The following is a 47,736-nucleotide window of genomic DNA, read 5'->3' on the forward strand; positions in this document are numbered from 1 at the left end:
CACTTGACATGTACGTACAAAAGTATACAATAATCATTGTAAGCGCTACTAAAAAAGACGGTTTGATCAGGTTTGACGAGAAGGAGGGAGTTAAATCATTATGAAGGAAGTAAATGCGCAAAGTATGTTAGATGTCATAGATGGTCGTACATCTTTAGGAATTGAGTTTGGATCAACTAGGATCAAAGCTGTATTGATTGATTCATCTTTTACTCCTATTGCCGCTGGTAGTTATGAGTGGGAAAACAAACTAGAAAATGGTATCTGGACCTATTCATTAGAAGATATTTGGAAAGGACTGCGCGTCAGTTACCGAAAAATGGCAGCAGAAGTATTCGAAATCTATGGCGAGAATCTTACAACGATCGGGTCGATTGGGTTCAGTGCAATGATGCACGGTTATCTAGCATTTGATAGCAAGGAACAGTTACTAGTACCATTTCGTACTTGGCGAAATACAATCACTGAAGAAGCAGAACGAATATTAACGGAAAAATTTCAATACAATATTCCGCAGAGATGGAGTATCGCTCATTTGTATCAAGCTATCTTGAATAAAGAAGAACATGTGAGAGAAATTGATTTTTTGACAACGCTTGCAGGGTATGTTCATTGGCAGCTTACTGGTGAGAAAGTACTAGGCGTAGGAGATGCATCAGGCATGTTTCCTATCGATCCTTCAACGAAAACCTACCATCAAGAAATGAAAAATATTTTTGGTCAATTAATCGAAAAAGAGCGTATAGCGATTGATTTGGATCACATTTTGCCTAAAGTTCTAGTAGCAGGAGAAGAAGCTGGCAAGTTGAGCGAATCAGGGGCTTATCTGATCGACCCTACGGGAAACCTGAAGCCAGGAATCCCGATTTGTCCGCCAGAAGGAGATGCAGGAACCGGTATGGTCGCTACGAACAGTGTAGCCAAACGGACAGGGAACATTTCGGCTGGTACTTCCGCCTTCGCTATGATCGTATTAGAAAAAGAACTAGAAAATGTCCATCCGGAAATCGACATGGTCACTACACCTTCAGGAGAACTAGTAGGTATGGTTCATACGAATAACTGCTCTTCGGATATCAATGCTTGGGTCAATATTTTTGAAGAATTTACCAATTCTTTGGGTATGGAGATAAGCAGAGATAAATTATTCACGGTATTATTCAACAAAGCGCTAGAAGGCGATACGGATTGCGGGGGATTACTTTCTTATGGTTATTTTTCCGGTGAAAACATTACAGGAGTAAATGAAGGAAGGCCATTATTTGTACGTACACCAGGTAGCCGTTTTGATTTAGCGAATTTCATGCGGATCCATTTAGCCAGTGCTTTTGGCGCAATGAGAATCGGAATGGATATATTGAAATCTGAGGATGTCCAAATTGATCGTTTAGTGGGGCATGGGGGGATTTTTAAAACACCAGAAGTTGGACAGCGGATTCTAGCATCTGCTATGGAGGCGCCAGTTACAGTGATGGACACAGCCGGAGAAGGTGGAGCGTGGGGGATCGCGTTATTAGCAGCCTATATGATGTATCGACACGGGAAATCTTTAGAAAACTTCTTGGCAGAAGACGTGTTTGGACAAGACCAAGGAATCACCATCACACCTTCAGCAGAAGAAATAGCAGGCTATCAGATATTTATGAGTCGTTACCGTGAGGGGATCGACATTGAAAAAACAGCGATTCATCAATTGCAAGAAAAAGGAGTGATAGAAAATGCTGGAACAACTGAAAGAAGAAGTGTATCAAGCAAATCTTGACTTGCCTAAACACGGACTTGTCAAATATACATGGGGAAATGTGAGCGCTTTTGATCCTGATACACGATATTTCGTTATCAAACCTAGCGGGCTCAGCTATGAAGAGATGACAGCAGACGACATGGTCGTTGTGGACTTGGACAATCATATCATTGAAGGTAAACTCAATCCCTCTTCGGATACGCCTACTCATGCTGTTTTATATCGTTCATTTCCTCAAATCGGAGGAATCGTCCATACTCACTCGACATGGGCGACGATCTGGGCACAAGCAGGATTGGATGTTCCTGCGATGGGGACGACGCATGCAGATACTTTTTATGGATCGGTACCTTGTGCTCGATTTTTGACACAACAGGAAATCGACAGCGGATACGAATATGAAACAGGAAAAGTTATCATAGAAACATTCAAAGAACGCAAAATTGATCCCTTAGCAATTCCAGGGGTACTTTTACACGGACACGGTCCATTTACTTGGGGGAAAGATGCGCAAAGTGCGGTAATGAACGCAGTCGTACTAGATGAAGTATGCAAGATGAATTTATTTACCAGACAGCTCAATTCATTTTCAGAAGAGCTGCCTCAACGGATTTTAGATAAACATTATTTACGAAAACACGGAAAAAATGCGTATTACGGACAAAACAAATAAAAGGAGTGGCTAATTATGTTGAATATTGGAGAAAAAGAATTTTGGTTTGTTGTAGGATCACAGCATTTATATGGGGAAGAAGCACTGCGAGAAGTAAAGAAACATGCACAAGAAATGGTCGATGAACTGAATGAAAATGGCCAATTGCCTTATCCTATCCGCCTTCAAGAATTAGCAGTTACTGCTGATACGATCACAAAAATCATGAAAGAGGTCAATTATCGAGAAGAAGTAGCAGGTGTGATCACTTGGATGCATACTTTCTCACCAGCAAAAATGTGGATCCATGGGACAAAGCTTCTACAAAAACCATTGCTTCATTTAGCTACGCAATATAACGAAAGCATTCCTTGGAAAACGATCGATATGGATTTCATGAATTTAAATCAATCCGCTCATGGCGACCGCGAATATGGGTTCATCAATGCTCGATTAAATAAACAAAATAAAATCGTCGTTGGCTACTGGAAACGACCTGAGATCCAAAAAGAGATTGCTGATTGGATGGATGTTGCAGTAGCCTATAATGAAAGTTTTGGAATAAAAGTGGCTCGTTTTGGTGACAACATGAGAAACGTGGGTGTCACAGAAGGAGACAAAGTGGAAGCACAGATTCAATTTGGATGGACTGTTGATTATTTTGGTATCGGAGATCTTGTACAAGTAATCGATCGCGTGTCAGACGAAGAAGTCGAACAATTATTTGAAGAGTACAAGGAATTGTATACCTTCGACTATGGTGATTATGAAGAAAAGACATGGGAAGAACATGTAAAAGTACAAGCTCAGCAGGAAATCGGTATTCGCCGTTTCTTAGAAGAAGGAGGCTATAACGCTTTTACGACTAATTTTGAAGACCTTTATGGAATGAAACAACTGCCCGGACTAGCTGTACAACGTTTGATGGCAGAAGGATACGGTTTTGCTGGGGAAGGCGACTGGAAAACTGCAGCGATTGATCGGTTGCTGAAAATCATGGCTCGAGGAAAAGATACAGGATTCATGGAAGATTATACTTACGAGCTAGCTAGTGGCCAAGAAGCAATCTTGGAATCCCATATGATGGAAGTAGATCCGACGCTTGCTGCGACGAAACCAAGAATCGTTGTTTCTCCTTTATCAATGGGAGATAGAGAAGATCCGGCGCGTCTTGTATTTGATGGGAAAGCAGGAGAAGGGGTAGTCGTATCGATGGCAGATTTCGGTACGCATTATAAACTGCTGATCAATGAAGTAGAAGCCTTTGAACCAACGACTGAAGCACCTAACTTGCCTGTTGCACGTGTGTTATGGAAAACTAAACCGAATTTCCATGAAGGTGTCCATTCATGGATTCAGGCAGGTGGCGGTCATCATACCGTTGTCTCGCTAAATCTAACAACAGATCAAATTGAAACATGGGCAAAATTATTTGAGTTGGAAACAGTTGTTATTAGATAAAAAGAGGTTGTGAAAAAGCCACTTAGTTTTAAGAAATAAGAAGAGATTGACGAAATTTGCTTTTCAACTATTTTTGAAATTTTGGCTTATTATCAATGTCAGCTAACTGAACACCATTTATCAAGAAATCTCACCCACAATATTTTGCTCTCAAAAATAAGGCTTATGGCAGTAACTTGTCATGGCCTTATTTTTATCACTAAGCCTACTCTGCTCTAACTGCTATTTTTGTTTCTAGGAAGTCAAATGGTAAACAGTTGTCTAATTGCAAAAATTTCGAGATACTTGTTAGTAAGGAGGGGGTTTTATGTATCACGTTCATTTGATTGATGCTATTCCAGAACAAGAGATAGAAAAGTTACAAGGGGAATATTTCAAAATAATAGATGATTTGCCAGCCGAAGGAATAGTCATTCGTAGTACGAAAGTGAAAGACGAATGGCTTACACCAGATTTGCTAGCAATTTCAAGAGCTGGTGTTGGGGTGAACACGATCAACGTTGAAAAAGCTTCTGAAAACGGGACGATCGTCATGAATACACCAGGTGTAAATGCTAATGCAGTAAAAGAGCTTGTTTTGTGCTGTTTGCTCTTATCTTCCCGTCCGATAATCGAAGCAAGTCGTATGGTACAAACACTAACAGGTCCTAATATTTTAGAACAGGCAGAAAACAAAAGAAGTGCTTATGTGGGACGAGAGTTGCAAGGCAAAACCATTGGCCTTCTTGGTCTTGGCGCGATAGGTACAAAAGTAGCGCTAAGTTGCTATGGCTTAGGGATGGATGTCTTGGGTTATTCTATCCGCGATGCCCAGTTGGATTATGTTCGGCAAGTAGATTTAGAAACAGTTCTTTCTGCCTCGGATTACATCGTAGTCATGCTGCCATTGACAGAAGATACAAAAGGAATGATCGATCAGGTGAATATAGAAAAAATGAAAAAAGATGCTGTACTTATCAATGTAGGAAGAAGTGAAATCGTTGATAAATATGCTGTTATGCAAGCATTGGAAAAACAACATCTGGCCAAATACGTGACTGATTTCCCAGAAGAAGAGTTCTTAGAAAATGACCGTATACTTATGTTGCCTCATCTAGGGGGATCGACTCAGGAAGCTTTGGCAGACAGCGGACGTTTGGCAGTTGAAGCCTTAAAAGATTATCTTTTGTTCGGTACGGTTAGAGAAGCGGTCAATTATCCATCCGCACGAATGTTTTTCCAAGCGCCGTTTCGATTCACTATATTTTATCAAAAGAAAACCAATATATTAGCAGAGATATTTTCTCTGCTGAATGAGAACGAGCTAGCGATCGCAGATATATCGCGTAACCATAAGAATGAGCATGTCTACATATTGATTGACATAGACAGTACTGATTTTGAACAGCTCAATCAAGTGAAACAACAGCTAGAAAAAATTTCTGGAGTACGAAAAGTCCGCTTATTAAAGAAACCAGAAAGGTCATAAAGCAAGAGAATATTTGGATTTCATTAATTCTTCTTTCCGTTCTTTACTTTCGAATTTCGTACAACTAAAATAAGAGAAACAACATTCTTTTGTTGATAGAAATGAAGGAGCAAGCATTTGAAAAGATATATAAGCAGACTTTCAACCAAACAGAAAAAGATTTTAAAAGGAACAGCAACGATCATCAGTATCTTTTTTCTTGTTGTTTTTAGTAATTTGTTTTTGCAATGGTGTCAAAATGATCTATCCGTAGACCTTGCGTTGAAATTTGCTTTTTCTTGGCATACGGAAAAATTCTTCTTAGCCTGTCTCGTCTTGCTGATCATTCTTATTTTTCTGATTGCACTAGCAGGATCTGTCCCTTTAGGTTCCCTTACGTATGTCGTAACCATCGGTGTGTTAGGTTTTGCAAATTATATGAAAATGAGTTATCGGCAAGAACCGATTTATCCAGACGATTTGAAGATGATCACTGAAATCGGATTGCTGAAAGATATGACCGGCACTATGCTGTTTACAGTGATCTTAGCTGCCGCAGGAACCGTGCTAGGATTGTTTTGCTGGTACATGTTTCGAAGCCTGAAAAAAGGAAGGCGATTCCAATTGATCCGATTAACGACACTGCTTGTGGCAATTGGACTACTAGGGTATATCAGTAATTTCAACAATCCCGATAATTTGTTGCGAAAAGCATATAATAAAACGGCACTATGGATACCTTACAGTCAGAAAATGAACTACTATAACACTGGTTTTATCGGTGGTTTTTTGTACAATCTGAAGGTAGAACCAATGGATGAACCTGAAGGATATTCGAAAGCAAAGATCAAAGAAATCACTGAAAAATACCAGAAGCTAGCAGATGAAAAAAATAAAGCTGTAGAGGAAGAGTCGCCGAACATCGTGTTCGTGATGAGTGAAAGTTTCTCAGATCCTAGTCGATTAAACGGCGTAGAAGTATCTGGTGAGCCATTGGCAGATTATTATGAAGTAGCTGATCAAACATATAGTGGCAATATGCTTTCTCAAAACTATGGCGGTGGAACAGCAAATATCGAATTCGAAGCATTGACTGGTTTTTCTATGGCGTTATTTAATGCGCAACTCACCACCCCTTACACGATGCTTGTACCAAAAATGGATCAGCTTCCTTCTATCGTTTCAGCGTTAAACGCACAATCATACCAGACGACAGCGATCCATCCATACAATACTTCGATGTATAAAAGAGAGGATGTTTATCAGACATTAGGATTTGACCAGTTCATCAGCGAGCGTACGATGACCTATACGGATACGATAGAGAATAATCCATATATTTCTGATGAGTCAGCTTACAAAGAAGTAATGACACTTCTCAAGGAAGAAAAAGCACCTCAGTTCATTCATTTAGTCACGATGCAGACACATATGCCTTACAATGGAAAGTATGATAGACTGGGCTATTCTGCAGAAATTTCAGATGGAAGTGGGACGCTTGACTTAGAGAATTATCTGCAAGATATTTCCTATAGCAGCGCGGCACTGAAGCAATTCACGGAAGAATTGAAGAATCTTTCTAGAAGGACACTAGTTGTTTTTTGGGGGGATCATCTGCCAGGAATCTATTCAGATACCATCCAAGCCAAAAATGATAAACAAACATTACATGAAACACAATTCTTGATGTTTGACAGTAAAGGGAAATTAGAAAAGCAAACGACTCAAGATGCAATCACCAGTCCTTTTTATTTTGCAGCGAATCTAATGGAACAGACGAATCAGACAACGAATGGCTTTTATCAGCTGCTTTTATCATTAGAACAAGAACTTCCGGCGTTTGAACGAGAACTGTACTATCAAAACGGACAGTGGTATAAAGAAGCGCAATTCAATCGCTCGCAACAAGAGATTTACGACGAATATCAATTGATCCAATATGACATTGTCGCAGGGAAACAATATAGTTTAGCAGATGGTTTCTTTGAGCACGAATAAGAATGGCGAGCTGTATAGAAACCATTAAATTTTTTCAAGTACTTGTCATTTGAGGATAAAAACAAGTAGAATAAATAATAACAACAATGGAGAAAGTAGGAAAACAAGCATGTTACCGAATATTGGCTATTATGTGCAGTCCATCGATCAAATCGTCAAGGAAACCGAAGCAATCGGAGAAGGAATGCATCCGAAATATGAAGTGATCAGAAACGCAATCGATGAAGGAAAAACAAGTGAACTGGACAGATCGACCCTTGAAGAGACCGTCCAGTTATTTGAAGAAGGAACAAAAAAATATCGGGCAATGCTTAAGAAAGTCAGTACATTGCGCCCACCAGCAAAAGCAATGGGCATTCATAAAAATTTTGAAAAAGCTTATCTTTCATATGTAGCAGGCTGTGAAGAAATGATTCAAAGTATTGATCTTGAGTCAGGAGTAGATAAAGATTTATTCAATACATCTGAAGCAAAACAAGACCAAGCGACTGACCAATTGACAGCTGCCATCCAAAAAATGACTAATTTGTTATTGAAAAAATAAAAGAAAACTTTGATGACAATAAAAACTAGAGTTATCTAATATAAATGTAATATTGTCTTTATGATAGAGTGAACAAAATCCTTTATGATAAGAACATACCTATAACCAACAACCTTGTACTTACTCAAAATTGAGTAAATACTCCTTTTCCGCAGAGTCTAACCAACTCGGCGGTTTTTTTATTTATAGAAAAGGACATCAGAACAGACGAAAAAGTCTTGCGCTGATGTCCTTTTCAGATAGTATGGAAGGTTGATTAGTTTTCTACATTCCGTACATATTGTTCAAAGTAGTTCTGTAAATCGGCTTTGAGTTTCTGATATTCCTCTTCGCTATACTCTTTATCTTCGATTTTTCCATCAAAGAAAGGAATATTCAGTTCTTCCCGCAGCCTGTCTAATACGTCTTGCTGATTCATTTTATTCTCCTTTTCTTGCTAACGATCAAAATAAACACAGACACATTCTGGTGCATAGACATCTTTTTGCAATAATTCCAGTAATCCTGTTTCAGGATGACGGCGGTATAATGTCAGATTATCGGTATTCTGATTGGCACATACGACAAAACCATTGCTTGGATCTAGTGCGAAATCGCGAGGGAAATCGCCTTCTGTTGAGATGATTTGTTTATTTTGGATGTGAGAACCATCTTCGGAAACTGCGAATACGGCAATCGAGTTGTGTCCCCGATTAGAAGCGTAAAGGAACTTGCCATCATTGGAAATGCGAATAGCAGCCCCTCCATTTTCACCATCGAATTCTTCTGGCAAGGTCGATATTTTCTGTAATTCTTCAAAATCACCTGTTTCTTTATCATAAGAAAGCACTCGGACTGTGCTGTCTAATTCACCAAATAAATAGGCGAATTGTCCATTCGGATGAAAGACGAGATGGCGAGGGCCTGTTCCTGGCTCTGCAGTGAAGGTAGTTACAAGATTCAATTTGCCGTTTTCGGACACATCATAAGTATACACACGATCTGTACCAAGATCACATACGACTAATCGTTGGTCAGGAGTCAGATCCGTATAATGGACATGCGCATGATCTTGGTTTTTATGAGGGCCTGTCGCTTCTTGATGGAATACTGAATCCGCTGCTTTCAGCTCGCCATCTCCTAATATGTGATAGACATTTACTTCGCCTTTATGGTAGTTGGCCCCATAGAGCAATTGCCGTGTTTCATCAACCGCTACATAACATAAAGGAGCCCCAGACTCTGTTACCGCATTCAAAAAATGAAAATCCTTATCGTACGCACCGGCACCACCTAATCCGTCTACACTGGTAACCGTGTAAAGATTGCCAGCTTTGCTTTTTGCTAGGTAGGTAGGGCTGTTCTCTTCAACAGCCAATGAAAGACTGGATAATTCTTCTTTTTCTGTATCAAGATCGATCGTATAGATTCCTTTGCTTTCGCGGCGCGTATAGGTTCCTAAAATTATCTTTTCGATCATATGAGCTGATTCCTCCTAATGGTAATGAAATAGTTTTCGTTTTTATTCTATCACATAATTATTCCCCACGGCTAAAGAATGAGAATGTGTTATACTGTTTTTGAAAGCAAGTAAAGGAGAGAGTGCGATGATTCAGGCAACGATTACAGAAATTGGAACAGAAGCAATAAACAAGGAAGAACCGATGCTGATTTTGTTCGATAAAACAGCAACAGCTGCCTTGCGAAAATATTCGGTGATTCAAGAGGTGTCGAAAGATGAACCTTTTTCTTTGAAAGCAGGCGGAACGATTACTTTTGATGGTCAGTCGTATACAATCGATTATGTCGGTCCGATGGCCAATGGAAATTTAGAGACGGTAGCTCACGTATCATTGATTTTTGATACCTGTCCAGAAGAAGGACAAATTGCAAACGGAATCTATCTCCATCCACATGAACTGCCTGCTATTGGTTTGGGAAGCCAAATTATTTATAACTAACGGGAGGACTTATGGAAGGGAAAAATAAGAAGAACAGACCGGTGTCTTGGTTTTGGCGCTGGTTTTTAAATAATCAAGTGGTCACAGCTTTACTTGTTGTATTGTTAATATTGCTGATCGTCTTTTTATTTACAAAAGTTTCTTATTTGTTTGCACCGATCTGGCAATTTTTAGCAATCGTAGGACTACCTATCATTCTAGCAGGCATCTTGTATTACTTGATGAATCCAGTAGTTGATTACTTTGAGAAGCGAAAAGTACCAAGGCTCTATAGTATCATTGGGCTGTTTGTTTTGGTCGTTGCATTAATCGTATGGGGAAGCGTAGTGATCATACCTAAGATCCAGGAACAAACAGTCAGCTTTATCAGTAACTTTCCTCAATACGTTGATACGATCGATAATAAATTGACCGAGATCTTGAGAGACCCGCTGTTCAACCAATTTCGAGAACAGTTGGAAACAGCAGGTGATAAGTTCATGAATTCAGCAGGTGATATGATCCAAGACATATCTAAGAGTACAGTTCAGAGTCTTGGGAGTTTTGTTGGTGCGGTAGCGACTATTTTAGTAGCTTTGCTGACGATGCCGTTTATCTTATTTTATTTATTGAAAGATGGTAAGCGATTAGCCCCTTATTTCGTCAAGTTTTTACCAACACGCATGCAAAAACCGACGTTGAATGTGCTGAGTGAAATGAATAGTCAAGTTTCCTCATATATAAGAGGGCAATTAACTGTGGCTTTTGCTGTGGCAATCATGTTTATGATTGGTTTTGCAATCATTGGTTTAGAATATGCTGTCACGTTGGGAATCATTGCAGGGTTCTTGAATCTGATCCCATACTTAGGCTCATTTTTAGCAATGATTCCAGCCATCTTTTTAGCTATTGTGGCAGGTCCATTCATGATCATCAAGGTACTGATCGTTTTTGCAGTAGAACAGACAATAGAAGGACGCTTGATCTCTCCGTTAGTATTGGGAAATCAGTTAGCAATCCATCCAGTAACGATCTTATTAGTGCTGCTGACGTCAGGGAAATTGTTCGGGATCGTTGGTGTGATCTTGGGGATTCCTGTTTATGCAGCAGCTAAAGTAGTGATCACTCATGTTTTTGAATGGTATACAACGATTTCTTCTCTTTATGAAGAAAATCCGTTGAAAAAGCAGAAAGAATAACAAAAAGAGACAGAGGAAAATATCCAAAGCACAAATGTTGCTTTGAAGATTTTTCCCTCTGTCTCTTTTATATACATTTACCTCAATTTTAAAATGATTTACCTAAAGCAGCAGCTTTATCTAATGCATTTTGCATCAACTCATCTGCACGGTCAGGGTCATAATCGATTCCTTCGATGAATAGTTGTTCTACTTGATCGATGCCTACAAAGTTCAAAATACCTTTTACATATTGAGAGGCAAAGTCTTGTCCGTTGTATACACCGCCATTAGATTGGATGTGCAGTGCTTTTTTACCTGTCACTAATCCTTCTGGCCCGTTTTCTGTATAGCGGAACGTTTTTCCAGCTACATTGACAGTATCGAACCAAGCTTTTAATTTTGTTGGGATATTTAGATTCCATAAGGCGTTTGCGATAACGACTTTATCAGCAGCAAGGAACTGCTCAGTCAATTCATTGAAACGAGCGATTTTTTGTTGTTGACTTTCTGATAAGGAAGTGAATTCTGCACCAGCACGTAATGCTTCCCAACCTGATAATAATTCTTCATCAATTTCTGGAATATCATCGCGATAAAGTTCCAAAACAGTCACTTCATCATCTGGATGATTTTCTTTATAACTTGTTAAAAAAGACGTCAATGCCTTAACTGTACGTGATTCTTCTGCAGTTAGGGGATGACCTTTGACTACTAAAACAGATGCCATATGCTTACCTTCTCCTTTTATTGCTATGATTGTTATAACTATGACTAACAAAATCAGTTTACTCGAAAAAGAAAAGGCTATCAAGTCATATTGATAAGGTTGAAGAATAAATAACTAAAAAAACAGGATATAAAAGAGGCTGTGACACGATTTTTGTCACAGCCCCCAGCAATGTTCAAGCAACGCTTGACTGAAGAGCTTCCATCCCACCAATGATATAAACAGCACGAAATCCGCTAGCAGTAAGTTGATCGGCTAATGCTTCTGATCGTCTGCCTGTGTAGCTTAGAATATAATAAAGTTTTTTTGGATCTAGATTTTTTAATTGTCTTGGCAAGATAGCAGCGGGGATAGAAAGCGAGTGGCTTAAGTGTTTTTTTGTGTAATCTAAAGTATTTCTTGTATCTAAAACGATGCTGTCAGCATCAAGAGGCAATTTATTGAAGTCTTGGACACTAATTGATTGGGCCATTTATCTCATCCTTTGTTTAGTATGTGGCTATTTTAATGGGCAGCTCTCATTAATTCAAATGAAAGGATTCCTCTTATCATTTTTTTAATGTATCGGATAATAATGAAAAAAACTATGCAAATGTCTTGCAAAACAGGTGGGAGGTGTTATAATGACATAGCGTCATATGACAATGTGTCATCTTAGAAGAAAGGAGGATCCATATGCCGACACAGACATTTTTCCATTTGCCGAAAGAAAAACAAAAAAGGTTAATTGAAGCGGCGAGAATCGAGTTTTCTAGAGTACCTTTGAAAGAAGCCTCGATTGCTAATATCGTCAAATTAGCGGATATCCCTAGAGGCAGTTTCTATCAGTATTTTGAAGATAAAGAGGATCTTTATTTTTATTACTTTGAGACAATGAGACGTGACAGCTCTAAAGATATGTTGCAACTAATGAAAGAATCCGATGGTGATCTATTCAAAGGATTCGAATCCTATTTTTCTAAAATGATTTATGAGATTTTGGAAGGTGAGAATGCTTCTTTTTATCGTAACTTGTTTATGAACATGGATTACCGTGCCTCAAGAAAAGTCGCTCCTCATACGAGTCGCCAAAAAACGCCTCATGATCCACATAAAGAACACAAACAAGATGCAAAAGAGTTGCTTGAATTGATTGATCGGACGAAGTTGAAAGTAAAAAATGATCATGAATTGGAGTTACTGATCCAATTAGTCATGAATACTGTATTTACAACAATTGCGCATTCGTATCGCTTATTTTCAACATCCGAAGATTACTCAGCAGAGCAAGCAATCAGTGAATTCAATTTGAAACTTTCTTGGCTGAAAAACGGAGTATATAAATAGAAAGAAGGGAACTAGATGCTAAAAATCGTAAAACGGATCTCCTTGACTTCAGCAATTGCAGCTGCAGTTTTCATGGTGATCCAAGTACTGGCAGATTTATATTTGCCGACACTTACCTCCAATATCATTGATAAAGGGGTAGCGCAAGGAGATGTCGATTATATTTGGCATACAGGTTTTGTGATGATCGGTTTTTCTTTGATCAGTATCTTAGCCGCTATTGCAAATACATTTTTTGCTACTCGAGAATCACAGAAACTGGGTAAGCAATTGCGTACGGATGTCTATAAAAAATCAGAGAGCCTGACAAAAGATGCGTTTGACAAATACGGAACGGCCTCTTTGATCACAAGAACCACCAATGATGTGACTCAAATCCAAATGGTCACACAAATGTTTTTACGTATGATGATCAATGCACCAATCACGTTGATTGGCGCGAGTATACTTGCTTATCAAAAAGATCATCAGTTGACAAAAATCTTCTTAGTCGTCATCCCAGTAATGATTATTTTGATTGGCGGAATCATGTATTTTGCTGTTCCATTATTCAAAAGCATGCAAAAGAAAACTGACCGTTTGAACCTGGTATTTCGAGAAGGGTTGACAGGTGTCAGAGTCATCCGCGCATTCGATAAGACGCGCTTTGAAGAAAATCGTTTTGATTTAGCGAATAAAGACTATACAAATACGGCAATCAAAGTGAATACGATCGTCGCATTGATGATGCCGATGATGACATTGATCATGAGCGGTACAAACGTAGCAATCACTTGGTTTGGTGGACACTACATAGCAGATATGACCTTAGAAGTCGGTAATCTGATTGCATTTATGACTTATGCGATGCAGATCTTGATCAGCTTTATGATGCTTTCCGCTATTTTCATCATGGTACCTCGTGCACAAGCTTCAGCTGACCGTATCAATGAGGTGTTGGATGAAAAAATCGGTATCCATGACCCTGAAAATCCTAAAACCGTTTCTTTTGCTGGAAAAGAAGCAACATTGGCCTTCAATCATGTCAATTATCGATATCATGGAGCAGAAAAACTTGCATTGGAAGATATTGATTTTCAAGCTAAGTCGGGCGAGATTGTCGCAATCATAGGAGGAACTGGTTCAGGTAAAACGACCTTAGTCAATTTGATCCCCCGATTATATGACATCGAATCTGGTTCGATCCAAATAAACGGAACGGACGTCAGTGAAATGACTCAATATAATTTGCGGGAGCTAATGGGCTTTGTTCCTCAAAAAGCAGTTCTTTTCTCTGGAACGATCCGAGACAATATGCAGTATGGTAAGCCGGATGCAACAGATGAAATGATTTGGAAAGCATTAGAAATCGCACAAGCTAAAGATTTTGTTTCAGAGATGGAAGATGGCTTAGACAGCCATGTGGAACAAGGAGGAGGAAACTTCTCCGGCGGACAAAGACAGCGTCTAGCAATTGCACGGGCATTAGTCAAAACAGCAGACATTTATGTGTTTGATGATTCCTTCTCAGCATTGGATTTCAAAACGGATGCCAATCTTCGCCAAGCATTGAAAACGAATATGAAAGAAAGTATCACGGTTTTAGTTGCTCAACGAGTAAGTACAGTAATGGATGCAGATATGATCCTTGTACTAGATGAAGGAAAACTAGTTGGCAAAGGAACACATGAAGAACTATTGGCAACAAATGAAACTTATCAAGAAATCGTTCATTCACAACTAAGAGAGGAGGACTTAGCATGAGTAAAACAAACACACGTCCCTCTCACGGACCAGCAGGCGGTCCAGGACACGGCGGACCTGGCAGGAATCTAGGTGTAAAAGGGGAAAAGCCTAAAAATTTCTGGGGAACAGTACGCCGATTGTTTGGCTATATGTCTAAACGTATGGTTGCAATCATCGCTGTATTTGTACTAGCAATAGCAGCCGTGATTTTCCAAATCCAAACACCAAAAGTTTTGGGGAAAGCAACTACAGAAATATTCAAAGGTGTAATGGCTGGCGCGCAACAGATGCAACAAGGGCAACAAGTAACAAAATTTCCGATAGATTTTGATAAAATTGCGCAAATCATTGCAACAGTAATCGTGATGTATTTGATCTCAGCTGTATTCAACTTTTTACAGCAGTTTATTATGACACGTGTTTCACAGCGGACAGTTTATGAGTTGCGTCATGACTTGGAAGCCAAAATGAATCGTGTACCGATTTCCTATTATGATACACATACAAATGGCGATATCATGTCTCGAGCAATCAATGATATGGATAACATCGCAAGCACGCTGCAACAAAATTTGACTCAATTTGTAACTAGTGCAGTCACATTGATCGGGGTCATCGTGATGATGCTTTCAATCAGCTGGCAATTAACGTTAGTCGCGTTATTGATGATTCCTTTAAGCTTGATCATCGTTATGGTCGTTGCGCCAAAATCACAAGTGTTTTTCGCAGATCAGCAAAAAAGTTTAGGTTTATTGAATAACCAAGTAGAAGAAACATATGGTGGTCATACGATCGTTAAAACATTCAATCATACTGAAAAAGATCAGGAAGTATTTGAAAAAGAAAATCAGAATCTGTATGCCGCTGGTTGGAAAGCTCAATTTATTTCGGCAATCATCATGCCGTTGATGAATTTCGTTAAAAATCTAGGCTATGTGTTCGTCGCTGTACTAGGCGGAGTAAAAGTTGCAAATGGGAACATGACATTAGGGGATGTTCAAGCATTCTTACAATATACGACACAGTTCTCTCAACCAATCACTCAACTTGCAAGTTTGATGAACACTATCCAATCAACAGTTGCTTCAGCCGAACGGGTATTTGAAGTGTTGGATGAAGAAGAGATGTCCAATGAAAAATCTGGCCTTCCAGAAGAAAAAGATACACCATACAAAGTTCGTTTTGAAAATGTTCAATTCGGCTACACACCAGATAACTTGCTAATGACTGATTTCAACTTGGATGTCAAACCTGGTGAGATGGTCGCTATTGTAGGGCCAACCGGTGCAGGAAAGACGACACTGATCAACCTTCTTGAACGGTTTTACGATGTTTCTGGAGGCAGTATTCGTTACGATGGTGTAGATACCCGTGACCTTTCACGTGATGAATTGCGCGCACAGTTTTCAATGGTACTACAAGATACTTGGCTGTTTACAGGAAGTATCTATGACAATATCAAATATGGGAACGACGATGCAACAGATGAACAAGTCATTGAAGCTGCTAAAGCCGCTCACGTAGATGATTTTGTTCGTAAATTGCCAGAAGGATATAACACTGTATTAAACGAGGATGCAAGCAATATTTCGCAAGGGCAGCGTCAGCTGATCACTATTGCGCGAGCATTCTTAGCAAATCCGGATGTCCTGATCCTTGATGAAGCAACATCTAGTGTAGATACACGAACAGAAATACTGATTCAAAAAGCGATGAATCGCCTATTGGAAAACCGAACAAGTTTTGTTGTCGCTCACCGCTTGTCTACAATACGCGATGCAGACAACATTATTGTGATGAATCATGGTTCGATTGTAGAAACTGGAAACCACGATACATTGATGGAAAAAGACGGATTCTATGCAGATCTTTATAACAGTCAGTTTTCTGAAGAAGAAGCTTCATAGAAACGTACAAATTTATTATTTTTCTTTACCGCATGAAGCACATTTCAAGAAAATGAGTTTCATGTGGTTTTTTACTCATTTATTTACAAAAAACAAGTAAAATGCGAAGTTTCTCACACTTTTTTTAACAAAATCAAAGTTATTGCTTGAAAGAAGAAGAATCCATCGTTAAAATAAAGCTTGACGTAGAGGGGAGCAAGAAATATGAGAGATTTTCAATTGGGGGCTGCCACCTATTTAAAAAGTGTAGCCATTCGGGTGAAAGACCGAGATAAAATGATTGATTTTTACAAGAACGTTGTTGGCTTTGATTTGAAAAGAGAAGAAAACGAATTAGCCATTTTAGGAACAGAAGAAGCTGGAAGTGAAATGTTGCTGCTGGAAGAAAGTCCTAGAGCGAATGATCACATGGGGGAGATCAAAAAGCTGAACCGTTTCTCATTGATTATCCCTAGCACAGAAGAAATGGCAGATATTCTTTGCCGTATTCGTAAAATGAATTATCCAATCAAAGAAGCTTTAGAAGATCATGGACGTATGGGGATCTTACTCGTAGACCCAGAAGAGAATGAATTAGAAATTTACCATGAAGAGAATAAGAATCACCAAAGAGAAGTTCCAGAGACGATGGATCAAGAAGCGTTGTTAAGAAAATCTGAAGAAAAATTCAGTAAACTAACAGCAGGATCTTATTTTGAAAAAATCCATTTAAATGTTACTGATTTAGCAAAAGAACGCCAATTTCTTAATCGTGTCCTTGGTTTGAAGGTACATAATGAAGAAGAGGGCATCCATGTATTGAATGAAGGAGATTTCCATGTTGGATTGACAGAAGCAAGTGGTGGTGCCATCGATTTGCCTACAGATGAAGTGATTGGCCTTGATTTTCTGAAATTCATGATTGATACTGAAAGCATGGAAGGACTGATTGCTCACTTGCAGCAATTATCAGTCGATTTCTTCTTGGACAAAAAGCATACAGTACTCACAATCTATGATGCCATAGGAATCGAATGGTGGTTCGTCAGTGAGCCAAAAGAAAAGAATAAAACTGACATTCGATGCGACGCTTAACTTTTTCTTTCTTAACGATTGTCGCATGTCTCGTCATTTTATAAACGGTCATACTATTACTTGTTCTAGAGATAGAAAGAGCAAACGGTATACCGAATGAAACTGCGTGGTTTTCCGCGCAGTTTTTTTTGTGTAAAAAGGTTGATTCCTCATAGATTAAGCTTTAAGCTTGGACTGTAAGAATTTGACAGAAAAGCAGGAGAAAAAGATGTACCCACAAACGAAACAGCTTATTTTGAAAAAAATGGAAGAAGGATTTTATCCAGGTGTAGCAGCCGCCTTCATCAAAGAAAATCAAGTAGAATCATTTACAGCTGGCTTTGCCCAAGTCGTTCCTGAAAAACAGCCGATGACAGAAGATCTGTTGTTTGATGCAGCATCACTGACGAAAGTCGTTGCAACCACTTCATTAGTTTTGCGTCTATTAGAAGATGGAAAAATAGAACTCGATCAACCACTGCATAAATATCTTTCTGAATTTGAAAATCAGACAATCACTTTGCGTCATTTACTGACACATACTTCTGATATCAAAACATGGATACCAAACAGAGATGAGCTATCTCAGGAAGAATTGATTGCCGCTTATTTAAAGCTAGAGCCAGGTGAGCAACTAGGAAAAGAAGTAAAATATACAGATGCCGGAACGATTCTTCTTGGATTGATGCTGGAAAAAATTTACCAAGAAACTGCAGTGGAAATCTTTCAAGAACAAGTATTGGAACCATTAGGAATGATGAACAGCTTATTTCTTCCTTTTCCTTCCAAAAAAATCGTTCCCACAGAACAACTGCCTTCGGGTGAGGTTTTGTGTGGACAAACTCATGATCCGAAAGCAAGAGTTTTAGCTGAACATGCAGGAAATGCTGGGCTCTTTATCGATTTGAACGACAGCATTACTTTTGTCCAAATGTATTTGAACAAGGGAAAAATCAGTAATGGTCGGTTTTTAGAAGAAGAAACGATTGATTCTTTGCTACAAGATCAAACTCCAGAAAGAAATGGCTATCGTTCTCTAGGGTGGGATCTAAAAAAAGATGTAGGAGACGGTCATGCGATTCTTTTTCATACTGGTTATACAGGTACGTTTTTCTTGATTGATATAAAAACACAAGAAGCGTTGATATTTCTGTCCAATCGCGTACATCCTGTCGATCATCGTGCGGAGTATCTCATATGTCGAGATGAAATTGTTGAAAACTTTTTGAAAGAGAAAGCGGTATTACAGAAATAATGCTATAATAGCTATGAAAAATGAGAGGAGTTTGAATTATGCAGGAACCTATGTTTTTAAAACCAGTTTTTCAAGAAAAAATTTGGGGAGGAAGCCGTTTACGTTCCGTCTTCGGTTTTGATATCCCTAACGATAAAATCGGAGAAGATTGGGCGATCAGCGCGCATCCTCATGGTGTCAGTGTAGTAGAAAATGGCGAATTCAAAGGGAAAAGATTAGATGAACTATGGTCAGAACACAAGGAATTGTTTGGGCATCCTTCAGAACCAGTGTTTCCATTGTTGATCAAGATCTTAGATGCAGAAGATGATCTATCTGTACAAGTACATCCAGATGATGCCTATGGGATGAAACATGAAGGTGAATTAGGAAAAACTGAATGCTGGTATATCATCGATGCTGAACCTGGTGCAGAAATTATCTACGGTCATCATGCAAAGACAAGAGAAGAACTAGCTGAGATGATCAAAGAGGGGCGCTGGGATGACCTTTTGAAGAAAGTACCAGTTAAAAAAGGTGATTTCTTTTATGTACCAAGCGGAACGATCCATGCTATTGGTAAAGGGATCATGATTTTAGAAACACAACAAAGCTCCGATACGACTTATCGCGTATATGACTATGACAGAAAAGATGCGCAAGGACAAACAAGAGAGCTGCATATCCAACAATCGATTGATGTAACAACTGTCCCTGCCAAAACACCAGAATTACAAATCAAAGAAGTCCGAAAAGGGAATTCATCGATCGTCACTTATTTAGAAACTGAGTTTTTCAATGTATATGAGTGGGATATTAAAGGAATCACATCTTTCAAAAAACAAGCCCCTTATACGTTGATGACAGTGATTGAAGGAGCAGGAGACCTTGTTGTTGACGGAAAAACATATCCATTAGAAAAAGGAACAAGCTGTATCATTCCAAGTGGCGTTTCTGAGTGGACGGTCCAAGGTGAACTAGCAATCATTGCGTCTGAACCAGGCAAATAGTTCCCAGATAGCTGAAAGCGGCAGACGGTTTTCGTTTGCTGCTTTTTCTACATAAAATCCGTCTATCAATAAATAGAAGTATGGTGAAAAAGATGGAATACAAATGGAAAGCAAACGGCAGCAGTCGAGTGTTTACGAAACAACTGAGAAAAGCCGGACACCACTTGAATGAAATGATCATGCCAAACCTAAGTCTGTTTATTGCTTGGGGAATCTTGTCATTAGTAATGAAAGGTGTGTCTGGCGATTTGCATGCCACGTTGGAAGAGGTATGCCACTGGATGATTCAACTGCTTTTACCAATCTTGATCAGCTATTCAGGCGGAAAATCGGTAGGGGGACAAAAAGGGGCAGTCGCGGGCGCAATCGCTTCTTTAGGGTTGATTGCTCGTTCCGATGCCCCGCAAATCGTAGGAGCGATGATTATAGGACCGCTTGCCGGCTTCTTGTATGAACAATTTGTTTCTAGATTTCATGCGAAATTCAAAGCTGGGTATGAAATGCTTGTCAGCAACTTACTAGTAGGGCTGATTGGTAGTGTCATTTGTATAATTGGAATCGTTTTTATTGAGCCAGCTTTAAATAGTTTCCACCTGTTGCTTGTCTCCGTCGTGTCTTGGCTAGTCAAAATGAATCTGTTGCCGCTTGTCAGTTTGATCCTAGAACCTCTAAAAGTATTATTTTTTAATAATGCAATCAACCATGGTGTGTTGACACCTTTAGGAATCGAATTCTCACAAGCAGTCGGACACTCTTACCTGTTTTTGATGGAGGCAAATCCGGGACCTGGTTTAGGGATCTTACTTGCTATCCTTTGTTTTGCAAAAAAACAGGAAAAAGTAAACGCAAGTGGAGCGTTGATGATCCATGCGATTGGTGGGATTCACGAAATTTATTTTCCGTTTGTCTTGTTGCGTCCATATCTGTTTTTAGCTGTAATGGTTGGTGGAGCAAGCGGCACGTTGATATTCCAATGGTTAGATGCGGGATTAGCTACTCCTGTATCGCCCGGGTCACTACTCGTGATTTTTGCCAATACGCCTTATCCGCAACTAGCTGGGGTAAGTATAGGGATAGCAATCAGTACATTTGTAACCTTCATTTGTGCAACGCTGCTATTGAAATTACCGAAAAAAGAAAAAGGAGACAACACGGTCAAAGAAAGGGGAGAAATCTTGGAACTATCTACCATTCATTCTGTCGTTTTTGCGTGTGACTCAGGCATGGGATCAAGCGCTATGGGAGCCGCCTTGCTGAAGAAAAAATTAGCAGCGGAAAAAATTGATCTCGCTGTTGGATACAGCTCTGTCTATGAATTGAACAATCAAGTAAATCAGCTTGTTATCGTCCAACATGAATTAGCGGATCTTGCAAGAGAAAAAGTACCTCAAAGTCAAATTTTCGTACTGGATCACTTTTTGGAAACAGATATCTTGCTGTCACGAATAAAAGAAGCGATCCACGAACCAAATTGGAAAGAAAAAAAAGAGAGAGTAGAAGTAGTAGAACAGAAAAAGTCGCCCGTTAACGTTGTGTTTTTGTATAAAAATAATAGACGTGGTTCACAAACCATGGGCATGGCGATTTTAAGTCAATTAGCAAAAAAAGAGAAAAAACAGTTTGTTATCTTAAAGGAACCAATCGAACAGCTCAAAATCCAAGAAGAAACGATTTATATCGCCCAAAGAGAACTAGCTGTAAATGAACAGCTAAAAGAAACGATCCCTCAGCTAGTCCTAGTGGAACATTGGGTAGCTACGAATGAATACGAAAAACTCGTGAAGGGAGAAAAATAAGATGTACTTATCGCCCAGAGAAAAACAATTATTAGCAGAATTTCTCAGCAGTCCCTCACCTGTGACTATCCAAAAAATGATGAATTTATTGAAAGTCAGCAAGCGGACCGTTTACCGCGAATTAGATAATCTTGAAGTCTCATTGAAATCGGTAAATGCTTCTTTGAAAAAAGTAGCAAGAGGTTCGTTTGTCATTGAGGCATCGGAAGAAGTAATGGAGCAATTAAAAGAAAATACAGATGGGAAAAGCGATGATTTGCCTACTGCTAAACGACAGCACGCAATTTTAGCCGAGCTGTTACTAACGACAGAACCGTTGAGTCTTGCCCATTTTATGGAATTATACCGCATCAGTAATACTACTTTTTATGCAGATATCAAACAGTTGGAAGAAAGTACCCGCCAACTGCCTTTGGAAATCATTCGGAACCAAGGATATGAGATCGTAGGACCGGAAAAATACCGTCGGCTTCTAACAGCGAATGTATTAGAATTAGAAATCAATGAATATGAACTTTTTCATAGTATTTCTTTTGATTCATCGCTGAATTACTTTTTTCGATTCGTTGATCCGCAACATCTGTCTCTTGCACGCCAAGTAGTCGGGGAAGAATTGATCCAAAAAAAGACCAATCTAAGTGATAGAAAACTTGAACATTTGGTTTTGATGCTGACATTGACGATGGATCGTGTAACGAAAAATCATTTACTGACAAATGAGACGTATAATGGTCTGGCAAACAAAGAATTGCTTCAGACCGCTAAACGATTATTCTCACGGATTGCTTCTGAGACAAAACAACTTTACCCAGTAAATGAGATCGTCTTTTTTGCAGGATTATTAAATGACTTCACGAACTCATTTGATCAGAATTTCTTTGAAGAAACGTTCGATACACAGCTTGCTTATTTAGTAAAACAACTGATTCAAGAAGTAAGTGAAGAGACGAATGTCCATTTTTATGAAGATGAAACCTTGTACAAAATGCTTTTGACCCATTTGTCTGGTGTGTTTTCAAGAGCCGTTTTACAAGAAGAGACACTGACTAATCCGATTTTAGAAAAAATCATGGTTCAATATGAGGAAATTGCCAATGCAATCCGCCAAGCAGTAGAGCGGATTTTTCAAGAAAAGAAATTATCAGAAGAAGAGATCGCATATATGGTCCTTCATTTTGCAAATTCATTGGAAAAAAGTCCGAAAGAAAGCAATATCAGTATTGCAGGATTTTCACCAAGCGGCTTAGCTTCTACTAGCATGTTGGAACTGCGTTTGAAACGGTATTTTCCTTTCATTCAACAGATTCATTTCTATCGGATCGCTGATTTGAAAAAAATTGATTTACAAGAAGAATATGATATTGTTATTTCTACATCTATTCTACCAGGATATGATGGAACATATATTTTAGTCTCCCCGCTACTGCTGGAAGAGGAAGTCAAGCAGCTAAAAGAAGCTTTTTCGCATATTGAGAAGAAAAAAAGGCAAAAAAATACGTATAACAGCAATAACGAGTGGATGCTAGAAGATACTTATGAGGAAACGATGCATTTCATGGAGCAAATCAATCAATTACTTGATCGTTTCTTTATTCAAGAACTAGATAACCCTGATACGGTCTCCGAAACGATTCGCAGTTTATTTCCTTATTTTCCTGAAGGACTAGTAACGGATGAAGAGGTGGTTCATCGCCGACTGCTTAAGCGATATGAACAAGCACCTATCGGAATTCCTCATACAAATATGGGGTTATTCCATACATCCAGCTCATTGGTTTCTAAACCGATCTTTTGTATTTTCAATTTGAAACAACCGTTGACAATTGACGGGATGGATAGACAGCCAATCGAATTGTCCCGTATGTTAGTTATGCTGGCGCCTTCGCCAATCCAAGAAAAAGACGGGATTCTTTTAGGAAAAATCAGTGGAGCAATCATCATGAACGATTTGAACACCGAGATCTTCCGTTCAGGAAATAGAGAAATCGTTTATCAATTGTTAGCGAAAATCCTGATTGAAGAAATAAAGAAATGAGGGTGAAAAGATGATCCAGCTACCAGCAGAAAAAATATTGCTCGATCAATCCTATCAAAATTGGAAAGAAGCGTTGACCGAGATCGGCCAGTGGATGACCCAACAAGGGGGAATCAAAGCGGCATATATCCAATCAATGATTAAAAGACAAGAAAAATCGAGTGTCTATATCGGGAATTTCGTAGCCTTGCCACATGGGACTGACAAAGATGAAGAAGTAATAGAAGAAGGGATCTATTTAGTCCAAGTGCCTGATGGTGTGAACTTTGGAACAAAAGAGGAACCAAAAATCGCGACACTCTTATTTGTAGTGGCTTTAAAAAAAGAACATCAGTTAGCTGTGCTCCAAGATTTAGCCTTTTTCTGTTCAGACATCGACCAAGTAATGGCACTCAGTGATGCGGAAACCATTGAAGAAGTCCAAATGATTTTTGAACATGGACATATATAACCAATGTTCTCAGTAAAAAAGCTGCCTTGCATCAAGTAATAACTTCAACCAAGGGAAAAATAGGAGGAACTATTTTTGTTTGGTCGCTCTTATTACTGCGGATGCAAGCTTTTGAAAACTATTTATTCTAGAAAACCGTTTATTTGAAATAGGAGACGGTGACAAGATTTTTGTCACAGCTCCTATTATTTTTGTGTTTTAATAACTCTTTTTTATATAGATAGCGGCCATACCTATGAATAATAGAACGATACTCCATGTACCAAGTGTCAAGATACCATTCATGAAAGTAACCTGTTCTGAAGCTAGTGGCGAGAACATATCTCCTCCTCCGATCACATTTTGAAAATCAACATAAGAAGTTGGCAAGTAATGACTGATTGATTCTATCCATCCAATCGAAGAAAACAAGCGATACTCTGCTAAGAAAAGACAAAGAAGTGTACCTAAAAGATTGACTAGAGAATGTTCAAATAAAGCAGATAGAAGAAAACTGATTGTACTTAAAAAGAGTACCCACAACAACAAGAACAGAAAACTCTGGAAAAGATACGCATACATCGGAAGGATTCGTATCTCCTGACCAATGATCGTTCCTACAGGATAACGGAAGTCGCCCAAACCATTTTTGATTACTACTAGTATAGAGACGAACAAAAATGGAATCACGAGACTTAGCATAGCTGCACCATAATAAACGGTAAAACGGATGCTATGTTTCTTTACCATACTATCCGGTAATAGATTGACTAGAGAGATTACCTGCTTTCTTTTTTCATAAAAGATGATCGAGGAAAGAAACAAGGCGGTTATACATAAAATCAAAAAACTAGAAATCATTCCTGAAAAAATATTTTCGTAGTAATTCGCTAAAGGGAGATGCGCTGGCAAGTCAAAAATAGAATATCTTTGGATCTAATGTTCTTTCATATAATGGAGCAACTCGACACGTTTTTGTTGTTCAATGATTGGAATTCCTTGTCTTTGACCAGAAATCAGTCGATCCAGTATATCTTTTTCATAATGATAAGTTGCTTCGACCATTTCCTGGACATTCCCTGTGTTTTTTGCATGTAAGATTGCTTCAATCAGTTTGTTGCTTTTCTCTAAACTTTCCACAAATTCTTTCTCATTCTCATCTTCTTTCAATGTTTCAATCAAACGTTGCGTCTCTTCATAGTTATGATTCAGTTCATCGAATTCTGTATAAGCAAGTTCATAATCAAAAAAAAGTGGGAATGCAAAGAGCACGATCAACAAGAGAGGAAATAAAAAGTTTACTTTGTTTTTTAGTAAGAGATTGCGTTCAAATGTAAATAAAGTCATAGTTACACCTCATACAATTGACGATAAATAGCTAAAATCTCTTCCATATTTGAGGATTCTGTGACGATTTCTCCATTTTTTAGAAAACATGCTTTAGAACAAATCGATTGGATATTCGCGATAGCGTTGGAAGAAAGAAGAATCGTCTTCCCCTCTTCCTGCCATTGTCTGATCAGCCTATTCAAGATATCAATACTTCCTGGGTCTAACCCGTTCAACGGTTCATCGAATAACATGACAGATGAATCACTGATCAAGTAAGCAGCAAGCAAGACATGTTGTTTCATTCCTAGAGACATTTTTCCAATCGGCAAAGTAAGGTACTCAGTCATCTTCAATCGTTGGAAAACAGTTTGGCATTCTACTTTGCTCTGCCAATAGTATTTGATCAAAGTCAAATAATCAACAGCCGTTAGATAGTCGGATAACTGATTCGTTGATTCTAGAAAAAAGAAAGACCGGCGATAATCTGTATAAGCAGTAGGAGAGATGTTGTGAAGGGACAATTGATCATAAGTTGTTGGCAGCAGTTGGGCAATGCCGTTCAGCAAAGTTGTTTTGCCAAATCCGTTCGGGGCAATCAAAGCAGTTACTTCTCCTGATTCTACTAAAAGATCCAATTGTCGAATCACACGCTTTTTACCACGTTTCATGTTCATGTTTTTGATCAGTAATGTCATAGATAGGCCTCCAATATAAATTTTAATATCATAATAAAACAAAAAATATCCAAATAAAATGCTGACAAAAGTTATTATTTACATATTATAAAAAAGTTAAAATAACATGTTTATTTAAAAGTAAAGTTTGCTGATCCCAAAATTTTTTTATTTTGCTGATATCCTCAAACCTTTGGCACAAAGTTTCGTGCCAAAGTACGACTATTTCTCTTTTTAGTAAGCGGATACAATTAGAGTATCAAAAGGAGAGAGGAAGAGACAAAATGGAACGGACGATTCCCAAAAACAACATTTCGCTAAAAGCGAGGGTACAAAAATTAGGCAGTACCTTATCAAGCATGGTCATGCCAAACATTGGAGCACTGATTGCTTGGGGTGTGTTAACGGCTTTATTTATCCCAGATGGTTATTTGCCAAATGAAGCTTTTGCTACCATGGTAAGCCCGATGCTAACTTATCTGATTCCTTTATTGATCGGCTATACTGGCGGAAAAGTAATTGCTGGTGACCGCGGATCAGTTGTGGGAGCAATTGCAACGATGGGCGTGATTGTCGGAACAGATATTCCAATGATGCTAGGTGCGATGATTATGGGACCTCTTGGTGGATATGCCATCAAGAAATTTGATCAGCTGTTCCAAAAACGGATCAAATCCGGTTTTGAAATGTTGGTCAATAATTTTTCAGCAGGTCTTATCGGTTTTGGATTAGCGTTATTAGGTTTTTCTGCGATTGGTCCAGTTGTCGATGCATTGACTCAAGCAATGGCAAAAGGTGTAGAGATCATTTTATCTGCCCATTTGATTCCATTGACAAGTATTTTTATTGAACCAGCAAAAATCTTATTTTTGAATAATGCAATCAATCATGGGATTTTGACACCATTAGGAACTGAACAAGTAGCAGATGCAGGAAAATCTATTCTATTCTTGCTTGAAGCAAATCCTGGTCCAGGACTTGGCGTATTACTTGCTTTTACTTTGTTTGGCAAAGGAGCAGCAAAATCTTCAGCACCAGGTGCTATGATCATTCACTTTTTAGGTGGTATCCATGAAATCTATTTTCCTTACGTCATGATGAAACCGTTATTATTCTTATCAGTTATAGGCGGAGGAATGTCAGGAAGTTTCATTTTCCAATTGATGGATGCTGGACTAAGAGCACCAGCTTCTCCAGGATCAATCATTGCGATTCTAGCAATGACACCGTTCAATTCTTACCTTCCTGTTATTTTGGGCGTGATTGTTGCCGCAGCTGTTTCATTCGGTATTTCTGCAGTGATTTTGAAAGCGGATGCGAAAGATACAAATGAAGACTTTGAAAAGTCTGTGCAAGAGACAAAAGCAGCTAAACAAGCATCTAAAGGTGCCCAAGGTATTCCTCAAGGAACTGCGCTATCTGGCGTACAAAAAATCATTTTTGCTTGTGATGCAGGGATGGGATCAAGTGCGATGGGCGCTTCGATCTTGAGAAAAAAAGTACAGGAAGCAGACTTGCCTCAAACGGTGACTAACCAAGCAATCAGCCAACTGACAGATGACTCGAATACATTGATCGTTACTCAGGTCGAACTACAAGAAAGAGCAAAACAAAAAGCACCGAACGCGCGTTTTGTCTCAGTAGAAAACTTTTTGAATTCACCTCGATATGATGAAATCATTCAAGAATTGAGTAGCAAACAGGAACCATCAGCTTCTGAAACTAAGAACGAGCCAACAGAAGAGTTTCTTTCAGCAAACATCAAACAAATCAAAGAGATCCTACTTGTCCACGATGATCGTTCGGGGTCGGCAACAATGGGGATGACCGTGCTCAAAGATATATTAGACAAGAACCATTTAACTATCCCGTTACGAAAAGTAAACATCCAGGAGTTAAAAGGGGAACCTGATTCACTGATCGTAGCCAAAGAAAGTTTAGCAGAAAAAGCACGGATGGCTGCGCCTCAATCCATTCATTTATCGGTCAATAGCATGGTCAACCCACAAAAATTTGAATCGATTGCACAATATTTGAAACAGACAGCTTAAGGGAGGAAAACAGCATGCAAAGTTTGCCATTCGACATGATCGAGCTCAATCGATCATTTAAAACCAAAGAAGAAGCGATCCGCTATTGCGGTCAGAAGCTTGTAGAAGCAGGATGCGTTGATGAGGAATATATCGATGCCATGGTAGAAAGAGACAACATGTTATCTGTTTACATGGGGAATTTTATCGCGATTCCTCATGGAACAGATGAAGCAAAAAAATATGTGAAAAAATCCGGCATCTGTGTCGTACAGGTGCCAGACGGTGTCAATTTTGGTACGGAAGAAGAAGAAAAGATTGCGACTGTTTTGTTCGGTATAGCAGGAGTCGGCGATGAACATCTGCAGCTTGTACAGCAAATCGCACTTTATTGCAGTGATATGGACAATGTTGTCCAACTAGCAGATGCGCTCAGCAAAGAAGAAGTAACGGAAAATCTAGCAATTGCTTAAGGAGAGAGAAAAATGAGAGCAGTACATTTTGGTGCAGGAAATATCGGTCGAGGATTTATTGGAGAAGTTTTGGCAGCTAATGGATTTGAGATTACTTTCGTAGATGTGAATCACACGATCATTGATGCTTTAAATGAAAGAAAGGAATACGAAATCGAATTAGCAGATGAATCAAAAGAAAGAATCACTGTAAAAAATGTCAAAGGAATCAACAATCAAACAAATCCAGAAAAAGTAATCCAAGAAATCGCTGAAGCAGATTTAGTCACTACCGCCATTGGCCCGAATATCTTACCTTTTATTGCCGAGTTGATTGCAAAAGGGATCCAAGAAAGAGAAATGGAAGGAAACACAACACCTTTAGATATCATTGCCTGTGAAAACATGATTGGCGGTTCAGCATTTCTAGAAAAAGAAGTGTATAAATATCTTCCAGAAACATCATTTACTGACAAATATATCGGCTTTCCAAATGCAGCAGTCGATCGAATCGTCCCATTACAACACCATGAAGATCCTTTATTCGTCCAAGTAGAACCTTTCAAGGAATGGGTCATTGACGATAGCCAAAGAAAAAATAAAGAAATCCAATTAAAAGGGGTTTTATATGTAGATGATCTAGAACCATATATCGAACGCAAATTATTTAGTGTCAATACTGGTCATGCGACTGTCGCTTATACAGGTGCCTTGTTAGGTTACCAGACCATTGATGAAGCAATGCAAGATGCGTTAGTTGTGGCACAATTAAAATCAGTTCTGCAGGAAACAGGAAGTTTGCTGATTGCCAAATGGGGGTTTGATGCAGAGCAGCATCATGCGTATATTGAAAAAATCATCCATCGCTTCCAAAACAAATATATCTCTGATGCGATCACACGTGTCGCTCGGACACCATTACGTAAGCTAGGTTATCAAGAACGGTTTACACGGCCAGTGAGAGAACTGCAAGAACATAACTTGACTTGTCCACATTTGACGGCAACAATGGGTATTATTTTTAATTACTATGATCCTGAAGATGAACAAAGCCGTCAACTGCATGAAATGAAGATCCATGAAAACTTGGAACAATTGATCCAAGAAGTCACAGGAATCAATGATCCGAAAACAATTGGGAATATCAAGCAAAACGTGAACCGTTATGCCAAGCAAGTCGCTTAAAATAGGATACGAAAAAGGGGAATATGACGCAATTTTTGTCACATTCCCCTTTTTCGAATAACTAGGCTGTTTGTCCTTCAAGATAGGGCAGGTCCAACTCTTTACCGTAACGTTGTTCTAAAGCTAGGCGGATCAAGCGAGCTGCTAATTTCTCATTTCTTGCAAGGATAGGTCCATGGAAATAAGAACCGAAGACATTTCGGTAAATGACACCTTCGGATTGATCTTCCCCATTGTTCCCTTGACCTTGTACCACTTTCCCCAAAGGCCGTTCACCTTCACCTAAGAAAGTCCGACCATTGTGGTTTTCAAATCCATAATAAGTTTCATTGAATTCTTCATTATGGATGACAATGTCACCGATAAACCGGTTATTTTCCTGACTTAATGTGTAGTGATCCAGGGCACTGATACCTTGGATCTTTTCTCCGTTGGCTCCCATGTAGTAGTGACCTAGCAACTGATAACCACCGCAAATGGCTAACATGACACCATCATTTTCGATATAGTTGATCAAAGAATCTTTCTTTTTCTGGATGTCTTTTGAAATGATCAGTTGCTCAAAGTCTTGACCACCACCAAAGAAAACCAAGTCATATTTATCAGCATCAAAAGGTTCATGTATACTAACGATCTCCGTATGGCAAGAAACCCCCATTTTTTCTGCTACATATTTCAACATCAAAAGGTTTCCGTTATCACCATATGTGTTCATCAAATTTCCATAAAGGTGGGCGATATTGAGTTCATAATTAGCCATGATTCATTCCTCCTTTGATAAATCCTTGAGCCGCTAGTTCTTTACGTAGCTGCAATACAGCAGTGTAAGTAGCTAAGATATAGACATGTTCAGTTGGCAATTCTTTGATTTTTTCGATTACTTCTGGTAATTCTTTTGTTTCGGTCAATTTATTTTCTGGAATCCCGGCAACTTTCAGACGTAAAGTCATATCTGTATGACGGTCTCCTCCAGAAATAACGGCTGGGATATCCATATCGGCAAAGTTTTCAAAATTACCATCCCAAATCCAGCTGACATCGATTCCGTCTGCGTAATTGGCATTCAATAAAGCCACTAAAGAAAATGGATAAGGAGCTAGACCAATCATATCGATTACTTGATTGATGCCTACAGGATTTTTGACAAGTACTAATGTACATTTCTTTCCATTGATATTGATGACTTCTTGTCGGCCGAACACTTTCTCGTCATATCCTAAACCTTGTTTGATTTTATCAGGATCGACATTGAAGTACTCCGCCACTGCAGTAGCTGCTAAAGCGTTGTAGACGTTATACATACCACCAACTTCGATTCCATATTCATGACCATCGATCACAAAATCTGCTGAAACATTGTCCATCCGTACCATATCAGTCAAACGGTAATCCAGTTCAGGACGTTTGAAGTCACAATTTGGACAGTAATATTTTCCTAAGTTTGCATAAGTGATCATTTTATAATGCAGGATGTGATGACAATTTGGACACAAGACACCGTCTGTATTGTAATGCGCCATTTGTTCACGATCTTCTTCATGATCAAAGCCATAATATTTTCTAGGATTAACTGTTTCGATCGAATTGAAGATCGGTGAATCACCGTTACTGATAATCGTTGCATTTGGTGACTTTGCGGCACCGTCTACAATCATTTTATAGGTCGTATAAATTTCTCCATACCGATCCATTTGATCACGGAAAATATTTGTAAATAAAAATAGTTCTGGTTTCATGTATTCTGTGACTTTGCTCAAACTTGCTTCATCTATTTCTAGGACAGCAAATTTTTTCTGTCCTTTTTTTGGTTTTGCCTGCAAGAAAGTCGATACAATTCCTTGTACCATATTCGCACCAGTAGGATTGGTTAGAACTTCATCGAATTGCTGGCGCAAAATATTGACTGTTAAAGCGGTAGTCAATGTTTTACCATTTGTTCCGGTAACAACGACGACTTGGTAGTCTTTTGCCAAGCTATCCAATATATGTGGATCGACTTTCAGCGCTAGTTTACCTGGTAAACTTGATCCGCCTTTAAAAAAAGTTTTTAATGCCCATTGCGACGTTTTCCCAACTGCAATCGCAAAATGACTGCGTATTCCCATTATGTAACCTCCAAAAACGATTTGCTGACGAATAAATTCAACTAATCATACCATATGTTGAAAAAAAGGTTAAATTGCTTTTCTTATTCTTAAGAAAAGGTTACGGCTGAAAGTGCATGAAATCGGACAAAACCGCATGATTTAACAAAAAAACAGCTTGAAACAAAATGATTGTTTCAAGCTGCTGTGATTTTATTACTCCTCATCGGTCTTTTCATTATTAACCAATAATGATTTTCTCACTTGGATATTCATAGCCCAGATCTCGGGTTTCTTTTGGTACGAACAGCATCAATGTATACAGCATTCCAATCCGCCCAATAAACATCAGGGCAGCAATCGTGATTTTCCCTACAACAGACAAGTCGCCGGTAATCCCTAAGGACAAACCAGTTGTTCCAAAAGCAGAAGTTACTTCGACGATGATCGAGATCAGTGTTTGTTCCTCTGTAGCAGATAAAAAAACGATACAAAAGAAACACATACCAAGAGAAAGCATAAAGACAACGACTGACTTTCGCACATCATCTTGTTCGATTCTTCGTCCAAAAATATTGATATTATCCTCACTCTTGAGGAAGGAGTATAGATACAAACCGATGATCGCTACAGTAGTTGTTCGAATCCCGCCTCCTACAGAACTAGGACTGCATCCGATAAACATCAGTAAAGAAAAAATAATCAGTGTCGTGATCTGAAAATCACCCAAATCGTGAATCTGGAGACCGGCATTACGAGTCGTAATCGAATAAAACATCGAATTGATCCATTTGACACTCATACTGGAATCTTGGAATAAATGGTCCTTTTCCAATAGATAAATTAAGATAGTTCCCGAAACGAACAAGATGACAAAAGCCAACACAGCTAATTTGGTAAACAAGGAAAAACGAAATGGAAGCTTTGCACTGGAACGTTTATATAACAGCCACTCCCGGCACTCCATCAATACAGGAAAACCAATTCCGCCGACAAAAATCAAAAACATGATCAGAATCAAGAAAAAATAGTCATGTGCAAAGGGCTTGATGGAATCCCCAGTGACGTCAAATCCAGAGTTCGTGACAGCCGATATCGCCTGATAAAAACCATAAAAAACGGCATCACGCCAACGATCAAAATAGCCTCTATAATAAAAATAAATAGAAAAGAATGTCCCAAAAAGTAATTGAAACCAGATTAAAATAGCAAAAGTGATCCGAATCAGTCGGACGATACCAGACAAACGCGGTTGATTCATATCCGTCATGATCAGCTGCCGCTGTTTCAATGTGATTCGTCGTTTAGAAAAAATGACAAAAGCAGTAGAAATCATCATGATCCCCAAACCACCAACTTGAAATAATATTTCCAGCAGTATAATGCCGTTATCATTGAACACAGAATTGATATCAAAAGTCGATAGTCCAGTCACACTCACTGTACTGATTGCCATGAACAGCATGTCCACAAAAGAAACATGGCTATCTGGTTCGCGAAAAATCGGCAGATAAAATAGAACGAGTGATAAGACCGTCATCAATATATAATAAAAAACGATGATTTGGATCGATGAGAAATGATTGGCAGCAAACTTTTGTCCTCGCCGCTGCAGCCTTTGAAAGAATAAATCAACATGCACAGTACTATCCTCCTGACAATAGTCGTTTCTACCAGTATACAAGGGGAATCAGGAATACTCAAAGAAATTATTGAACAGATAACAATACAGCTTTCGATTAAAATAGAAATGGCTTATAATAAAGCAAATCCTAGAAAAAAGAAGGAGGAGGAATAACAAATTGATCAATGCCCAACAAATCGTAGAAAAAATGAAAAATCAAAAAATAAATTATGATACAGTTCTGAAAAAAATGATCATGCAATGGGAGAAAGAAGAAGTAAAGCCTAAGATATTAATACATACATGCTGTGCTCCTTGCAGTACGCACACGTTGGAATTCATGTCTCAATATGCAGATATCACGTTATTTTTTTCAAATTCGAATATCCATCCTAAAAGTGAGTATTTGCGGAGATTACATGAACAAAAACGATTTGTAGACCAATTTAATGAGAAAACTGACCATCATGTAGCGCTGATTGTTGATGAATACCGTCCAAGTGAATTCACCAAAATGGTTTTAACAAACCATCTTGAAGACGAAAAAGAAGGTGGTGCTCGCTGCAGTGCATGCTTCAATATGCGATTAGATCTTGTTGCGCAAAAAGCGCAAGAACTAGGATACGATTACTTTGGAAGTGCCCTGACGATCTCACCAAAGAAAAATGCAGCCTTGATCAATCAAATCGGAATGGATATCCAAAAGATTTACGGGACACAATATTTGCCAAGTGATTTCAAGAAAAACAAAGGCTATGAACGCTCTTTGCAAATGTGCAAAGAGTATGATATCTATCGCCAATGTTATTGTGGTTGCGTGTTCGCTGCCAAGCAACAAGGATGTGATCTGAAAAAAATCAATCGGGAAGCAAAAGCTTACGTAAAAACATCGACCGTAGTTTTTGATGAAAATTAAAGAAATCTTTCGGAAAAACGTAAGAAAAAAATAAAGAATTTATGGTAGAAATAAGGTAGACTGTATAATTTGTCCGTAGTAAAGTAAGGAAACAAGAATAAATTTCAATGAAGGAAGAGATAAGATGCGAAAAGTAGCACCTATTTTGAAGCCAATCGCTGTATTAACAATCTCGACGATTGTCGCGACTACTACAGGTATTGTGAATAGTTCCAGCTACCGTGCACCAAGTTCAAGTTCTAGTACTGTAGAAGAAACAACACCAACTACTTCAGTCTCGACATCTGAACCAACAACAACGGAAAGTTTGAATGAAACCACTACGACAAGTACATGGGACGATACAACAACTAGTTCGTCGTATGATGAGACATATACAACTGACAGCTCAAACGAAACAAGTAATACGGTACCAGATGGCACTCCATCGGATTCAACCAATCCAAGTACAAGTCCGGATACAAGTGCTAGCTCCGAAACGATACCAAGCAGTACGACTGTAGATGATAACACGCAAAATGATGATGCAGCACGTACAGCACAGCAAAACCAAGATTCAGGAAATACCCAAACGTATAACCAGCAAGCAGGTGATTCTCAATGACATTTTTACTAGACCTTATCAACGGGGTGCATAAATTCCTTGGCTATTTAGACATCAGTCCTAAATATCTTAACCGTGGATATACGATTTTAAGTGTGATCCCCACGCTTTATTTATTGAGAATTGTTTATGGACTTTGGCAAAACCAAAACTATCTTCAATTTTTCTTATATGGACTTGCATTTCTAGTGCTTGTTTATTTTACTGTTTTAAATGTATTTTATTACTTTTTAGATAAAAACACGAAAGCCGATGTCACGCAGCTTTTTGTGAAGTATTTGCCTGACGAAGCGTTCAACATCCAGACAGAAGAAACGATCAATAATGGAAATTCGATCGATAAAGTGAATACACAAGAGGTCATGGTTTCGTATGATGAAGATTACCAATTGAAATTAGCCGAGAATATGCGGTATTTGATTGGAAATGGTGAGATCAAAACAAATGAACTCGGTCGCATGGATGGATTTTTGGTCGATAGAAATACGTTGTATCCTTATTACTATGTCAAGAAAACAGGCGAGAAAGAGTATGTTCTAAATATTGGACGAAGCTACTCGGACATGGAAAAAGTAGGGACCATTCGACTGAGCTCAACAGAAGACACATTGGAACCTGTCGGATTGTTCATCGTTGGCGGTGATTTTGTCAAAGACGGGTTGCGTTATCATGAGCCTTATCGCCTGAAATTAATTGCAAAAAAAGCACAATCACAAGAAGAACAAGTTGTTTATAGTCGAAGCCAAAGAAGAAGACATTCATAAGGGGATGTGACATGACTTTTGTCGTGTCCCTTTTTTATATAACGAGAAAAATAGAACGAACACGTCACTTATTCTTTCCTTTCATTTATAAACATTGTAGAATAAAGAGAGTACAACGAAATATCGTAAAAAAATGTAATAAATAACGAGGAAATATAAGTAGGAGGTAAGCTGTGAAAGAATTTTTGAAAAATTGGGGGATCCTGATCCTTGTATTAGCGGCTATTTTATTAGCTAGAGTGTACGTGTTTACACCAGTCACTGTAAACGGACATTCGATGGACCCTACATTAAGTGATGGACAACGACTGATTTCATCTAAAATCTCGAACTATGAACGAATGGATATCATTACTACGAAGGAACCAGGGGATGAAGAACGAATGATCGTTAAACGAATCATTGGTATGCCTGGGGACACAGTCAAGATGGAAAATGACCAATTGACCATTAATGGCAAAAAGTATGATGAGCCTTATCTAGATAAGTTCAAAAAAGAATTTTCAGAAGATAAGTTACAAGGAGAGTATGCTTATAGTTCAGGGTTCCAAGCACAAGCAGAAAGCGCCTCTACCTTTACGAGCGATTTTGAATATACTGTGCCGAAAGGAAAGTATCTTGTTCTGGGGGATAACCGTTTGATTTCAAAAGACAGCCGAATGTTTGGGTTAGTCGACAAAGATATGATCCAAGGCAAAGTTGTTTTCCGCTACTGGCCTCTTTCAGAAATCAAAATCATTTGATGAAAAAATAAAAAGAAGAGGTTGTGACAGAAGTGGTCAGCTTCAAGAAATAAGAAGCTGCTTTTGGAACACCGTTTAAACGAAAAAAGAAGCTGTGACATATTTTTGTCACAGCTTCTTTTTAAGCTTTTTGGCTGATGGATAAGAAAAGCGACGCATGTTTATTCATGAATAGCTTTTCTCCACGATGAAAAGTATGACTAGCAGTAGAGACAAAGCCAGTTTTTTTCAATCGATCGTTCAATTCTTCTTGAATAAAACCATTATGGACTTTCGGATGACTGATTTGTTCATTCTTGTCAAAATCTACAATAATCAGTTGACCGCCAGGAGCTAAAAGTTCGAAAAGTTTCATGAGAATAGTCTCTGTATCAGGAATGTGCAAAAGTACGAGTGATAGAAGGATCACATCTGCTTGGACAGCAGGAAATTCGACAGAGGCATCAGCGTGGATCGTGCGGACATTTTTCAGATCTGCTGCTTGGATCTTTTCTTCTGCCATTTTCAACATAGTTTCTGAAGCATCGGCAATGATCAGTTCTTTGAATCTTTCCGCAAGCGGTAAACTCACAAGCCCAGTTCCGCCTCCGTAATCCAGCAGGACTTTTTGGTGGCTGTCGCGCGGTAGATAAGTAGCTAGTTCTTCGCGAATAATCTTGGCTAATGCTTGACGGTCAGGGGAATCATAATGGTTAGCGATGGAATCAAAAATATTTTTTGTCATCAAATAGCTCCTTACATAAAACTTTGGAATTTTAACTTATTATAGCACGTGAAAAGAAAGAAAACATGCTATACTCAATTCAAAAAGAAAGTATTTAGCGGATGTACTTATTTTTATAACTCCTAAGAATTTTCAAGGACAGAAATTTTTCCAGAAAGATGAGAGAAATGGATCGCCTTATTTAGTTCTTGTCAAAAAGTTGGAACAAAAGTAAGCAAGGGATTTGAACGATAATCTGTGCTTGATGAAAATTCTCACTGTAAAAAATGTTGAAAATCAAGTATAATACCATAGGAACAAACTGGAAGGTGAAAAAGAGCATGGCACAACTATTTTTTAAGTATGGCGCAATGAATAGCGGCAAGACGATCGAGATCCTAAAAGTCGCTCATAATTATGAAGAACAAAACAAACCAGTTGTCTTGATGACAAGCGGTATTGATACAAGAGATGGTTTAGGCGTTGTTTCAAGCCGAATCGGACTGAAACGTGAAGCAATGCCGATATTTGAAGAAACAGACGTATTTGACGTGATTCAGAACATGGAAAGCAAACCCTATTGTGTGCTGATCGATGAAGCGCAGTTCTTAAAAAAGAAACATGTCATTGCTTTTACGAGAATCGTGGATGAATTGGATATTCCGGTTATGGCGTTTGGTTTGAAAAATGATTTTCGAAACGAGTTATTTGAAGGATCAAAATATTTATTGCTTTACGCAGACAAGATTGAAGAAATGAAAACGATCTGTTGGTTCTGCCACAAAAAAGCAATCATGAATTTACATTATATTGATGGGAAACCTGTTTATGAAGGCGATCAAGTGCAAATTGGCGGAAATGAAGCTTATTACCCCGTTTGTCGAAAACATTACTTTCATCCATCAATGATTACAGAAGGAGAATAAGCATGTACGATCAATTACAATCAATTGAAGACCGTTATGAAGAGCTTGGAGAACTTTTAAGTGACCCAGAAGTGATTTCTGATACAAAGCGCTTTATGCAGCTTTCAAAAGAAGAAGCAAACACGCGCGAAACAGTCGAAGTTTATCGTCGTTATAAAGAAGTAGTCCAAGGAATCACCGATACAGAAGAACTGCTTGGTGAAAAACTGGATGATGAAATGGCTGAATTAGCAAAAGAAGAATTATCCGAGTTAAAAAAAGAAAAAGAAGTCTTAGAAGAAAAAATCAAGATCCTGCTTTTACCAAAAGATCCAAATGACGATAAAAATATCATCATGGAAATCCGTGGAGCAGCAGGTGGAGACGAAGCAGCCTTATTCGCGGGTGATCTTTTCAATATGTACCAAAAGTATGCTGAAGCGCAAGGTTGGAAAACAGAAGTGATGGAAGCGAACGTTACCGGAATCGGTGGATACAAAGAAGTGATCATGATGATTACCGGAGAGAATGTTTATTCGAAATTAAAATATGAAAGTGGTGCACACCGTGTCCAACGTGTTCCTTCAACTGAATCGCAAGGGCGTATCCATACTTCCACAGCAACAGTTGTCGTGATGCCAGAAGCTGAAGAAGTAGAGATCGATATTGAAGACAAAGATATCCGCACAGATATCTATCATGCTTCAGGTGCTGGCGGACAGCACGTCAATAAAACAGCATCTGCTGTACGTTTGACTCACTTACCAACAGGGATCGTCGTTGCTATGCAGGATGAACGTTCTCAGATCAAGAATCGTGAAAAAGCAATGAAAATCTTGCGTGCTCGTGTGTATGATAAGATCCAACAAGAAGCACAAAGTGAATATGATGCCAATCGAAAATCAGCAGTCGGAACTGGGGATCGTTCAGAACGGATTCGGACATATAATTTCCCGCAAAATCGCGTGACTGATCACCGTATCGGATTAACTATCCAAAAATTAGATCAGATTTTAGCAGGGAAATTAGATGAAATCGTTGATGCATTGATCATGTATGATCAAACATCAAAACTGGAAGCTATGCAAAATGGGTAAAATGACCTATCGAGAAGTCCTGTCACGGGCTTCTTCTTTTTTAGAGGATCATGGAAAAGAAGCATACAGTATCCAATTTTTATTTTTGGAACGGAAACAATGGAAAAAACTTGATTGGCTCCTTCATATGAACGAAGAGATTTCAGAAGAAGAACAACAGTTGATCGAAACAGATCTGCGACTTCTGCTTGCAGATCATCCGCCTCAGTATTTGCTAGGATATGCAGATTTTTATGATCATCGGTTGAAGGTAACCGAAGCAACACTGATTCCTCGACCAGAAACAGAAGAGTTAGTGGAGTGGTGTTTAGACGAGACGCCTGATGTACCATTGGAAGTGATAGATATTGGGACAGGTACTGGGGCGATTGCTATTAGTTTGAAAGCAGCAAGAAAAAATTGGCATGTATCTGCCGTAGATCTTTCTGAAGAAGCGTTAGAAGTCGCGAAAGAAAATGCTCAGCACGAAGGAACGAAAATCAGTTTTTACCATGGGAATACATTGGAACCAGTACAGGATCGGCGATTTGATGTGATTATTTCTAATCCGCCGTATATCAGTCGGAATGAATGGGAACTGATGGATGAAAGTGTCCGGTCATTCGAACCTAAGATGGCCCTTTTTGCGGAGAACGATGGATTAGCTGTTTATGAAAAAATAGCAGTTGAAGCACCAAGCGTACTAAAACCAAATGGAACGATTTTTTTAGAAATCGGATTTCGCCAAGGTGAAGCAGTAAAAAAAATATTTCAGCAAGCATTTCCAGATAAAAAAGTAGCGATAAAAAAGGATCTTTTTGGTAATGAACGAATGATCCAAGTCTACAGTTGAAGTTGTGGATGAAAAAATTTTTATTTGTTTTTTTATTATAAAAAAACACTAATTTGACAAGGATGTAAACGACTTTTTGGCTTATCAACAAGTTTATCCACTATTGATAAATGGATTATCCACAGACAGTGGAAAACTTGAGGATAAAGTTGGATAAAACAAGAATGTATGAAAAAGGGGTTGTGGATAAACTGTGGAAACGAAACGTTATGATGAAACTGAATTAAAAGAGGCAGCCAAAGCACTGAAAGCAGGAGAACTTGTTGCTTTTCCTACTGAAACAGTGTATGGATTGGGCGCCAATGCTCTATTGCCCAATACTGTCAAGAAAGTGTTTTCTGTAAAAGGAAGACCTCAAGACAATCCATTGATCGTCCATGTCGCCTCTTTTGAACAAGTAAAAGAGTATGTGGACAACTTTCATCCAGAAGCAGAGAAGATTGTGAAGAACTTCTGGCCTGGACCACTAACTTTGATATTTAAAATCAAAAAAGACACCTTGCCCTCAGTTGTAACAGGAGGATTATCCACAGCTGCATTTCGTATGCCGGATAACAAAAAAACACTAGAAGTAATCGAACTTTCAGGGGTTCCGCTTGTCGGTCCAAGTGCAAATACGTCGGGAAAACCAAGTCCGACAACTGCAGATCATGTATTCCATGATCTACAAGGAAAAATTACCGGGATCATTGAGGATGGAGCTACGCGAATTGGTGTAGAATCCACTGTTCTTGATTTAAGTAATCCAACAGCCATGCCTATGATCTTACGACCAGGTGCAGTAACGAAAGAACAAATCGAAGCAGTTATCGGATCTCCTGTTGCTGTTGATCAGCATCTTGTAAAAGAAAATGAAACACCAAAAGCGCCTGGGATGAAATACAAACACTACTCACCCGATACACGTGTTCTGATGGTCAGAGATGGCGATTGGTCAATTGCAGTTCAATGGGCAAAAAATAAGAAGATCCGTGCAGGTGTCATAGCAAGCCCCGAAATTGCGGATCAAGTGCGGACAGATACTGCAGCTGTTTATATGTATAACGACAACTCAGTAGAAGCGGCGGCTAAAGGATTGTTTGCAGGTCTAAGAGGATTAGATGAACCAACACTTGGATTAGATTTGATTTTTGTACAAGTATATCCAGAAACTGGATTGGGGAATGCTTATATGAATCGCTTGAAAAAAGCAGCTGGGCAAAATTATTTTGAAAAATGATCAATTGGTTATTGCCGCATTCTTTTAGTATGATACAATGCTATCAAGTAAATCTTCTATCAGTGAACGAAAAACGAAGTGTAAATAGAAGAGATACGAATATTTGGCAATTTGTTTTTGATGGGAAAAATAAAATTGTAGGAAAATAAAAAGGAGCTGTTGTTTGTGGTAGATTACAAAACGTTTGACCCTGATCTTTGGGCTGCGATCGCCAAAGAAGAAGAAAGACAAGAACATAATTTGGAGCTGATTGCCTCTGAAAACTTTGTCTCCGAAGCAGTGATGGCTGCGCAAGGAAGTATTTTGACAAATAAATACGCAGAAGGTTATCCAGGGCATCGCTATTATGGTGGATGTGAATTTGTCGACATCGTTGAAAATTTAGCGATTGACCGTGCAAAAGAATTATTCGGAGCAAAATTTGCGAACGTCCAACCTCACTCCGGCTCTCAAGCCAACACGGCTGCTTATCTCGCTTTGGTAGAACCAGGGGACACGATCTTAGGAATGGATCTTTCCGCAGGCGGACATCTAACACATGGATCACCAGTCAACTTCAGTGGCAAAACCTATCACTTTGTTGCTTACGGTGTTGATCCGACAACAGAAGTTATTGATTATAATGTGGTACGTATTTTAGCTAGAAAACATCAACCAAAATTGATTGTAGCAGGTGCCAGTGCTTACGGACGAACGATCGACTTTGCGAAATTCAGAGAAATTGCAGATGAAGTAGGCGCAAAACTGATGGTAGATATGGCACATATCGCAGGATTAGTAGCAGCAGGACTTCATCCTAATCCAGTTCCTTATGCAGATATCACAACGACTACCACTCACAAAACATTGCGCGGACCTCGAGGCGGCATGATTTTGACAAACGATGAAGCATTAGCGAAAAAAATCAATAGTGCGGTCTTCCCAGGTATTCAAGGCGGACCTCTAGAGCATGTGATTGCTGGGAAGGCAGCGGCATTCAAAGAAGCACTAGATCCTGCATTTAAAGAATATAGTGAACAAATCATTGCCAATGCAAAAGCAATGGTCAAAGTATTCAATCAAGCAATCGGAACAAGAGTCATTTCAGGAGCGACAGATAATCATCTGATGCTGATCGATGTTCGTGAGTTAGGTATAAATGGAAAAGAAGCAGAGAGTATTTTGGACAGTGTGAATATCACGGTAAATAAAAACTCGATTCCTTTTGAAACACTAAGTCCATTCAAAACAAGCGGCATCCGAATCGGTACACCAGCAATCACTACTCGCGGATTCAAAGAAGAAGATGCTGTAAAAGTGGCTGAATTAGTTGTCAAAGCATTACAAGCAAAAGGCGACAATGCTCAACTAGACGAAGTCAAAACAGGTGTACGCGAATTAACTGAAAAATTTCCATTGCACAAAAAATAAAAATTTAAATTCCATATAAAACAGAAAAGTTCAATGCTGGACTTTTCTGCTTATTTTTTTGGAGAAAACGGATTCTTTGACAATATCGATGATGCTCTCTAGTATATGAGGTGTAATTTTAGTCTTCACATTAAATCTCAGGGAGGAAAAGTCATGACTGATCGTATCTCGTTAGAAAAGGAAGCCATAGCATTCAGTGATGCAAATGCACCTCATCCGCGAATCTATGAACTAGCACCGGAAGAAGGAAGAGCATTACTGGAAGAAGTACAAGAATCACCTGTGAACAAATATTCCGTTGATATTGAAGACTTGATGGTAGATACTGGCGAATGGGGAAAAATCAATATTCGTTTTGTACGACCAGAAGGAAATATAGATAAATTACCAGTTATTTTTTATATCCATGGAGCTGGTTGGGTCTTTGGCAGTGCTCAAACCCATGATAAATTGATCAGAGAACTTTCGGTCCGCACGAATTCTGTCGTTGTCTTTCCAGAATATAGTCGATCACCTGAAGCGAAATATCCAACAGCAATTGAACAAAATTATGCTGTGTTGCAACAGCTGAATAAATTAGCCAAGTCAAAAAATCTGGATCTCGAGAATCTAATTGTTGCAGGAGATTCAGTAGGTGGTAATATGGCTACAGTCATGACGATCTTAACAAAAGAACGAAAAGGGCTCCCAATATCTAAACAATTGCTGTATTATCCAGTTACCAACGCTGATTTTGATACAGATACCTATCATGAATTCGGAGAAAACTATTTTTTGACGAGAGATGGAATGAGATGGTTTTGGGATCAATATACGACGAATGAAGAAGAACGTGCTGAAATCACAGCTTCGCCTTTGAGAGCAGAACTGAATGAACTAAAAGATCTACCTCCAGCAATGATTCTGACAGGAGAAGCGGATGTATTAAGAGAGGAAGGCGAGGCTTATGCACGCAAACTTCGTGATGCAGGGGTTCCTGTTACACAAGTACGCTTCCAAGGAATCATCCATGATTTCGTCATGGTAAATGCTATGGATCAAACAAAGGCAGCGCGTGCAGCAATGGCATTATCTACTTCTTGGATCATGGAAAAAGAATAAGCTTTGCTTGTCAGCAGGAAAACTTCTTTTCAAAAAAGGATTTTCTTAGGAAAAATGGCGAGTTTGACTAGTCAATCACTTGATTTTGTTTTACAATTAAAAAGAAACGACAGAACAAAGGAGAGCTTAAAAAATGGGCAAATTTCAAGTGATCGATCATCCATTGATTCAACACAAACTAACTATTATTCGGGACAAAAACTGCGGAACAAAGGTTTTTCGTGAAGTAGTCGATGAAATCGCTATGTTGATGGCATATGAAGTATCACGGGATATGCCGTTGGAAGACATCGTGATCGAAACACCGATCACTGAAACAACACAAAAAACGTTGTCCGGTAAAAAAGTAGCGATTATTCCAATCTTGCGTGCAGGTATCGGAATGGTTGATGGTATCTTGGAATTGATTCCAGCTGCTAAAGTGGGCCATATCGGTCTTTATCGAGATGAAGAAACATTTGAGCCACATGAATATTTCGTCAAACTTCCAGAAGACATTGATGCACGTCAGTTGTTTGTAGTAGATCCAATGTTGGCAACAGGCGGATCAGCAATCATGGCAATCGATGCATTGAAAGAACGTGGCGCGTCGAACATCAAATTCGTTTGTTTGGTAGCAGCACCTGAGGGAGTAAAAGCTTTGCAAGAAGCGCATCCTGATATTGATATCTATACAGCTTCTCTAGATGAAAAATTGAATGAACATGGTTATATCGTTCCTGGACTAGGGGATGCGGGTGACCGTTTGTTTGGTACAAAATAAGTGAAAATGAAAAAGGATGTGACACAACTTTTGTCACATCCTTTTTTGGTCATTTTTAATGTTTGAGGCAGAGCAGCTTTTTCACAGCTTTCGTTTGTATATAAAAAAACCATCCCAAAAATGCAGAGATGGTCAAATTCAAATCTTTTTAAGTTCTTTGTAGTTAACGATTACTACACCCTTGCTTTGCGTCATCAAGTTCGCATTTTCTGCAGTTTCATCAATCTCAACAACAGCGGAATTTTTCAATTGTTTTGAAATCGTTCCAGTTTGCGGCTTGCCGTGAATCGTGAACATTACGTGAGTATTGATCTTGAATTTTTCACCAATTTCCGATGGTACGATAGTTGTATCAAATTTTCCAAAAGTTGCCATTTTCATAAAACCTGCCTTTCACATCAATTATACCACGTTTTATGAAAAATATCATGAAATTAAACTAATTTTCCATCGAACTCTTTACAATCAGCCAAATAGAGTATATAATTTCTTTTGGATAAGGCCAGCTTAGCTCAGTTGGTAGAGCAACGCACTCGTAACGCGTAGGTCGTAGGTTCGATCCCTATAGCTGGCATAAAGCAAAAGACAGATACCCTGATCGGGTATCTGTCTTTTTTATTTATGTCTGTGTGATTTAAAAACCATTAAAAATAGCGTATACTTTGTTTATAGAATGTAGTGGGGAGAAATATATTTCTGGGAGGAAATCGTGATGTCTAAAAGTGAAGAAATAGAAAACATGGTACTAAAATTATATGATCTCGTTTTAAATCCAGAGATCAATGAAAAGGAACGTATACTTCTGATAGAAGCAAAAACAGGCTTAGAAAAAGGTCAGTATTATCCTAAAGTCATGAATAATTTGGAACGTAGTTTACGTCCGTTAGCAATCAAGGGAGAATTGTCTAAACCAGTCTCACCGTTTTATATGGAGATATCAACAATAGGAAAATTTGAAAAAGAATTAGGTCGAGGAATGGCTTCGGCACCGATTACTTTTGGGCATTTATAAAAATGGATTATTCATCTCAATGAATTAAAAAGTAGCGTCAATCACAGAATACAGGCTAGGTTCGTTTATTTGAACAAAGTCTGTATTTTTTATATTGTGTTTTATTCTTTATTTAACATAAAAACAGCTGTTATAAAATAATAATGCTAATTAAAAGAATATTTTATGCAACTATAGTTATTTATGCACGTTGCATTTTTGTAAGTTAAAAATTGGAAATATAGATTGAAAAAATGAAAGCAATAAGTAAAATAAAATGAATATATGCGAAAAAATAATTTGCATTAGGAAAAACCTTGTAAAAACAGTTTTTTGGCATATTTATTTTTTATAAATATTTGTAAAATAACTATCAATTTTTTAGTTAAAAGATTGGAAATGAGTGGGGGAGGAATTGAAGAAAGGATTTTTGAGAGATGATATGGTAGGTTTTATTTTTAGTTAAAATAGGGGAGATAGAAAAAATGAAAAAGTGTAGAAATATTATTTTATCAATGTTATTTATTATTACTAATATAACATCACTGATTCCTGTTCATGTCTATGCGGATGCAGGCAGAGATATCAGCAGTAATGTCACTTCGTTGACCGTGGATCCAACGAATATTACAGATGGAGGAAACATAAAAGTAAAATTCTCGTTTGACGAAAAAAAACAAGACATCCAGCCAGGTGATTATCTTTGGATCAATTGGCCAAGTGAAGGAAATATTCGCGGTGAAGGATTTCAAAAAGAAATCCCATTAATGATTGAAAATAAAAATGTTGGAACTTTAACGGTCAGAAAAGATTCTGCACATGTTGTATTTAATGAAAATATTAAAAACATAGACTCAGTAGAAGGTTAGGGGCAATTTGAGATACAGGCCAGAAACGTAACCGATACTGGTGAAGAAAATACGGGGCCATTCACCGTGACGAGCGGTGACAAAACGGCTACTGTAAATGTGACAAAGCCAGCTTCTGGTTCTTCTTCTAGCGTTTTTTATTATAAAACAGGAGACATGCTTCCTGAAGATACTGAGCACATTCGATGGTTTTTGAATATTAACAATAACGGCACTTACGTTGAACAACCAGTTAAAATCAGTGATGAAATCCAAAGTGGACAAAGATTAGATCCAAGTACGTTTGAAATTAATCAAATACACTTAGGTGAACAGAAAGTTTACAGAGGAGAAGAGGGAATCCAACAATTTTTACAAGATTTCCCCGGTGCTACATTTGATTTTTCAGTAAATGATAATTACATTGAAATAACTATACCAAAAAACTTTGTCAATCTTAGAACAATAATGGTGAGTTATAAGACGATCATAGAAGAACCAGAACAAACAAGTTTTGAGAATCATTCGAAAGCTTGGTTTAAAGAAGTTAATAAACCTGCTGTTGATGGAGAAAGTTTCAATCATACAGTTAAAAATATTTCAGCTTCTGGTGGAGTCAACGGTACAGTTAGAGGCGAATTGAAGATTTTCAAATATATCAATGGCACAGAGATTGGTATCCCAAATGTGACTTTCGAATTAAGACGAGCAGATGAACAGCCTATTCAAGGACAGTCTAGTATCCTGTTGACTTCGAATGAACAGGGAGAAGTTAGTATCAAAGGTCTGCAAGTAGGAGATTATGTTGTAAAAGAAAAAGAAGCACCCAATTGGATTGATTTTGATCCACTAAGTTCAAATGAACTCAAATTCTCCATAAACGAAAATGATACAGAGGGAGTCAGTTTACCTGTTTATAACAAGAAAAAGGTTACGAACATCACAGCAACTAAAATTTGGAACGGTGGAACCACTCCCAGACCAAGTATTTATTTCAAATTATTCAGAGCAAGTACAAACAATTGGGAACCAGTTCCTGATGCAGAAACAAAACGATTAGACAATGGAATAACTTCAGTGACTTGGGAAGATATCCAACAGTATGATGATAGCGGAAACGAATATACGTTTAAAGTGCAAGAAGTAGACCAAAACGGAAATGATTACGTCCCTTCAGGTTATCAAAAAATTGAAAACGGGCTAGTCGTTACCAATGAGAATAAAGAAGTCATTTCAGTCTCAGGACAAAAAACATGGGAAGACAATGAGA

General features: G+C 38.5%; 43 protein-coding genes, 1 tRNA gene and 2 pseudogenes. 34 read left to right on the forward strand and 12 right to left on the reverse strand.

Annotation, left to right across the window (positions count from 1 at the left end):
• Positions 1-100: 100 nt before the first annotated feature.
• From HMPREF2961_RS03375 to HMPREF2961_RS03390, 4 genes are all read left to right on the forward strand, one after another.
• Positions 101-1,762, forward strand: coding sequence for a xylulokinase (locus HMPREF2961_RS03375; protein ID WP_002315720.1), 1,662 nt, complete (start codon positions 101-103; stop codon positions 1,760-1,762).
• Complete coding sequence (locus tag HMPREF2961_RS03380) at positions 1,719-2,417, forward strand: L-ribulose-5-phosphate 4-epimerase (protein ID WP_025477317.1); 699 nt, start codon at positions 1,719-1,721, stop codon at positions 2,415-2,417. Before HMPREF2961_RS03375 ends, HMPREF2961_RS03380 begins: the two co-directional genes overlap by 44 nt.
• Before the next feature lie 15 nt (positions 2,418-2,432).
• Positions 2,433-3,857, forward strand: coding sequence for an L-arabinose isomerase (araA, locus tag HMPREF2961_RS03385; protein ID WP_002315722.1), 1,425 nt, complete (start codon positions 2,433-2,435; stop codon positions 3,855-3,857).
• A gap of 307 nt (positions 3,858-4,164) precedes the next feature.
• The gene (locus HMPREF2961_RS03390; protein ID WP_070703959.1) at positions 4,165-5,325 is read left to right on the forward strand and encodes an NAD(P)-dependent oxidoreductase; all 1,161 of its coding nucleotides are present in this window, start codon (positions 4,165-4,167) and stop codon (positions 5,323-5,325) included.
• Here HMPREF2961_RS03390 and HMPREF2961_RS15640 read toward each other — a convergent pair.
• Positions 5,320-5,442: a hypothetical protein gene (locus HMPREF2961_RS15640; RefSeq protein ID WP_002291464.1), complete on the reverse strand. Its 123-nt coding sequence runs from the start codon at positions 5,440-5,442 to the stop codon at positions 5,320-5,322. The genes HMPREF2961_RS03390 and HMPREF2961_RS15640 overlap by 6 nt on opposite strands.
• On the opposite strand from HMPREF2961_RS15640, the gene HMPREF2961_RS03395 reads away from it, so the two are divergent.
• Positions 5,443-7,302, forward strand: coding sequence for an LTA synthase family protein (locus tag HMPREF2961_RS03395; protein ID WP_002291465.1), 1,860 nt, complete (start codon positions 5,443-5,445; stop codon positions 7,300-7,302).
• A gap of 109 nt (positions 7,303-7,411) precedes the next feature.
• Positions 7,412-7,846: a hypothetical protein gene (locus HMPREF2961_RS03400; protein WP_002310078.1), complete on the forward strand. Its 435-nt coding sequence runs from the start codon at positions 7,412-7,414 to the stop codon at positions 7,844-7,846.
• Between the two features lie 256 nt (positions 7,847-8,102).
• Here HMPREF2961_RS03400 and HMPREF2961_RS15320 read toward each other — a convergent pair whose 3' ends face one another.
• Together HMPREF2961_RS15320 and HMPREF2961_RS03410 are read right to left on the reverse strand one after the other, a co-directional pair.
• A complete protein-coding gene (locus tag HMPREF2961_RS15320) occupies positions 8,103-8,264 on the reverse strand; it encodes a hypothetical protein (protein ID WP_002310079.1) in 162 nt (53 codons plus the stop codon).
• 18 nt (positions 8,265-8,282) lie between these two features.
• On the reverse strand, positions 8,283-9,305 hold the full coding sequence (locus tag HMPREF2961_RS03410) for a lactonase family protein (protein ID WP_002315724.1): 1,023 nt from the start codon (positions 9,303-9,305) through the stop codon (positions 8,283-8,285).
• A 127-nt stretch (positions 9,306-9,432) separates the two neighbouring features.
• On the opposite strand from HMPREF2961_RS03410, the gene HMPREF2961_RS03415 reads away from it, so the two are divergent.
• Complete coding sequence (locus HMPREF2961_RS03415) at positions 9,433-9,786, forward strand: PTS glucitol/sorbitol transporter subunit IIA (RefSeq protein WP_002315725.1); 354 nt, start codon at positions 9,433-9,435, stop codon at positions 9,784-9,786.
• An 11-nt stretch (positions 9,787-9,797) separates the two neighbouring features.
• Entirely contained in the window at positions 9,798-10,964 is a 1,167-nt protein-coding gene (locus tag HMPREF2961_RS03420) for an AI-2E family transporter (protein WP_002291475.1), read from the forward strand.
• A gap of 88 nt (positions 10,965-11,052) precedes the next feature.
• Here HMPREF2961_RS03420 and HMPREF2961_RS03425 read toward each other — a convergent pair whose 3' ends face one another.
• Both HMPREF2961_RS03425 and HMPREF2961_RS03430 read right to left on the reverse strand, forming a co-directional pair.
• Positions 11,053-11,673, reverse strand: coding sequence for an NAD(P)H-dependent oxidoreductase (locus HMPREF2961_RS03425; protein WP_002315726.1), 621 nt, complete (start codon positions 11,671-11,673; stop codon positions 11,053-11,055).
• A 175-nt stretch (positions 11,674-11,848) separates the two neighbouring features.
• Positions 11,849-12,145 carry a rhodanese-like domain-containing protein gene (locus HMPREF2961_RS03430; protein ID WP_002291478.1) on the reverse strand — a complete coding sequence of 99 codons (297 nt, stop codon included), beginning with the start codon at positions 12,143-12,145 and terminating at the stop codon, positions 11,849-11,851.
• A gap of 203 nt (positions 12,146-12,348) precedes the next feature.
• Here HMPREF2961_RS03430 and HMPREF2961_RS03435 point away from each other — a divergent pair, with 203 nt between their 5' ends.
• The 9 genes from HMPREF2961_RS03435 to HMPREF2961_RS03475 all read left to right on the forward strand — a co-directional run bounded on the left by HMPREF2961_RS03435 (position 12,349) and on the right by HMPREF2961_RS03475 (position 24,210).
• Positions 12,349-12,999 carry a TetR/AcrR family transcriptional regulator gene (locus tag HMPREF2961_RS03435; RefSeq protein ID WP_024635844.1) on the forward strand — a complete coding sequence of 217 codons (651 nt, stop codon included), beginning with the start codon at positions 12,349-12,351 and terminating at the stop codon, positions 12,997-12,999.
• A 15-nt stretch (positions 13,000-13,014) separates the two neighbouring features.
• Positions 13,015-14,742, forward strand: coding sequence for an ABC transporter ATP-binding protein (locus HMPREF2961_RS03440; protein ID WP_002315729.1), 1,728 nt, complete (start codon positions 13,015-13,017; stop codon positions 14,740-14,742).
• Positions 14,739-16,631, forward strand: coding sequence for an ABC transporter ATP-binding protein (locus tag HMPREF2961_RS03445; RefSeq protein ID WP_002291484.1), 1,893 nt, complete (start codon positions 14,739-14,741; stop codon positions 16,629-16,631). Before HMPREF2961_RS03440 ends, HMPREF2961_RS03445 begins: the two co-directional genes overlap by 4 nt.
• A 204-nt stretch (positions 16,632-16,835) precedes the next feature.
• The gene (locus HMPREF2961_RS03450) at positions 16,836-17,705 is read left to right on the forward strand and encodes a VOC family protein (RefSeq protein ID WP_002315730.1); all 870 of its coding nucleotides are present in this window, start codon (positions 16,836-16,838) and stop codon (positions 17,703-17,705) included.
• A 208-nt stretch (positions 17,706-17,913) separates the two neighbouring features.
• A complete protein-coding gene (locus HMPREF2961_RS03455) occupies positions 17,914-18,939 on the forward strand; it encodes a serine hydrolase domain-containing protein (protein ID WP_002291488.1) in 1,026 nt (341 codons plus the stop codon).
• A 38-nt stretch (positions 18,940-18,977) separates the two neighbouring features.
• Positions 18,978-19,928: a mannose-6-phosphate isomerase, class I gene (gene manA, locus HMPREF2961_RS03460; RefSeq protein WP_002291489.1), complete on the forward strand. Its 951-nt coding sequence runs from the start codon at positions 18,978-18,980 to the stop codon at positions 19,926-19,928.
• Positions 19,929-20,020: 92 nt separating this feature from the next.
• Positions 20,021-21,724, forward strand: coding sequence for a PTS transporter subunit EIIC (locus HMPREF2961_RS03465; RefSeq protein ID WP_025477318.1), 1,704 nt, complete (start codon positions 20,021-20,023; stop codon positions 21,722-21,724).
• A 1-nt stretch (position 21,725) separates the two neighbouring features.
• Entirely contained in the window at positions 21,726-23,759 is a 2,034-nt protein-coding gene (locus HMPREF2961_RS03470; RefSeq protein ID WP_002315732.1) for a BglG family transcription antiterminator, read from the forward strand.
• A 10-nt stretch (positions 23,760-23,769) separates the two neighbouring features.
• Entirely contained in the window at positions 23,770-24,210 is a 441-nt protein-coding gene (locus tag HMPREF2961_RS03475) for a PTS mannitol transporter subunit IIA (RefSeq protein ID WP_002315733.1), read from the forward strand.
• A 198-nt stretch (positions 24,211-24,408) separates the two neighbouring features.
• On the opposite strand, the pseudogene HMPREF2961_RS03480 reads toward HMPREF2961_RS03475, so the two are convergent.
• Positions 24,409-25,536, reverse strand: a pseudogene (locus tag HMPREF2961_RS03480) (ABC transporter permease).
• A gap of 2 nt (positions 25,537-25,538) precedes the next feature.
• Positions 25,539-26,216: an ATP-binding cassette domain-containing protein gene (locus HMPREF2961_RS03485; RefSeq protein WP_070703961.1), complete on the reverse strand. Its 678-nt coding sequence runs from the start codon at positions 26,214-26,216 to the stop codon at positions 25,539-25,541.
• Between the two features lie 263 nt (positions 26,217-26,479).
• Here HMPREF2961_RS03485 and HMPREF2961_RS03490 point away from each other — a divergent pair, with 263 nt between their 5' ends.
• Genes HMPREF2961_RS03490 through HMPREF2961_RS03500 form a run of 3 tightly spaced genes read left to right on the forward strand, consistent with a single transcriptional unit; the run spans position 26,480 to position 29,862 of the window.
• A complete protein-coding gene (locus tag HMPREF2961_RS03490) occupies positions 26,480-28,246 on the forward strand; it encodes a PTS mannitol transporter subunit IIBC (protein ID WP_002291496.1) in 1,767 nt (588 codons plus the stop codon).
• A gap of 14 nt (positions 28,247-28,260) precedes the next feature.
• On the forward strand, positions 28,261-28,698 hold the full coding sequence (locus HMPREF2961_RS03495) for a PTS mannitol transporter subunit IIA (RefSeq protein WP_002291499.1): 438 nt from the start codon (positions 28,261-28,263) through the stop codon (positions 28,696-28,698).
• Between the two features lie 12 nt (positions 28,699-28,710).
• A complete protein-coding gene (locus HMPREF2961_RS03500; protein WP_002315737.1) occupies positions 28,711-29,862 on the forward strand; it encodes a mannitol-1-phosphate 5-dehydrogenase in 1,152 nt (383 codons plus the stop codon).
• A gap of 61 nt (positions 29,863-29,923) precedes the next feature.
• Here the strand turns inward: HMPREF2961_RS03500 and HMPREF2961_RS03505 are convergent, their stop codons facing one another.
• From HMPREF2961_RS03505 to HMPREF2961_RS03515, 3 genes are all read right to left on the reverse strand, one after another.
• The gene (locus tag HMPREF2961_RS03505) at positions 29,924-30,622 is read right to left on the reverse strand and encodes a type 1 glutamine amidotransferase (protein ID WP_002315738.1); all 699 of its coding nucleotides are present in this window, start codon (positions 30,620-30,622) and stop codon (positions 29,924-29,926) included.
• Positions 30,615-31,967, reverse strand: coding sequence for a Mur ligase family protein (locus HMPREF2961_RS03510; RefSeq protein ID WP_002310102.1), 1,353 nt, complete (start codon positions 31,965-31,967; stop codon positions 30,615-30,617). Before HMPREF2961_RS03510 ends, HMPREF2961_RS03505 begins: the two co-directional genes overlap by 8 nt.
• 220 nt (positions 31,968-32,187) lie before the next feature.
• Positions 32,188-33,588 carry a TrkH family potassium uptake protein gene (locus HMPREF2961_RS03515; protein WP_070703963.1) on the reverse strand — a complete coding sequence of 467 codons (1,401 nt, stop codon included), beginning with the start codon at positions 33,586-33,588 and terminating at the stop codon, positions 32,188-32,190.
• A 160-nt stretch (positions 33,589-33,748) separates the two neighbouring features.
• Here HMPREF2961_RS03515 and HMPREF2961_RS03520 point away from each other — a divergent pair, with 160 nt between their 5' ends.
• The 4 genes from HMPREF2961_RS03520 (at position 33,749) to lepB (ending at position 36,597) form a co-directional block, all read left to right on the forward strand.
• On the forward strand, positions 33,749-34,486 hold the full coding sequence (locus tag HMPREF2961_RS03520) for an epoxyqueuosine reductase QueH (protein WP_002315740.1): 738 nt from the start codon (positions 33,749-33,751) through the stop codon (positions 34,484-34,486).
• A gap of 124 nt (positions 34,487-34,610) precedes the next feature.
• Positions 34,611-35,090 carry an A-agglutinin attachment subunit precursor gene (locus tag HMPREF2961_RS03525; protein WP_070703965.1) on the forward strand — a complete coding sequence of 160 codons (480 nt, stop codon included), beginning with the start codon at positions 34,611-34,613 and terminating at the stop codon, positions 35,088-35,090.
• The gene (locus tag HMPREF2961_RS03530) at positions 35,087-35,854 is read left to right on the forward strand and encodes a DUF6681 family protein (RefSeq protein ID WP_002291511.1); all 768 of its coding nucleotides are present in this window, start codon (positions 35,087-35,089) and stop codon (positions 35,852-35,854) included. Before HMPREF2961_RS03525 ends, HMPREF2961_RS03530 begins: the two co-directional genes overlap by 4 nt.
• A 173-nt stretch (positions 35,855-36,027) precedes the next feature.
• On the forward strand, positions 36,028-36,597 hold the full coding sequence (gene lepB, locus HMPREF2961_RS03535) for a signal peptidase I (RefSeq protein ID WP_002316795.1): 570 nt from the start codon (positions 36,028-36,030) through the stop codon (positions 36,595-36,597).
• Positions 36,598-36,718: 121 nt separating this feature from the next.
• On the opposite strand, the gene HMPREF2961_RS03540 is transcribed toward lepB, so the two are convergent.
• The gene (locus HMPREF2961_RS03540; protein ID WP_002315741.1) at positions 36,719-37,321 is read right to left on the reverse strand and encodes a class I SAM-dependent methyltransferase; all 603 of its coding nucleotides are present in this window, start codon (positions 37,319-37,321) and stop codon (positions 36,719-36,721) included.
• A 320-nt stretch (positions 37,322-37,641) separates the two neighbouring features.
• Between HMPREF2961_RS03540 and HMPREF2961_RS03545 the strand changes: the two genes are divergently transcribed.
• From HMPREF2961_RS03545 to upp, 7 genes are all read left to right on the forward strand, one after another.
• Positions 37,642-38,226 carry a thymidine kinase gene (locus tag HMPREF2961_RS03545; protein ID WP_002291517.1) on the forward strand — a complete coding sequence of 195 codons (585 nt, stop codon included), beginning with the start codon at positions 37,642-37,644 and terminating at the stop codon, positions 38,224-38,226.
• A 2-nt stretch (positions 38,227-38,228) separates the two neighbouring features.
• The gene (prfA, locus tag HMPREF2961_RS03550; RefSeq protein ID WP_002291519.1) at positions 38,229-39,302 is read left to right on the forward strand and encodes a peptide chain release factor 1; all 1,074 of its coding nucleotides are present in this window, start codon (positions 38,229-38,231) and stop codon (positions 39,300-39,302) included.
• Positions 39,295-40,134: a peptide chain release factor N(5)-glutamine methyltransferase gene (prmC, locus tag HMPREF2961_RS03555; RefSeq protein ID WP_002291522.1), complete on the forward strand. Its 840-nt coding sequence runs from the start codon at positions 39,295-39,297 to the stop codon at positions 40,132-40,134. The genes prfA and prmC overlap by 8 nt, the downstream gene beginning before the upstream one ends.
• A 193-nt stretch (positions 40,135-40,327) precedes the next feature.
• Entirely contained in the window at positions 40,328-41,353 is a 1,026-nt protein-coding gene (locus HMPREF2961_RS03560) for an L-threonylcarbamoyladenylate synthase (RefSeq protein ID WP_025477320.1), read from the forward strand.
• 165 nt (positions 41,354-41,518) lie between these two features.
• The gene (glyA, locus tag HMPREF2961_RS03565; RefSeq protein WP_002291533.1) at positions 41,519-42,763 is read left to right on the forward strand and encodes a serine hydroxymethyltransferase; all 1,245 of its coding nucleotides are present in this window, start codon (positions 41,519-41,521) and stop codon (positions 42,761-42,763) included.
• A 153-nt stretch (positions 42,764-42,916) separates the two neighbouring features.
• Entirely contained in the window at positions 42,917-43,864 is a 948-nt protein-coding gene (locus HMPREF2961_RS03570) for an alpha/beta hydrolase (protein ID WP_002315743.1), read from the forward strand.
• 133 nt (positions 43,865-43,997) lie between these two features.
• Complete coding sequence (gene upp, locus HMPREF2961_RS03575) at positions 43,998-44,627, forward strand: uracil phosphoribosyltransferase (RefSeq protein ID WP_002291540.1); 630 nt, start codon at positions 43,998-44,000, stop codon at positions 44,625-44,627.
• Between the two features lie 138 nt (positions 44,628-44,765).
• Here upp and HMPREF2961_RS03580 read toward each other — a convergent pair whose 3' ends face one another.
• Positions 44,766-45,008: a hypothetical protein gene (locus tag HMPREF2961_RS03580; protein ID WP_002291542.1), complete on the reverse strand. Its 243-nt coding sequence runs from the start codon at positions 45,006-45,008 to the stop codon at positions 44,766-44,768.
• A 120-nt stretch (positions 45,009-45,128) separates the two neighbouring features.
• Here HMPREF2961_RS03580 and HMPREF2961_RS03585 point away from each other — a divergent pair.
• From HMPREF2961_RS03585 to acm, 3 genes and pseudogenes are all read left to right on the forward strand, one after another.
• Positions 45,129-45,201, forward strand: a tRNA-Thr gene (locus HMPREF2961_RS03585).
• Between the two features lie 138 nt (positions 45,202-45,339).
• Positions 45,340-45,639, forward strand: a complete 300-nt coding sequence (locus HMPREF2961_RS03590) for a bacteriocin immunity family protein (protein ID WP_002291543.1) — start codon at positions 45,340-45,342, stop codon at positions 45,637-45,639.
• A 464-nt stretch (positions 45,640-46,103) separates the two neighbouring features.
• Positions 46,104-47,736: pseudogene (gene acm, locus HMPREF2961_RS03600) on the forward strand (collagen-binding MSCRAMM adhesin Acm); the annotation flags it as partial.

Origin of the sequence: Enterococcus sp. HMSC076E04 (assembly GCF_001814285.1) — a bacterium.
GTDB classification, from domain to species: domain Bacteria; phylum Bacillota; class Bacilli; order Lactobacillales; family Enterococcaceae; genus Enterococcus_B; species Enterococcus_B lactis.

Bases quoted from the DNA above. Each gene is read 5' to 3' on its own strand.
- HMPREF2961_RS03375 (WP_002315720.1), top strand. From the start codon at position 101: ATGAAGGAAGTAAATGCGCAAAGTATGTTAGATGTCATAGATGGTCGT.
- HMPREF2961_RS03380 (WP_025477317.1), top strand. From the start codon at position 1,719: ATGCTGGAACAACTGAAAGAAGAAGTGTATCAAGCAAATCTTGACTTG.
- araA (WP_002315722.1), top strand. From the start codon at position 2,433: ATGTTGAATATTGGAGAAAAAGAATTTTGGTTTGTTGTAGGATCACAG.
- HMPREF2961_RS03390 (WP_070703959.1), top strand. From the start codon at position 4,165: ATGTATCACGTTCATTTGATTGATGCTATTCCAGAACAAGAGATAGAA.
- HMPREF2961_RS15640 (WP_002291464.1), bottom strand. From the start codon at position 5,442: ATGCTTGCTCCTTCATTTCTATCAACAAAAGAATGTTGTTTCTCTTAT.
- HMPREF2961_RS03400 (WP_002310078.1), top strand. From the start codon at position 7,412: ATGTTACCGAATATTGGCTATTATGTGCAGTCCATCGATCAAATCGTC.
- HMPREF2961_RS15320 (WP_002310079.1), bottom strand. From the start codon at position 8,264: ATGAATCAGCAAGACGTATTAGACAGGCTGCGGGAAGAACTGAATATT.
- HMPREF2961_RS03410 (WP_002315724.1), bottom strand. From the start codon at position 9,305: ATGATCGAAAAGATAATTTTAGGAACCTATACGCGCCGCGAAAGCAAA.
- HMPREF2961_RS03415 (WP_002315725.1), top strand. From the start codon at position 9,433: ATGATTCAGGCAACGATTACAGAAATTGGAACAGAAGCAATAAACAAG.
- HMPREF2961_RS03420 (WP_002291475.1), top strand. From the start codon at position 9,798: ATGGAAGGGAAAAATAAGAAGAACAGACCGGTGTCTTGGTTTTGGCGC.
- HMPREF2961_RS03425 (WP_002315726.1), bottom strand. From the start codon at position 11,673: ATGGCATCTGTTTTAGTAGTCAAAGGTCATCCCCTAACTGCAGAAGAA.
- HMPREF2961_RS03430 (WP_002291478.1), bottom strand. From the start codon at position 12,145: ATGGCCCAATCAATTAGTGTCCAAGACTTCAATAAATTGCCTCTTGAT.
- HMPREF2961_RS03435 (WP_024635844.1), top strand. From the start codon at position 12,349: ATGCCGACACAGACATTTTTCCATTTGCCGAAAGAAAAACAAAAAAGG.
- HMPREF2961_RS03440 (WP_002315729.1), top strand. From the start codon at position 13,015: ATGCTAAAAATCGTAAAACGGATCTCCTTGACTTCAGCAATTGCAGCT.
- HMPREF2961_RS03445 (WP_002291484.1), top strand. From the start codon at position 14,739: ATGAGTAAAACAAACACACGTCCCTCTCACGGACCAGCAGGCGGTCCA.
- HMPREF2961_RS03450 (WP_002315730.1), top strand. From the start codon at position 16,836: ATGAGAGATTTTCAATTGGGGGCTGCCACCTATTTAAAAAGTGTAGCC.
- HMPREF2961_RS03455 (WP_002291488.1), top strand. From the start codon at position 17,914: ATGTACCCACAAACGAAACAGCTTATTTTGAAAAAAATGGAAGAAGGA.
- manA (WP_002291489.1), top strand. From the start codon at position 18,978: ATGCAGGAACCTATGTTTTTAAAACCAGTTTTTCAAGAAAAAATTTGG.
- HMPREF2961_RS03465 (WP_025477318.1), top strand. From the start codon at position 20,021: ATGGAATACAAATGGAAAGCAAACGGCAGCAGTCGAGTGTTTACGAAA.
- HMPREF2961_RS03470 (WP_002315732.1), top strand. From the start codon at position 21,726: ATGTACTTATCGCCCAGAGAAAAACAATTATTAGCAGAATTTCTCAGC.
- HMPREF2961_RS03475 (WP_002315733.1), top strand. From the start codon at position 23,770: ATGATCCAGCTACCAGCAGAAAAAATATTGCTCGATCAATCCTATCAA.
- HMPREF2961_RS03485 (WP_070703961.1), bottom strand. From the start codon at position 26,216: ATGACATTACTGATCAAAAACATGAACATGAAACGTGGTAAAAAGCGT.
- HMPREF2961_RS03490 (WP_002291496.1), top strand. From the start codon at position 26,480: ATGGAACGGACGATTCCCAAAAACAACATTTCGCTAAAAGCGAGGGTA.
- HMPREF2961_RS03495 (WP_002291499.1), top strand. From the start codon at position 28,261: ATGCAAAGTTTGCCATTCGACATGATCGAGCTCAATCGATCATTTAAA.
- HMPREF2961_RS03500 (WP_002315737.1), top strand. From the start codon at position 28,711: ATGAGAGCAGTACATTTTGGTGCAGGAAATATCGGTCGAGGATTTATT.
- HMPREF2961_RS03505 (WP_002315738.1), bottom strand. From the start codon at position 30,622: ATGGCTAATTATGAACTCAATATCGCCCACCTTTATGGAAATTTGATG.
- HMPREF2961_RS03510 (WP_002310102.1), bottom strand. From the start codon at position 31,967: ATGGGAATACGCAGTCATTTTGCGATTGCAGTTGGGAAAACGTCGCAA.
- HMPREF2961_RS03525 (WP_070703965.1), top strand. From the start codon at position 34,611: ATGCGAAAAGTAGCACCTATTTTGAAGCCAATCGCTGTATTAACAATC.
- HMPREF2961_RS03530 (WP_002291511.1), top strand. From the start codon at position 35,087: ATGACATTTTTACTAGACCTTATCAACGGGGTGCATAAATTCCTTGGC.
- HMPREF2961_RS03540 (WP_002315741.1), bottom strand. From the start codon at position 37,321: ATGACAAAAAATATTTTTGATTCCATCGCTAACCATTATGATTCCCCT.
- HMPREF2961_RS03545 (WP_002291517.1), top strand. From the start codon at position 37,642: ATGGCACAACTATTTTTTAAGTATGGCGCAATGAATAGCGGCAAGACG.
- prfA (WP_002291519.1), top strand. From the start codon at position 38,229: ATGTACGATCAATTACAATCAATTGAAGACCGTTATGAAGAGCTTGGA.
- prmC (WP_002291522.1), top strand. From the start codon at position 39,295: ATGGGTAAAATGACCTATCGAGAAGTCCTGTCACGGGCTTCTTCTTTT.
- HMPREF2961_RS03570 (WP_002315743.1), top strand. From the start codon at position 42,917: ATGACTGATCGTATCTCGTTAGAAAAGGAAGCCATAGCATTCAGTGAT.
- upp (WP_002291540.1), top strand. From the start codon at position 43,998: ATGGGCAAATTTCAAGTGATCGATCATCCATTGATTCAACACAAACTA.
- HMPREF2961_RS03580 (WP_002291542.1), bottom strand. From the start codon at position 45,008: ATGAAAATGGCAACTTTTGGAAAATTTGATACAACTATCGTACCATCG.
- HMPREF2961_RS03590 (WP_002291543.1), top strand. From the start codon at position 45,340: ATGTCTAAAAGTGAAGAAATAGAAAACATGGTACTAAAATTATATGAT.